This is a genomic window from Thiothrix lacustris DSM 21227, assembly GCF_000621325.1.
GTDB classification, from domain to species: domain Bacteria; phylum Pseudomonadota; class Gammaproteobacteria; order Thiotrichales; family Thiotrichaceae; genus Thiothrix; species Thiothrix lacustris.
This window is the reverse complement of sequence record NZ_JHYQ01000015.1, coordinates 1-57,671: the sequence shown is the minus strand read 5'-3', so window position 1 is coordinate 57,671 and position 57,671 is coordinate 1. Positions and strand designations below refer to the sequence as shown.

Below are 57,671 nucleotides of genomic sequence, written 5' to 3'. Positions count from 1 at the left end.
ACAGCTTCAGCGTCAACACCCCGGCAGGCTTACGCTATTTGCACACCTCGCCGGAATACCCGATGAAACGCTTATTGGTCGCGGGTTCGGGTGACATCTACCAACTTTGCAAAGTATGGCGGCGCGATGAAAGCGGCAAGCGCCATAACCCCGAATTCACCTTACTGGAATGGTATCGGCTCGGTTTCACTTGGCGACAACTGATGCAGGAAGTCGCTGACTTATTGCACATTCTGATTCCGCATCTACAAAAACCACCGCGTTTTTGCAGCTATCGTGAGTTGTTCCTTGAAACTGTGCAGCTTGATCCCCATGTTGCCACAGAAGCCGAACTGTCAGCGTGCGCCCGTGCGCACGCTATTAACATCGACGGCGATATGCCCGCGCAAGCGTGGCGGGACTTGCTGCTCACCCATTGCGTGGAACCGCAATTACCGACAGACCAGTTGACCTTTGTCTACCATTATCCAGCAAGCCAAAGTGCGCTGGCCAAGGTGGATACTTTTGACGGGCAACGCTTGGCAGAACGTTTCGAGGTATACCTCGGCGCGTTAGAACTCGGCAATGGTTATCAGGAACAAACTGATTCAGCGCAGAATCGTTTAATTCTGGTAGAAGATGCACACACGCGCGGTAATGACATCCCCGTCGATGAACGGTTTCTTGCCGCACTCGAACAGGGATTGCCAGAATGTGCCGGGGTTGCGGTCGGTATCGACCGTATCCTGATGTGCAGGATGCAAGTGAATGACCTGAAACAGGTTATCGCTTTTCCGTGGGAGGTGGCATAATAGCCACCGAAAATGACATTCAAGGAGATAAAACGTGGACTTTCTGATATCTAACGCTCATGCCGAAGGCGCGGCAGCACCCGCTGGCGGTGGCATTGAAATGCTGTTAATGATGGGTGTGTTTTTCGCCATCATGTATTTCATGATTATCCGCCCGCAGCAAAAGCGCGCCAAAGAACACAAACAAATGCTGGAATCCCTAAGCAAAGGTGATGAAGTCGTCACGGGTGGCGGCGTACTTGGTAAAGTAGCAGGCATCAACGAAAACTTTGTCGAACTGACGGTTGCTGATAATGTCGTCATCAAAGTACAAAAACAGGCTGTTGCTTCTGTCCTGCCTAAAGGCACGATGAAAGGCGCATGAAGAAGGTGAGTGAGGGGGAATATACCCCCTCGCACCCAACCCACACGGAATCCTATAACAATGAATCGCTATCCACTCTGGAAGTACCTCATGATCGCAGTGATCCTGCTGGTCGGGGTCATCTACTCAGTTCCCAACTTTTTTCCATCGGAACCGGCTGTACAGCTCAGTTCCAAGGTCGACAAAACGATCGACCCAGCCACCATGCAGCGTTTCGAGCAAGCCTTACAGGCTAAGGGCTTGACGATCCGCGCCAGCGAAAACAACGGCCAACAAGCCCTGTTCCGCTTTGAAGACACCGATGTCCAGCTGAAAGCCTCCGAAGCCTTGAAAGCAGCCGTCGGCGACGAATTTATAGTGGCACTCAACCTTGCGCCCTCCACCCCCGGCTGGCTGCGCTCATTGAATGCCAACCCCATGTTCCTCGGCCTAGACCTACGCGGCGGCGTACACTTCCTAATGGAAGTGGATATGAAAGCCGCCCTCGACAAGCAAATTGACCGTTACGAAGATGAATTCCGCGATTTTCTGCGCGAAAAAGACATCAAGTATCTGGGCATTGCCCGTGAAGGCGATACTGTCCTGGCCAAATTCCGCGATGCCGCCAGCCGCGATGCCGCTCAAGCGGCATTAAGCGATGAATACCGCGACAACCTGCAATTCACCGTGCCACAAGGTAGCACTGACTTACAAGCCAGCATTTCACAAGTGGCCATGCTGAATATCCAGAAATTTGCCCTGCAACAGAACATCACCACTTTGCGCAAACGGGTCAATGAGTTGGGTGTTTCTGAACCGGTTATCCAACAACAAGGTACTAACCGCATTGTGGTGCAACTCCCCGGCGTACAAGACACTGCACGTGCTAAAGAAATTCTAGGTGCAACCGCTACCCTCGAATTCCGCTTGGTGGATGAAACCAACGACGCAGCACAAGCACAACAAAGCGGACGCGCCCCCATTGGTTCGCAAATCTACAAAGAACGCAGTGGTTCCCCGATATTGCTCAAACGCCAAGTCATGCTGACGGGTGATTACATCATTGATGCGTCTTCTGGTTTTGATGATAACAATCGTCCCGCCGTACACATCACGCTTGACGGTAAAGGCGCTAGCCGCTTCAGCAAAGTTACTGGCGAAAACCAGAAAAAACTGATGGGCGTAGTCTTTATCGAAACCAAAATCGAGAGTAAGGAAATCGATGGCAAACAGGTAAAAACCAGCTCAACGACTCAGGAAGTCATCAATGTCGCACGGATTCAGGAACAACTGGGCAAACGCTTCCAGATTACTGGATTGGATTCCCCCAAAGAAGCGCGTGACTTAGCACTGTTGCTGCGTGCTGGTGCCTTGGCTGCCCCGGTTTACATCGTGGAAGAACGTACCGTCGGCCCGAGCATGGGTAAAGAAAATATCGAGAAAGGCTTCAACTCCAACCTTTGGGGCTTTATTGCTGTCGTGTTATTCATGGTTATTTACTACCGTGTCTTTGGCATGATTTCCAGCGTGGCCTTGGCGATCAATGGTTTCTTCCTGTTTGCGCTGTTGTCGATGATTCAGGCAACCCTGACCTTGCCGGGTTTAGCCGGTATTGCTTTGACACTCGGTATGGCGATTGATGCCAACGTGTTGATCAACGAACGTATCCGGGAAGAATTACGCGCGGGTGCTTCGCCACAAGTCGCTATCAACGTCGGTTACGACCGCGCGTGGGGAACCATTATCGACTCCAACCTGACTACCCTGATTGCAGGTATTGCCTTGTTCCTATTAGGTTCCGGGCCAATCAAGGGCTTTGCCGTGGTGCTGTGTCTGGGGATTTTGACCTCCATGTTCAGTGCGGTCACGGTATCACGGGCGATGGTCAACCTCGTCTACGGTTACAAACCACACCTGCAAAAGATTGAGATTTAAGGGAGTCAGGTCATGTTAGAGTTTTTCCATTTTAAGAAAGCCATTCCGTTCATGCGGCATGGCAAAACCACCACCACCATCTCGCTGGCGACCTTCGTATTTTCAGTATTCGCGCTGTTGTTCTACGGCCTGAATCTGGGGGTAGATTTCACCGGCGGTACAGTTATGGAAGTGCGTTACGCACAAGCTGCCCCTATCGACAATATCCGTGAAGCCATCAAGGCCACCGGCTATCACGAAGTGGCGGTGCAGAACTTTGGTTCTACTCAGGATGTGTTGATCCGCCTGCCCTTGAAGGAAGGCGTTTCCAGTGCGCAAGTCAGTGAACAAATCATGGGCGTGCTGAAAACAGGTACACCAGATGTATCACTCAGCAAAGTGGATTTCGTCGGCGGGCAAGTCGGTCAGGAACTGTATGAAAACGGCGGACTGGCACTGATTCTGGTGGCGGCCGGTATCATTATTTACCTCGCTTTCCGCTTTGAATGGCGCTTTGCGGTCTCTGCCGCAGTTGCCAACCTGCATGACGTGGTGATCATTCTGGGCTTGTTTGCCTTCTTCCAATGGCAGTTTGACCTGACAGTATTGGCAGGTATTCTGGCGATATTGGGCTACTCGGTGAATGAATCAGTGGTGGTATTTGACCGGATTCGGGAAAATATCCGCACCATGCGCGATGACACCATCCCCGACATTATCGACAGCGCTATCACCACCACCATGTCACGTACCATCATTACCCACATTTCCACCCAGATCATGGTATTGGCCATGTTGTGGTTCGGTGGCGAAGCCTTGCATAACTTCGCACTGGCACTGACCATCGGGATTATGTTTGGTATTTACTCCTCGGTACTGGTGGCATCACCCTTGCTGCTGCTGTTCGGCCTCCAGCGTGAACACATGATCCCGAAAGAGAGCGAAAAAATCGAAGGCATGAGCGCCGACGGTTCTGTCGTGTAAGCTCACACCTGAAGTTAAGCGGGGCAACCAGTCAGGTTGCCCCCAAACCGCGCCGCATCTGTTTTTCCAGCTCCACCAACACAAACAGTGCCACACCCATCCCAACCACCAATAAACCATCCACCAAACTCACTGCTTCTGTCGCAAATACCGCCTGCATCGCGGGTAAATAGGTAATCGCAAACTGCGCCATGATGACCACGACTACCGCCAACCACACCATTTTCGTACCGCGCACCGCCCGCCAGGTCAATGACGTGCTGTACAGGTTGCGAATGAAAAACAAATGGAAAATCTCCATTACCACCAGAGTATTCATCACCAGCGTCCGCGCCAGTTCCAGCGAGTAGCCTTGATCCTGCGCGTAAGCGTAAACCCCAAACGTGCCACACAGGAACAAGGTTGTCACCAGCGTAATATGCCAGATCAGACCACCACTGAGCAGAGGTTGATTACGCAAACGCGGCGGACGCCGCATGGTATTCACCTCGGTAGGCTCAAACGCCAGCGCCAAGCCCAACGTAGCCGCCGTCACCATATTGACCCACAAAATCTGGAGCGGGGTAATCGGCAACAGCATCCCCAGCAGCAAAGCCAATACAATCACCGCCGCTTCGCCAGTACTGGTAGGCAACGTCCAACTGATGACTTTTTTGATATTGTCATACACCGTGCGGCCTTCACGCACGGCTGCCACAATCGAGGCGAAATTATCATCGGCCAGCACCAATTCAGCGGCTTCCTTGGCGGCCTCACTGCCCTTGTTGCCCATCGCGATTCCCGCATCGGCACGCTTCAGCGCGGGGGCATCGTTCACCCCATCCCCGGTCATGGCCACGGTCATGCCTTGCGCCTGTAATGCCATGACCAACCGCAATTTGTGTTCCGGGGTGGTGCGGGCAAACACGTCGGTATGCAAGACCACCACTGCCAGCTCGGCATTATTCAGCATGTCGAGTTCCGAACCAGTCAGCACCTTATCCGGGTTGCGCAAACCAATCTGTTTGCCAATCGCAGCAGCCGTGCTGGCGTGGTCGCCTGTGATCATTTTCACACCGATACCCGCCTGATAGCATTCGGCAATGGCGGCAACCGCCTCCGAGCGCGGCGGGTCAATCAAACCCACCAAACCCAACAGGGTAAGCTGGCCTTCCTGCACATCCGCCATTGTCAATACGGTATGCTCGGGCGGCACATCACCACTCGCCAACGCCAGCACCCGTTGCCCCTGAGAGGCAATGGTCTCCGCTTGTTGCTGCCAATATCCACTATCCAGCGGCTCCGCCTTCCCCGCCGCCGTGCGCTGGTAATGACACATGCCCAACAGACTTTCCGGCGCACCTTTGACCAGAATACCCGCGTGCTGTTGATGATCGTGGTACAACGTTGCCATGAATTTATGGCGGGAATCAAAGGGAATTGCATCGGTGCGCGTCCACTGGGCACGGGTCGCGGCCTGTTCCAACCCGGTTTTGGCGGCAAACGCCAGTAACGCCCCCTCCATCGGATCACCTTCCACCGTCCAGTGGGCAGCTTGCTGATGGAGTTCCGCATCATTACACAGCAATGCAGCCCTCCCCAGCTCATGCATCAACTGTTGCGCAGCGTGTTCCAGCGGCTGGCCTGCCTGCTGAATCGTGCCGTGTGGTTCATAACCTGCCCCATCCACACTGAATACGCCGACCGCAGTGCTCACACTGGCCACCATCATTTCATTGCAGGTCAAGGTGCCGGTTTTATCGGTGCAAATCACTGACACCGCCCCCAGCGTTTCAATCGCGGGCAAGCGCCGCACAATGGCATGGCGTTGCGCCATCGCCTGCACCCCGACCGCGAGGGTAATGGTTAACACCGCAGGCAAACCTTCGGGAATCGCCGCCACCGACAAGCCCACCACCGCCATGAACAAGTCGCCGAAATCCTGATGCTGCACGAAATAGCCAAACGCAAAAATCAGCGCGGCAATGGTCAGGATGAACAGCGTCAGCCATTTGGCGAACACATCCATCTGCGCCACTAACGGCGTTGTCAGGGTTTCCACCCCGGACAGCAGCCCGCTGATACGCCCGATCTCAGTGTTCCCGGCAATCGCCACCACCACACCCCGGCCTTGCCCGCTGGTCACGGTGGTGCCGCTGAAAACCAGGTTGGTGCGGTCGCCTAACCCAGCTTCCTGCGCGACAGTTCCGGTCTGTTTATCGACAGCCACTGACTCCCCGGTGAGGATCGCTTCTTGCACCTGCAAACCGTAAACCTGTAACAAGCGCAAGTCAGCGGGCACTTTATCCCCCGCTTCCAGCAATACGATGTCACCGGCAACCAACGTATCCCCCGCTACCGTCTGTCGCCGTCCGTCCCGCAACACCGCCGCATGGGGAGCCAGCATCTGGCGGATCGCATCCATCGCTTTTTCGGCCTTGCCCTCTTGCAGGAAACCAATGACCGCATTGGCAAACACCACCCCCAAAATCACCCCCGTATCCACCCAGTGACCCAGCAAGGCCGTCACCAGTGCTGCCGCCAGCAACACATAAATCAGGATATTGTGAAATTGCGTGAGAAAACGCAGCAACAGGCTGCGGCGCGGCGGCTCCGGCAAACGGTTAGCCCCACCGCTCTCGTGGCGTTGCCGAGCGACTTCGGCACTCAAGCCATCGGCGTGACAGTCAAGTTGGGTCAGTACGGCATCGGACGGCAGGTTGTGCCAATGAGTAAAATCCGGCATGGGTTCACCTGTTATTTTGCTGCTGAATGCAAGAAGTCTATCAGGGTAGCAGGATTTGCTTGGCCTTTTTCCGACTTCCATCAAGTAAATGCTTTTCCAAAGCTGCTAGCCTTTGAGTGACAACAATAGGAGGGAGGAACACATGTTTCAAGTCAGAATCCACGGGCGGGGTGGGCAAGGCGTGGTCACCGCCGCCGAGATGCTCTCTATCGCCGCGTTTATCAAAGGCAAGCATTCGCAAGCCTTTCCCAGCTTCGGATCCGAGCGCATGGGCGCACCCGTCATGGCGTTTTGCCGTATCGACGCCAAGGAAATCCGCCTGCGCGAACCTGTCCTCAACCCCGATGCGCTGATCATTCAAGACCCCGGCTTGCTGCATCAAGTCAACCTGTTTGAAGGGCTGGCGGAACACGGTTACATCCTCATCAACTCCACCCATACGCTGGCAGAGCTGGGGCTGGAAGATTACCTGCGCGAACACCCACAGCGTCAGGTTTGCGTCATTCCCGCCTCCGAGATTGCGCTAAAACACGTCGGACGTCCGCTGCCGAATGCGGCTTTGCTGGGGGGCTTTGCTGCCCTCACCGGCCTGATCCAGATGGAGGCACTGCAAGCCGCGATCCGCGACAAATTCAGCGGCAAGATTGCCGAACAGAACATCGCCGCCGCGCAAGCCGCTTTCGCGCAAGTGCAGACCAACACGCAAGGAGCCACCCCATGCTAAAACAGATCGAAGGCTCCCAAGCCGTTGCCGAAGCCATCGGCCTGTGCCGCCCAGAAGTGATTTGCGCCTACCCCATCACCCCGCAAACCCACATCGTGGAAAACCTCGGGCAGATGGTCGACAAGGGGCAAATCGACCCGTGTGAATACATCAACGTCGAATCCGAGTTCGCCGCCATGTCGGTGGCGATTGGCGCGAGTGCTGCCGGGGCACGCGCCTACACTGCCACCGCCAGTCAGGGCTTGCTGTTCATGGCGGAAGCGGTCTACAACGCTTCTGGCCTCGGCCTGCCCATCGTGATGACCATTGGCAACCGCGCGATTGGTGCGCCGATCAATATCTGGAACGACCATCAGGACAGCCTGTCGATGCGTGATGCAGGCTGGATTCAGCTCTACGCCGAAACCAATCAGGAAGCGGTCGATTTACACATTCAAGCCTTCCGGCTGGCGGAAGAACTGTCCGTGCCGGTAATGGTGTGCGTGGATGGCTTCATCCTCACTCACGCTTACGAGCGCGTCGACATCCCCGAACAGGCGCAGGTCGATGCTTATCTACCGCCATTTTCACCGCGCCAGATGCTCGACCCTGCTAACCCCGTCACTATCGGCGCGATGGTCGGGCCGGAAGCCTTTATGGAAGTGCGTTACCTCGCGCATTACCAGCAGATGCAGGCATTGGGGCTGATCCCGGAACTGGCGGAGGAATTCCAGCAGCAATTCGGGCGCGATTCCGGCGGGCTGGTCAAGCCGTACCGCAGCGCAGACGCCGACACCATCGTGGTGGCACTCGGTTCCGTCAACGGCACGATCAAGGATGTGGTGGATGAAATGCGTGAGCAAGGCGTTTCCATCGGCTCACTGAGCATTTGCACTTACCGCCCGTTCCCGCGCAAAGCCGTGCGTAGTGCCTTGCAACACGCCAAGCGCATCGTGGTGGTAGAAAAATCCCTCGCGGTGGGCATCGGCGGCATCGTTGCCACCGACGTGCAAATGGCCGTCGCCGGGCTGCACAAGCCGGTGCATACCGTGATTGCAGGCTTGGGCGGCAGGCCGATTACCCGCGATTCGTTGCGCAAGCTGTTCCACAAAGCCGATCAGGGGCATCTGGCGCATTTGCAATTTCTCGACCTCAAGCACGCGCTGGTGCATGAGGAAATCGCCCGCATGGAAGGCCAGCGCCATTCCGGCCCCAGCGCCGAGAATATCCTGCGCGGCATGGGCACCATCGCCAGCCAGATACGCTAGGAGAGACACATGGAAACCACCATCAAGTTTTACCAGACCGACACGTTTACCGTCGGCAACCGCCTGCTCTCCGAAGCCGAACGCAGCGTGCAAGCGGGAATGCAGCGCACCAACGCGCTCAATTCCGGGCATCGCGCCTGTCAGGGCTGCGGCGAAGCACTCGGCGCACGTTTTGCGGTGGATGCGGCGATGCGTGCCACCAACAATCAGTTAGTCGCCTGCAACGCCACCGGCTGCCTCGAAGTCTTTTCCACCCCCTACCCCGAATCGTCGTGGCAATTGCCGTGGCTGCATTCGCTGTTCGGCAATGCGGCGGCAGTGGCCACCGGGGTCGCGGCAGCGATGAAGGTCAAGGGTAAACAGCACATCCGCGTGCTGGCGCAAGGCGGCGACGGCGGCACCACCGACATCGGTTTCGGCTGCTTGTCGGGGATGTTCGAGCGTAACGACGACGTGCTCTACATCTGCTACGACAACGAAGCCTACATGAATACCGGGGTGCAACGTTCTTCCGCCACCCCGCCCGCTGCGCGTACCGCCACCACCATGCCGGTCGGGCAGCACGCCAACGGCAATGTGTTCGGCAAGGGCAAAAGCGTGCCACTGATTGCGATGGCGCATGAAATTCCTTACGTGGCGACCGCTTCGGTGGCCGATTTGCGCGATCTGGAGGCGAAAGTCACCAAAGCGATGTCGATCCACGGGGCGCGTTACATCCACATCCATGTGCCTTGCCCGCTGGGTTGGGGGGCTGACCCGGCACACACCATCAAGCTGGCGCGGCTGGCGATTGAGTCGGGGCTGTTCCCCGTGTTCGAGGCGGAACATGGCGAAATCACCGGGCATCGTGCCATTCGCGCACAAGTGCCGGTGGAGGATTACCTGAAGCTGCAAAAACGCTTCGCCCATCTGTTCCGCGCACCCAAACAGGTCGACGTTATTGCGCATTTGCAGGCGATGGCTGACCGCAATATCCGCCGCTTCAAACTGTTGGAGAAATTCACATCACCTACCGGAGGGGCTGCCGCATGAGTATTCAAAAGCCATTCGCGATTACGCTGGATAAGAACACCAGCCTTGCCAATCACACTGGCTCGTGGCGCAGCAAACGCCCGGTGTACGTTGACCGTTTGCCACCTTGTAATGCGACCTGCCCGGCGGGGGAAAATATCCAGAACTGGTTGTTCCATGCCGAATCGGGCAATTACGAAGCGGCTTGGCGCAGCCTGACCGAAAACAACCCGCTGCCCGCGATCATGGGGCGAGTGTGTTACCACCCCTGCGAAGGTGCGTGCAACCGGGGGCAACTGGACGAAGCGGTCGGCATCAATGCGGTGGAACGTTTCCTCGGCGACGAAGCGCTGAAACAGGGCTGGGCATTCGCCAAGCCAGTGGCAGAAAGTGGCAAGCGCGTGCTGGTGGTCGGTTCTGGCCCGGCGGGCTTGTCGGCAGCTTACCATTTGCGCCGTATGGGTCATGGCGTGACCATTGTTGAGGCGGAAACAGCGGCGGGTGGGATGATGCGTTACGGCATTCCGCGTTACCGTTTGCCGCGTCGGGTGCTGGATGCCGAAGTGCAGCGCATCGTTGATATGGGCGTGGAATTGCGCCTCGACACCCGTGTGGATGACGTGCTGGCAATGCAGGCGGCGGAAGGTTTCGACGCGGTATTCCTCGGCATTGGTGCGGGCATTGCCAAGCGGGCGTACATCCCGGCGGGCGACGCCAGCCACATTACCGATGCAATCAGCGTGCTGCATGAGGTGGAAGAACATCCGCCGCTGCTGGGGCGCAAAGTGGTGATCTACGGCGGCGGCAATACCGCGATCGACGTAGCGCGTACTGCCAAGCGGTTGGGGGCTGAAGCGTCCATCATCGTCTACCGCCGCACCCGCGACAAAATGCCCGCACACGATTTCGAGGTGAAGGAAGCGCTGGAAGAAGGCGTGAAAATGAAGTGGCTTTCCACCATCACCGAAGCCGACGCAGGCAACATCACCATCGAAAAGATGGCGCTGGACGACAAAGGTTTCCCACAACCCACCGGCGAATTCGAGACATTGGCGGCGGATTCGGTGGTGCTGGCGCTGGGGCAGAACGTGGAACAAACCCTGCTGGAACACATTCCGGGTCTGGAACTAAAGTGGGACAGCGTGCAAACCGACGCGGTAATGATGACCAGCGTGGCGGGCGTGTTTGCCGGTGGCGACATGGTGGCAGGCGGCGAACGCACCGTGACCGTCTCGATCGGGCATGGCAAGAAAGCGGCGCGGGCGATTGATGCCTGGATGCGCGGCGAACGCTACCAGCCTGCGCCCAAGCACGAACCGGCTACCTTCGAGCGCCTCAACACCTGGTATTACGCTGACGCCGCAAAGACCGTGCGCCCGGTGCTCGACATTATCCGCCGCCAGTCAACCTTTGATGAGGTAGTCGGCGGGCTGGATGAAGGCAACGCGATGTACGAAGCGCGGCGCTGTTTGTCGTGCGGCAACTGTTTCGAGTGCGACAACTGCTACGGCGTGTGCCCGGATAGCGCGGTGATCAAGCTGGGGGCGGGCAAGCGGTTCGCGTTTAATTACGACTACTGCAAGGGGTGTGGGTTGTGTGTGGAAGAGTGTCCGTGCGGGGCGATTGCGGTGGAGTTGGAAGACAAATAACAACAGGCATTTGTAGGGGCAGACCTCCGTGTCTGCCTTCTGCTGGTGTGTCAACCCAACACGCTATACAACAACCACCCTGTATAAGCAACGTAGGCACTCAGTAACACGCCCCCTTCCCAATGGGTCAAATGCCCCGGTTTCTTGAAGCCATACGCCATAATGAACAAGCCCAGAGTAACCGCCAACATCACACCCCAGTCGCGCCCCAACACTTCGGGCGCGACCTGAATCGGTGAAATCAGACCTGCAACACCGACTACTGCCAAGGTATTGAATAAATTGGAACCGACCACATTCCCCAGCGCCAAATCAGCCTCACCTTTACGTGCAGCAGCGATAGAAGCCGCCAACTCCGGCAGGGATGTGCCAAACGCCACAATCGTCAAGCCGATAATCAATTCACTGACACCAAATGTCTGGGCAATACTCACCGCACCCCATACCAACATTTTCGAGCTGGCCATCAACAGCAACAACCCCACCACCAACCACAGCGTCGCTGCCTTCGGTGTTAAGGGGTGTTCGGCCATTTCTTCTTCGACCTCGCTGCTCAAAGCATCCTGCTTGCCACGCTTGGCGGCGTACACCATCCAGCCCATGATGCCAAACAGCAACAGCACCAAGACCAGCGCATCGTTGCGGCTGATAACGCCATCCCACAACTGCCAGCCCGCCAGCAAGGTGACGCCCAACAGAATCGGCATTTCCTTGCGCACAATACTGGAATGCACCGCTATCGTGGCAAACACAGCAGACAAACCCAAAATCAGCGTAATATTAATAATGTTGGAACCGTAAGCATTCCCCAGTGCCAGAGCGGGTTTACCATCCAAGGCCGCAAACGCAGACACCACCATTTCCGGGGCAGATGTCCCAAACCCCACCACCACTACCCCAATCAACAAGGTAGACACACCAAGATGTCTGGCGGCGGCGGCAGCACCTTCCACAAATTTATCAGCACTCCACATCAATAAAGCAAAGCCGATCAACACGGCGAGCAAGGGCATCCACATGGGTACATTCTCCATTATTCAATCAAAACAGATGTTAACGGTGAACTGGGTTTATGACATTTTTCAGGGTTGTCTGCTAGTATCCCCTACATCAAACCGGCAAGATTAGAAAACCAATATTTTATGCTTACACTGTTGAACAACTGGTATACCCGCCACTTTTCCAACCCTCAAGTCGCCATCCTTGCATTCTTGTTGCTGCTGGGTTTGGGGATGATTGTATTCGCCGGGCAAACCCTCGCGCCCTTGTTGGCAGCCATCATCATTGCCTACCTATTGGACGGGGCGGTGGACTGGTTACGCCGTTACAAACTGCCCCGCTTTGCGGCAGTGTTGCTGGTATTCAGCCTGTTTGGGCTAGCGTTGCTCTTGGTGCTAGTGGTGCTTGCCCCGTTGATATTGAAGCAAACCACTCAGTTTGTGCTGGAAATCCCCGGCATGGTGGCCGCCGGACAGAACGCCTTGATCCTGTTACCCGACAAATACCCCACGATTCTTTCCGAACAGGTCATTATGGAACTGTTGACTAGCTTGCGTAACGAACTCACCCAGTGGTCAGGGCGTGTGTTGAGTTTTTCGCTGTCATCCGTCTTCAACCTGCTGGCATTTATTGTGTATCTGGTGGTCGTGCCCTTGCTGGTGTTCTTTTTCCTGAAAGACAAGGACATGGTGTTGGGCTGGTTTTCTACCTTTTTGCCGCGTGACCGTGAGCTGGTGATGCAGGTCTGGCGTGAGGTCAACAAAAAGATTGCGGGCTATGTACGCGGCAAGTTTATGGAAATCCTCATCGTCTGGGTGGCGTCGTTTATCGCTTTCATTGCCTTCGACTTACGCTATTCGATGTTACTGTCGTTTTTAGTCGGCATTTCGGTGTTGATCCCCTACGTGGGGGCTGCGGTGGTAACGCTGCCGATTGTGATCGTGGCTTATTTCCAGTGGGGATTTAATAGCGATTTTGCGTATGTGCTCATGGCCTATACCATTATCCAGTTCTTCGACGGCAACCTGCTTGTGCCCTTGCTGTTTGCGGAAATGGTCAACCTGCACCCCACCGCGATTATCACGGCTGTGCTGTTTTTTGGCGCGGTGTGGGGCATATGGGGGGTATTTTTTGCCATCCCGCTGGCAACGTTGATCCATGCTGTGATCAATGCTTGGCCGCGCAATACCCAAATCCCACGCCCCCTTTGATAAGATGTTTACAGGCACGTAATGAATAAAAAGTCGGCTCCCCAGCACACCCCGATGATGCAGCAATACTTCAGGATCAAGGCGGAATACCCTGACATCCTGCTGTTTTACCGCATGGGCGATTTCTACGAACTGTTCATGGATGACGCCAAAAAAGCCGCTTCCCTGCTGGACATTACCCTCACTGCACGCGGCTCTTCGGCGGGCGACCCGATAGCGATGGCGGGTGTCCCCTACCATGCTGTCGAACAATACCTTGCCAAACTGCTCAAGCTCGGCGAATCGGTTGCTATCTGCGAACAGGTTGGCGACCCCGCCAAATCCAAAGGCCCCGTGGAACGCAAGATTACCCGCTTGCTGACACCCGGCACGGTTACTGACGATTACCTGCTGGACGACCGCCGCGACAACCTGCTCATGGCTGTGTGTGAGGAAAAAACCGGGGGTAACTACGGCATTGCTGCCATCGACCTCAGCACCGGTCGTTTCACTGTCCAGCAAGCCGATTCCGACACCACCTTGCTCAACGAAATCGAACGCCTGCAACCCGCCGAAATCCTCCACGATGAAGACTGGAAGCCGCCCTTCGTGCGCACCCAGCATTGCACTTCGCGCCCAACCTGGCACTTCGACCTCGACACTGCGCAACGCTTGCTGCTGCGCCAGTTCGGCACGCACGACCTGTCCGGTTTCGGCTGCGATCACCTGCCGCTGGCGATTACTGCCGCCGGAGCCTTGCTCAATTACGTGCAGGAAACCCAGCGCACCGCCCTGCCCCATATCAATAGCCTGACGGTGGAACTCAGCGACGAAGGCATCATCCTTGATGCTGCCAGCCGCCGCAATCTGGAACTGGAGCACAGCCTCAGCGGTGAACACAAAAACACCCTGATTTCGGTGATCGACAAAACCGCCACCAGCATGGGCAGCCGCCTGTTACGTCGCTGGCTCAATAAGCCGCTGCGTGACCGCCATATCCTGCGTAACCGCCACCAAGCCGTCGGCGCATTACTTAAGCAATACCACTACGAAAACCTGCTCGACACCCTGCGCGGCATTGGCGACATCGAACGTATCGCCAGCCGTATCGCGCTCGGTTCTGCCCGCCCGCGTGACCTTTCCACCCTGCGGGATTCGCTGCACGTCTTGCCGCGCATTCACGCACACCTCCAGCCGCTCGACAACCCACGCTTGCAAGCGCTGCACCAGCAGATTGATCTGCACGAAGCACTCAGCCATTTGCTAGACAGCGCGATTATCGACAACCCACCCGTGGTCATCCGCGATGGCGGCGTCATTGCCCCCGGTTTTGATGCTGAACTCGACGAACTGCGCAACCTCAGCGAAAACGCCGACCAATACCTGCTGGATCTGGAAGCCCGCGAAAAAGTCCGCACCGGCATCAATAACCTCAAAGTGGCCTACAACCGCGTCCACGGCTATTACGTGGAAGTGCCGCAAAGCCAATTAAGCAAGATTCCAGCCGACTACATCCGCCGCCAAACCTTGAAAGGGGTGGAACGCTACATCCTGCCCGAACTGAAAAAGTTTGAAGACAAAGTGCTGTCCGCCCGCGAACGCTCACTGGCACGCGAAAAAGCCATTTACGACGAGCTGTTGCGGGATTTACTGACACACCTCAACCCGCTACGCAGCAGTGCGCAAGCCATCGCCGAACTCGACGTACTCGGCAATTTCGCCGAACGCGCCAACACGCTGAATTACAACTGCCCCGCGCTAGTCGATGGCGCAGGCATACAGATCGAAGGCGGACGCCACCCGGTAGTCGAACGCACGCTGGATGCGCCTTTCGTGCCCAACGACCTGTACATGGATTCGCGCCGCCGCATGTTGATGGTGACAGGGCCAAACATGGGTGGAAAATCCACCTATATGCGTCAGGTTGCGCTGATCGTCTTGCTGGCACACATCGGCAGTTACGTACCGGCGCAAACCGCTCGCCTCGGCAATATCGACCGCATTTTCACCCGCATCGGCGCACACGACGACCTCAGCAGTGGGCGCTCGACCTTCATGGTGGAAATGACCGAAGCCGCCAATATCCTCAACAATGCCACCGCCCACAGTCTGGTGTTGATGGATGAAATCGGGCGCGGCACCAGCACCTTCGACGGCTTGTCGCTGGCGTGGGCATTCGCGGAATATCTGGCGCGTGACCGCAAGGCTTTCACCTTGTTCGCCACTCACTACTTCGAGCTGACGGTATTGCCGGAACAGATCAGCACCATCGTCAACGTGCATATCGACGCGATAGAACATGGCGACAAGATCGTATTTTTACACGCGGTGAAGGAAGGCCCTGCCAATCAAAGCTATGGCTTGCAAGTCGCACAACTGGCAGGCGTACCCAAGTCCGTCATTGCGCAAGCCCGCAAAAAACTGTTGTCGCTGGAAAAGGATTCGCAAGCAGCTCCCCAACAAGGTCAAACCTTGCCGCTGATGTTTAGCACATCAACCGAACCAAAAGATGAAATTGCGGAAAAAGTGAAGGCGGCGTTGGAAGCAGTAGACCCGGATGAACTCACGCCAAGGCAGGCGCTGGATGAGCTTTATCGACTGCGGAAATTATTGAAATGAAGAGGGCGTATGCAATACGCCCCTACCACGATCCCCTGTAGGGGCGTATTGCATACGCCCTTCCAGACAAATAGCCGTTTATTTGGCTTTTGGTGCTGCATCCAGCATTTTGACCAAATCAGCCGCCGGACGGAAACCCGGAATCATCAGGCCGTCAGCCGTTACCAGTGCAGGCGTACCGTTCACACCCAGCTTTTGGCCTAGTGCAAAATCGTCCGCCACTGGGTTGGTGCATTCTTTGGTTTCAATGGTTTCGCCATTTTTAACCTTAGTCATGGCTTCCTGCTTGTTATCAGCACACCAGATATTGACCATTTTCTTGTAAGCCGGTGAACCAACACCCGCCCGTGGATAAGCCAAATAACGCACGGTGACACCAGCCTCATTCAGTGCTGGCACTTCTTTGTGCATCTTGACGCAGAATGGGCAATCAACATCCGTAAAGACGTACAGGACGTGTTTTTCATCGCCTTTGGCTTTGAATTCGATGGTTTTACTGGCATCAATCGTTTTCATGATGCCTTGGCGATCAGCAGAGCGTGAGGCTTCGGTCAGGCTGGACTTGGTTTGAGCATCAATCAAATCACCGACAAAGACATAACGCGCATCGCCGCTAACATAAATGATTTCGCCACCAAATTTGGCTTCAAAAATATTAGCAAGCGGTGTAGCTTTCAAGGAGTCAGGAGCACTGCCACCAAACATGGGCTTAAGCTTATCCCCCAGATCAGCCGGTACATCCTCTGCCATTGCCAGAGATGTTGCGAGCGCGATACCAACCATTACGCCCATAATCGTTTTCTTGTACATGGTTTCTTTATTCCTGAATGAAAATCGAAAGTAAAAAATGCTTATTGTTTAATCAAAATAATGGAACATACATTATCATGGCTGACTGTAATGTGTATACGTTACCCCACTTTCGTCAGTAGCATTAATATGACTCCTTCGTTAGCCCCTAAGTTCAATACAGCTATCGCCAACACATGACTCAATAGTATGTTTTAACATTCAAACAAAAAAGTTTAAAAAATAACCAGTTAATGCCTGATTAAGGGAAATTTTATACATGATAGTCCGTGGGAATTTTTTTCAGATGTCATTGTCCTAACTACGTGAAAAAGAAAATCTGAACCAGTTCTGAGAAATATCTGAAGGACTAATAATAGTGGCTAACAACGACTACCATACCATGGCCATGAGCCATCATATGTTGCGAGAATTTCAGGAGCAATGCAAGCTGCGAGAAACCGCGACTAGCGCTGCTGAACGCGAGCGCATTCCCAACGACCAGCAACTCCCAGATGAAGTGCTGATTTACCCTATTTTCTCCAATCATGCCTGTAGTAATCATGATGCCAAGGAATTACTGGCCGCTGGCTCAGAAGAAGCCTACCGTGAACGCTGGCGTTTTTTCTACTCTCCAGATCCTTGGAAATTACCGCAAATCCAATACCAGCAGCAAATGGATGCCCACTTAAACAAATTACGGCAACACCTGATGCACCTGAATTCACCACGCTTGATCTTATTTAGTGTGACATTTTTCACCATCATACTATTAGTGATGCGCGGCCATTTCCTGTTACCGATTATTCCAATCGTAGGACTGAGTTGGTATTGGTATTTATCTGAGTTAAAAATCACCCAAACTCAGCAAGATATACGCGTGCACCTGAATAAAATGTACGCTCTGGAAAGGCAACAACAAGGCATGGCTGACCAGCTTGACAGCCTCCCCCCGCCAGCAGGGCTTGAACAAATGCACGAGCAATACCAACAAGCCCTGGAACACCTCTTTCAAGCTACCTTATTACACCTACTCAACCCATCCGAACTGGGAAATGTATCGCAAGTCCTGAAACGACATCGCTGGGAAGGGTTTATTACCGAAAGCTGGGGATACCTTCAAATACCGCTAACAGGGCAGGAAAACACTGATCTGAATCGTCAATTATTGGATGAAGATCACATTCCTTTAATCGCAATACAGGATGATCCTTACGGACGCAAAGGGTATAACCTTTACCGGCTGCAATATTTACACGTATGGATTCTGACCCAGAATGGTCTATTGATGGGAAGGGGCTATTTTGATCGGGTAGCGAACCAATTTCTGTATGAACAACATGAATTCTACCCGTATACGCAATTGTCACATGTCGAGCTGACGGAGCAACCCTTACCAGAAGTCACTAGCCTCAAGCAGCGTTTGCCAGAAAAACTGTACCAACATTATTTTCAACAAGCTGTCAGCGTTTTATCCGTCAAAACCAGCAACGGTAAAACCTATGGCTGCGCTGCATTACCTATTAGCAAACGCCCTTTCCGGCAAGGTATCTGGAAAGAGCGTTACGGGCTGGATACAGACATGCAGCGTCTGAATCGCTGTTTACACCAGCGTTTGTACCCGGTGGCCAGAACAGCGTAGAGACGCAATATTTTGTGTCTCGACTACGAAGCCATAAGTGCCGCAATTTTTTCAGCAGTGGGGTTTTCTATCACGCCCTTTTCTGTGACTAGGGCATCCACCAATGAGGCGGGAGTCACGTCGAAAGCGGGATTCCATGCCTGAGTATGGTGTGCAGCAATACGTTGATTACTGACATTCAGCACTTCCTCTTGCGGGCGCTCTTCGATAGGAATGTCATTGCCACATAAGGTCGCAAGGTCAATGGTGCTGGTTGGAGCAACCACCATGAACTTGACCCCGTGGTAACGCGCATTCACCGCTAGGCTGTAAGTACCGATTTTGTTGGCGACATCGCCATTCGCTGCAATGCGGTCAGATCCCACAATAACCCATGATACTTTACCCAATTTCATTAGATGCGCTGCCGCACCATCACAAAGTAAATGTGCTGGGATTTTGTCTTTTGCCAACTCCCACGCGGTCAAGCGTGAACCTTGCCACCAAGGACGTGTTTCATCGGCGTAGACATGTTCAATCTTGCCATTGCTGTACGCACTACGAATAACACCCAGCGCAGTACCATAACCACCTGTCGCCAATGAACCAGTATTGCAATGGGTAAGCACACCATGTGAAGGCGGAATCAAAGCACTACCTAACTCTCCCATATGGTAATTGGCATCAATATCATCCTGATGGATTTGTTGAGCCAGTGCCAATAAGGGGTACTCGGGATCTCCCTGAATAGTGTCGGCAGCGGCACACATACGCTTCAATGCCCACATCAAATTGATGGCAGTTGGACGGGAATTTTTCAGGGTCTCAATTTCGGCGGTCAAACGTTGACGCCAATCTTGCGGGTACTGTTTGTAGCTTTTCCGAGCAGCCATCACCACGGCATAAGCAGCAGCAATACCGATTGCTGGCGCACCTCGCACGACCATGTTGCGAATAGCTTCAGCAGTATCGTCGGCACTGTATAAAGCGACAAATTGCTCGTTATGCGGCAATTTACGCTGGTCTAGCAGCACCAGATGATTGTCTTTCCATTCTACGGCGCGAATCGAATCGTGTTGACTCATGATGATTTTCAGCATAAATAGGTTGTTTTAAGTGGCAATCTTACAACACCCAATGGTTCCAATGGATATTGAATTACTCATAACGCCTGAATGGATTATAACAGTCGATTCAGACAATCAGGTTTTGCGACACCACGCTATAGCAGTTGATAATAGCAGGATTGTTGGCATTATGCCCACTTCTGAGGCAGAAAAATGCTATACCCCACGACAAACTGTCGCATTACCGCAACAGGCTGTACTGCCGGGCTTTATAAACGCCCATACCCATGTGGCCATGGCGCTACTCAAGGGGCTAGCGGATGACCTACCCCTGATGGATTGGCTACAAAACCACATCTGGCCTGCGGAAGCCCGCTGGGCGGATAGCACCTTCGTCCATGACGGGGCGCAACTGGCGATTGCGGAAATGATTCGTTCCGGCACGACCTGTTTCAATGACATGTATTTTTTCCCGGAAGCCACCGTTCAGGCAGCCGAGGAAGCGGGTATCCGCGCCTGTATCGGCTTGATCATGATCGACTTCCCAACGCGCTGGGGCAGTGGCCCGGAAGAATACTTGCAAAAAGGCTTGGCATTGCATGATCGCTTGCAAACTAACCCGCTGCTGACCACAGCGTTTGCCCCGCACGCGCCTTACACCGTCTCCGACGACCCGCTGCACAAAGTGCTGCATCTGGCTTGCGAACTTGACATTCCCATCCACATGCATGTCCACGAAACCGCTTTCGAGGTCGGGCAAGCACAAGAACAATCCGGGATGCGCCCCCTTGAGCGGCTGGAAAAACTCGGCCTGCTTGATAAACATTTCCTCGCCGTCCACATGACCCAACTGAGCGACGCAGAAATTGCTTTATTGGCGCAAAAAGGTACGCACATTATCCATTGCCCAGAGTCTAACCTAAAGCTTGCCAGTGGTTTTTGCCCGGTCGCCAAACTGACGGCTGCCGGGGTCAACGTCGCGCTGGGTACAGACGGTAATGCCAGTAACAACGACCTCGACATGCTCGGCGAAATGCGCACGGCCGCGCTGATTGCCAAAGCCGTGGCACAAGATGCCAGCGCTATCCCCGCGACTCAAGCATTACGCATGGCAACCATCAACGGCGCGAAAGCACTGGGGTTGGATGCCGATATTGGCTCACTGGAAGTCGGCAAATTCGCCGACATGATCGCGATTGACCTCGGCACACTGGAAGCCAGCCCTTTGTACGACCCGGTTTCACATCTGGTATATTGCACCAGCCGCGAACAGGTCACGCACACGTGGGTGGCAGGCAAGGCGCTAATGGCAAACCGCCAATTGACCACACTGGACACAAACGCCCTGATTGCCAAAGCCCGCGACTGGCAACAGCATATTGGAGAAACCCCATGACAAACACGACACCTAATGTCGACCCCAATGAAATCCGTAAGTTTGAAGACCTTGCCTGGCGCTGGTGGGATCGCGATAGCGAATTCAAACCGCTGCACGACATCAACCCCTTACGCCTGAATTACATCGACGACCGCGCCCCCTTAAGTGGCAAACAGGTCATCGACATCGGCTGCGGCGGCGGCATCCTCGCTGAAAGCATGGCACGGCGCAACGCACACGTAACCGGCATCGACATGGGCGCAACCCCGCTCGAAGTCGCCGAGTTACACGCCCTCGAATCACAGGTCGACGTCACCTACCGCCAGATCAGCGCCGAAGCGATGGCTGCCGAAGCCCCCAAACAATTCGATGTCGTGACCTGTATGGAAATGCTGGAACACGTCCCCGACCCAGCGTCAGTGATTGCTGCGTGCGCAAAGCTGGTCAAACCCGGCGGGGATGTATTTTTTTCCACCATTAACCGCAACCCCAAAGCCTTCGCACTGGCGATACTGGGGGCAGAATACATCATGAACATGCTCCCCAAAGGCACGCACGAATACGCCAAATTCATCAAACCTTCCGAACTGGAGCGCTGGGCGCGGTCTGTCGGATTGGAGCTACGGAATATCTCTGGCATGACATACAATCCGCTGTTTCAGAGTTATCGTCTGGGAAACGATATTGATGTTAATTACCTTATGCACTTTAAAAAGGAATCTTAATTAATGCTTGATTTTAAAAAGCCAATTGGATTTTTATTAATCTTGTTCATGGTTAGCGGTTGTGCGGTTAAGTATGACAATGTCACGCTTACCAATGAGGGTAACCCGAGCCTACAACAACTAACACCGAAGATGAAACAGCGTATCGATGAATTGACTACTGCGCTGATTGCCTTAGATCCTACTATTATCGACCGGAGTGAAGCACAATCCGTCGCACATGATGCATTTGTTTACCCTATGTATCTCGCCAACGACTGGGGATTAACCTGGCCACCCATCATTCACAATACCTTGCGTAACTCCAAACAGCGTAAGGCGGGTCTGTGCGTCGACTGGGCACGGGCAATGCGGGCAAAAATGCGCACCAAAAACCTGAAAACCTTTGACCTGTATTGGGGTGTCGCCTACAAAGGCAACCCGTGGCGGGAACACAGCACCCTGATTGTCACCGCCAAAGGCAAACCATTCAAAACCGGCATCCTGCTCGACCCGTGGCGCAATTCCGGCGACCTGTACTGGAATACCCTCGACAAAGACCTCCAATACCCGTGGAAATACTTTGAAGGCCCTGGTTAACGCCTAGCCTTATGAAAGGTTAGCACCAGCACATCTCGCCACGCGGGTTGTGCTGGGTTAGCGGGGCTGATTTCCGTCACACCGTGATACACAGAGTGATCATTCACCAACACCAGATCCCCCGCCTGTTCCAACGTCCCCTCCCCTAATGGGTGCATCGTATTGTCGTAAATACGGCTAACGCCACCGCTGATATTGTGGCGATCCATCATCATGATCAGGATATATTCCGCACCATCCTTATGAACCCCCTCCGGCGTCGGCTTACCTTGCTGATCCGGGCGAGCAATAATGCGGAACTGGTGAGCCTGAATCCGCCATAACTCCGTAGGACTACGAGAAAATTGCTGCGTCGACCAGCGGATAATTTCTGTCAGCACGGGATTATTCAAAGTCGTTGGCAACCAACCCCGAAAGTGGCGATTAAAACCACCGTGAACACGGTTGTAATGGCTACTTTGATAATGTGGCTCATGAGGAAGAACCTCCAACTCATTATCTTTCCAATGAAAAACAGAATAGCGCCGATAACGGTAATTACCACCATCCCGTAAATAGGGGTCGAGCAACAACCCACTCCAACTTTGGCGGAAGCGCTTGTAGGCTTGTCCCATCCGACAAGTCAATTGTTGCTGCAAGCGATTGGTTTCCCCCATCGCGAACATAAACCCAGGTTTTTGCAATAGCGTATCCACTTGGCTCACTTTAATTTCAATGCTTAATCATATTGTAATTTAGTGATATTGCCTTGACCAGATCACGCAGGGGTATTAGCGATAAGCGTCGCACGCCGTGGGGCAGGATACCCCTCCACAGTACGGCAACTATCTAATGGATCAAGGAAATCAGCCAATGACTCCCCTTTACTCCAATCAGTGCAACGTTGTTCCTGCGTACTGGTAAGCGTCACATCAACCACACGAATATGGGTGAAACCCAATCGTTTCAACCACAACGCCAGCATGGGCACGGATGGGATGAACCACACATTACGCATCTTAGCGTAACGGTCATGCGGCATTAGCGCCGTGTGTTCATCCCCGTCCACCACCAGCGTCTCTAATACCAATTCGCCACCGGCACGTAAGGCGCGGCGCAATTCCTGCAAATGCCCCAGCGGATCACGCCGGTGATACAACACACCCATCGAAAATACCGTGTCGAAACCCTTCTGGCGCAAATCTGGCAAGTCTTCACTCTTCAAAGGTAGCATCCACACCGGGTGATCTTCCCCGGCATAACGTTTCACCAACTGAAATTGCGTCAGAAACAGCAAAGTCGGGTCAATACCGATAACCGCCTCAGCACCTGCACCGTGCATACGCCACAGGTGATAACCACTGCCGCAACCCACATCCAGCACCAAGCGCCCATGTAACGGACTCAAGTGCGGCAACACTCGCTCCCACTTCCAATCAGAACGCCATTCAGTATCCACCTCAACACCAAACAGTTCGTAAGGCCCTTTACGCCACGGAATCAACGCTTGCAGGGATGCCAGCAGTTGCGCACGGGAAAGCGCATCCACCTCCGTCGCTGCACCAATGTGCACCGCACGACTATTGAAGTCCACGTTATCGGTCTGCAATAGCGGCGCATCAACCAAGGCTTGCTGCCATTCCTGCCATTTGCCGTGCGCCTGTTGCCCGGCAGCTTCCAGTTGCTGTGGCAAACGATCCAGCCAAGGCGCAAGGCGTGAGCCTTCTAGAAAAGGGTATAAGGAATCGGTATCAGTCACATTTCCCCCGCCCACTGTGCATCCGCAGGCTGACGCTCGAATACCACATGTTCACTGGTACGCTTACCCGCATCAGCACCTAGGAAAAATAAATAAGGCGCAACCAGTGCTTCCGGGCGTGCCACGCTATTGGGGTTTTCGCCGGGGAAGTTCAGGGTGCGCATACTGGTGCGTGCTGGCCCCGTATCCACGGTATTGACGCGGATAAAATGTGCCGGATCTTCATGTTCTGCCGCCAGAATATCGCAGAAAGCTTCCATCCCCGCTTTTGCCACCCCAAACGCACCGTAAAAGGCTTTATTGGATTCATGGCTGGCATACACCAGCGCCGGGTCAGCCGACTCTTGCAGCAACGGCAAGCAGGCAGTGGTTAACAGGAAATTAGCGTGCAGGTTCACCATGATCATTTTCGACCATAATTCGGTGTCGTAATGGCTGAGCGGGGTAAAGGTGGAAAGCCACGCCGCATTCAGCATCAGCCCATCCAAACGACCCATTTTTTCACGGATAGTCTCCGCAAGGTCATAATAATCCTTGGCAGTCGCCCCTTGCATATCCAGCGGGTACAAGGCTGGTTCAGGGTAGCCTGCATTAACGATTTCGTCGTAGGTTGCTTCAGCGCGGCGTACTTCCTTGTCAAGCATGACAATGGTTGCACCGTATTGTGCACAGGCTTTGGCAATCGCCTTGCCCATACCTGAGGCTGCGCCCGTTACCAGAATCACACGCTCTTTCAAGGCATTCTCGGATGGCACATACGCCAGTAAATCTTGCTGCATTCCTGTCTCCGCTGGGGGTTCAAGCTGGAAAAAGGCAGAGTTTAACGCTTATCGGCGCGGGGGTGTAGGGCAAAATGTTGATGTATGACAAGCGATAGTTGTATTGCTACAATAACGGGTTTTTCCACCCCCTGAGACCCCATACGATGACAACTGCCTCCAATCTGCCTGTCACCCGCGCTTTATTGAGTGTTTCTGACAAATCTGGCGTCCTCGAATTTGCCCGTTTCCTGCACAGTCAGGGGGTACATCTTCTGTCTACTGGCGGTACTGCCAAGCTACTGGCGGATAATGGCGTGCCTGTCACCGAAGTTTCCGACCATACCGGCTTCCCGGAAATGATGGATGGGCGTGTCAAAACCCTGCACCCTAAAATCCACGGCGGCATTCTGGCGCGACGCGGCATGGATGATGCGGTCATGGCAGAACATAACATCGGGCGCATCGACCTGATCGTCGTCAACCTTTACCCGTTTGAATCCACCGTTTCCAAACCGGGTTGTACCTTTGAAGATGCTGTGGAAAACATCGACATTGGTGGCCCCACTATGGTTCGTGCCAGTGCGAAAAACCATGCGCACGTTACTATCGTCACTGAACCCGGTGATTACGCCCGCATTCAGGCTGAAATGGAAGCCAGCGCAGGCTGTGTCACCCCTTCTACCCGTTTCGACCTAGCCATCAAAGCGTTTGAGCATACCGCACGTTACGACGGCATGATTGCCAACTACTTCGGCGCACGGGTCGGCGAAGCTAGCCATGAACAACCCGCTACCTTCCCGCGCACCTTCAGCCTGCAAGTCGAAAAGAAGCAGGATTGCCGCTACGGTGAAAACAGCCATCAAGCAGGCGCGTTCTACGCCGAATACAATGCCCCGGCAGGCAGCATTGCTACCGCGACCCAGATTCAGGGTAAGGAATTGTCTTACAACAATATCGCTGACACCGATGCAGCGCTGGAATGTGTCAAGCAATTCGACGGCGCACCGGCTTGTGTGATCGTCAAACACGCCAACCCTTGCGGTGTGGCCGTCGGCGCGAACTTGCTGGAAGCCTATAACCGCGCTTACAGCACTGACCCTGAATCCGCCTTCGGTGGCATTATTGCTTTCAACCAGCCGCTGGATGGCGAAACCGCCAAAGTCATCGTCGACCGCCAGTTTGTTGAAGTGATTATTGCACCGGGCGTCTCCCCTGAAGCCGTTGCAGTCGTAGCTGCCAAGAAAAATGTGCGCCTGTTGACTATCGAGCAGTGGAGTGGTGAAGTTCCCGAGCGTCTGGATTTCAAACGGGTAAACGGCGGCCTTCTGGTACAAACCGCTGACCTTGCGTTGCTGGATGAACTGAAAGTCGTGTCTACCCGTCAGCCCACTGAAGCGGAATTATTGGATCTGCAATTTGCCTGGAAAGTTGCCAAGTTCGTCAAATCCAACGCGATTGTCTACGCGAAAGGTAATATGACGATCGGTGTGGGTGCGGGACAAATGAGCCGTATCAACTCAGCGCGGATTGCAGGCATCAAGGCCGAACATGCAGGGCTGGTCGTACCGGGTTCAGTGATGGCATCGGATGCGTTCTTCCCGTTCCGTGACGGTATCGACAGCGCAGCAGCAGCAGGTATCAAGGCGGTGATTCAGCCGGGCGGCTCCATGCGCGATGAAGAAGTCATTGCAGCGGCGAATGAGCATGGCATGGCGATGGTGTTTACTGGGATGCGCCATTTTAGACACTAATTTATAGTCATCAAAAAGCAAGGGGGAGGCTTTCTCCCCCTTACTCTTCGCATATCAACATATTAAAATGGGACATGAAAAAGCTGGCGAATGCCTTTCTTCATGCGCTCTCGAGCTGTATCTGATTGATACTGTGTCGCTGCAAATACTTCGCGAGAGGTATAACCAAACGTCTCATTAAACATGGCAAAATCAATTCTAAAACTTTCGCCTTCCACATAATAGGACAATAATTCGACCAAGGGCATTTCTCGATCATTATGTGGTTTAATTGTTTTAATAAAACCTTGCCGACTTAATTCAGTCGTCGCTTTCACCAAACGTTTGCGATTATTTTCATCCATAACATGCCAAATAATCAAACCACTTTCAGGCGTTGCTTGATCATGGTCAATCGCACTTAGGGTAAATGTTTTAATCATAGTTGTATTCCCGAGACCCACCAATGGCTGAAAGTTATCATAAATATTATAAATGATACAGTGATCTCGTGAACCATCGATGAACGGTTACTTCCCTTCAGAAGTTAACCTATTCCAACTACCATTAATCAATCCTTCAATAGGCTGAAAGCGAGTTTTGTAACACATTTTAGGCGACTCAGCGATCCAGTAACCGGGGTAAACAAAGGCTAAACCACACTGGCGAGCGTGAGCAATTTGCCACAGTACGGCGAACGTCCCTAAGCCACGCGCCTCTCCCTCTTCAGGATCAAAAAAGGTATAAACGGATGACAATCCATTTTTCAATTCATCCACTGCCGCCACTGCCAACAAGCGCTGATCATCCCAAAATTCAACCAATAGTGTTTGGCACCAATCTGCTAGCAAAAATCCAGCAAAAGTAGTAACACTGTCTTTATCCATTCCCCCGCCCGCATGACGCTGACCTATATAGCGCCGATATAAATCATCATATTCTGATTTAAAGCGCTTACGCTGAATAATTACCCTCAGGTCTTTATTCAGCTGTAAATTACGGCGCTGAGAACGGTTGGGTTTAAAATCGTCAACAGGAATCCGGCTGGAAACACAAGCACTGCAACTTTTACAATGAGGGCGATAAACATCCGTACCACTGCGCCGAAAACCACTTTCTAACAACCGACCGTATAAATCGACCGTCATCTTATAACACGGGTCAACCAACAGGTTCACCGCTTCACGCTCAGGCAAATAAGGGCAAGGATGCACAGCGGTAATATAAAGGTTCAAGCTTGCTTCCGCTGACATCCGATTCATGACTCAACAGCTCCCATTAGAACAAACAGCTTTACGTAAACCCTCAACATTTTCCAGTTGAATACTACCTCGCTGCTCATTAAGGAAACCTTGACGTTTCCACTCGGACAAAAAGCGGCTCACGGTTTCAATCGTCAAGCCCAGCAACTCCCCCACTTCCGCACGCGAGAGTGGTAACGGAACCCAGCCACCGTTATTGTTTTCACACCAGCGGATCAGAAAAGAAGCCAGACGCTCAGCGGCTTTTTTCGCCCCCAACTCCAGCATCATGTCCTCAGCTTCGCGTAAATGCTGAATCCAGCGCTTCATCATGGTGTTTTCAATTTCAGCGTTTTGTTTTTTCAGTTCCGTCAAATCTTGTAAGGGCAGACGGCATACTTCAATTTCACTCAAGGGAATAGCGGTATGGTTATAAGATTCCCCGGCAAAACCGTCGAAACCAAACAAATCGCCAGTACGCAGCACCCGTACAATCTGGGTACGTCCGTTCGGTAGGGTTTTAATCAGCTTAACCAAGCCTTTGCGCAAGGTGAAGGCATTCAGGGAGGCATCCCCCTGATAGTAAACCGTTTCATCAGCAGAATAAGTCACTACAGACGGTTGGAACGCCTGTATTTCGATCAAACGATCCATCGGCAATTGGGCAAAAATGCTCAAATGCCGGATTTGGCAGGATTGGCAGTGTCCCCTGCCTTTAAGATTTGACATACCCTCTCCTTAGTGTTGTGCTTCCACCACGGTCAAACACCAGTGTCAATATTACGGTGTTCGACCTTGAGAACAAAGACTAAGTGTATGGAGAGGGTATAGCAAGAAGCCAGCGTTACTGCGTGAGATTTTTCACAACAACAAACGCACCGCGCAAATCACCTGCCTTGTAACCCGTGGCTTTGTCTTCAGGGTACAACTCAGTCAGCTTAGCGGTGACTGCCGGGCTAAGATCTGTGCCGTGGCACGCCAGGCAAACTTCGCCGGTCGGGATAGCTTTCATGAAACGGAATTCACCGCCCACGATTTCAGCATGAGCCAGCATTGCCGGGTCTGCACCAGCGGCTTTCTTGGCTTCAAAATCATTCAGCACAGCAGTTTGCCATTCATTGGCCTTGCCCATGACCGGGTTGCGGTTTTTCAGGCTGACGCGGCTGACTTGCAGACCTTTTTCCGCAGAGACTGCCTTGGCAATTTCTGGCGCTCGGGTATTGCAAATGCTCATCGCTTCTACCGGGCCACCAGCTTTCATGGCGGCTTCCAGCTCACCTTTGAGTGTGCCGCCCAAGGCTTGTACGGCTGACTTGGCTTCTTCTGCCAGTGCGGCCTGATCAATGGCTGGGGCAGCAGCCGGAGCCGCTTGCTGTGCTTGTTCAGCCGCTTTCGGGGCTTCCGCCGGAGCTTCGGCTTTCTCGGCTTTTTCGCCACACGCGCTCAGCAATACTGCCAAGCTAACCATTACTACATACTTGTTCATCATGATACCTTTTAGAAAAATAACCTAAAACACTGTAAACAAACTGCCTAAATCACAGCTTGCTTGCATTGAAAAAAATCAAAAATTATCCGCCACCCCAGCTTCATCCGGGATGAACAGCAGGTTAATTCAGTGCTTGTGATGCTCATGCCCGCTATCCAAACGCCACTGGTATTGCAGCATAAATTGGTCAAACGTTTTATTGACGGCTTCAGTACGCCCATCGCCATTGGTGTCTTCACCCACATCAACATTATTATGCGCAATCTCCAACCGTAGTTGATGCTGTTTAGCAGCCTGCCATGTTGCTGCAACTGTATTGCGCTTCATGTCATTGAAATAGCTGGTCTGAGTCGGGAATGGTGCAACACTGGGGCGACGCGCCTCATGCGTACCGCCTACCCGTTCATGACGCAAACCTACCTGCCACTTAGGCGCAATCTGGTACGTACCTTGTACCGAATAAGCGTCTACATGCAAATCACGGGGCTGCCCCAGCAAATTCGGTTTGTCCTCATGAAAATTGAGTGTCAACGCCTTGTTCTGGTAAAGGTATTCCCCCTCAACCTTGAAGTTGCCCACGTCACCAGCTTTACCCGCAGCGTGTGCATACGCTGCACTGGCACTCCACATCTTGGCCTTACCACTCAGCCCGTGGTCGGCCTCGTTAATGCCGGGGTGGTATTGGTGTAATTCCTGATGCTGGCTGGATTTCAGGTAAGACACCCCGCCGCTCAGGGTATTTTTCTCATTCAAGTCTTTTTCTGCCTTGAGGTAAACATGCGAAACTTGAGGGAAATCAGGCTTTTCTGGGAAATTGATGTCGGCGATTCCACCTTTACTGGTAAGGTAAGCAGTGACGCTCGCTTCCTTGGCAGCGATGCCACGATTACCGCCATCCAACAGCTCCACGCCTGTTGTCAGGTGCGTTCCCGCAATGTCTGGCTGCCATTCCAGTTGTATCCCTTTTTCGACCAAACCGCCATCCAATAACATCTGCATTGGCAGGTTTTGCTGCACAAAATCAGCCTCATGCGGGTGGATATTGTTCGCACCAAAAGCACTCAACAACTTGCCCGCTTTGATGCTGGTATTGGCGGGCAGGTGGTAACGTGCCCATGCTTCTTCCAGCTCGGCCTCACCTGTTTCCGGCAGGATCACCCCCTTGATACGCCCATCCAGCTTGTCGCTGGCTTCCCAAGTCAAACCTGCTTCGATACTGCGAAGGTGTAACCCTTGTTCCAACCCGCCACCGTGCGAATGGCCTTCATGCCCAGCCTCACTATCGCTGTGTACATTGTAAACACCAAGGGATTCTGATGCGTAATTGCCTGCATCACCGCCTTCCGAATCACCATACAGCACAGAATCAACATACAGCATGGGTTCAAGCTCCAGCGCTGAAGCATTCGCCGATAACAGCAATAAACCTGAAGCGATTTTTCCTTTCATGTTTCCACTCTCTAATTTGCAACCAAGTTGCGCTTTATAGCATGAAAAAACCGAAAAATAACTTGCGATTTAGCAATCGACTTCAGAGTTTGCGTGGTTTCAACACTTTGTGCTCAAACACAAAACTGCCGAAGGGAATGAACGCAGCAAACAAGCCCATCCCCAGTTGTGACACATTCAGGTGCTTGCCCGCGAAAAAAGCCAGCAGGGTCACAACATAAATGATGAAAGCCGCACCGTGGATGGAACCCATCAGTGTCACCGCTTCAGGATAACCAAACAAACGTTTGGCAGGAACAGCCAGAAATAGCAGCAATAACAAGGTACTGCCTTCCAAAATAGCAATTTTACTCAGCATGGGAACTCCCGTTAACGTTGATAGGTTGCAACTATATTTTGCATAGGTGCAAAAGGTACGGTTAATCGTGTAACTGAGCTATAGTTAACGATAGAGTCAGCGCTTATAGCGCCTCACGATCAGCGAGGGCACAACCATGAAACGATTATTCGCCAGTATTGTACTGTGTACAGCCACAGCGGGGGTAAACGCCACCGTTTCCGAATATACCGAATTTTTCATCCCTTACGAACGAGCGCAAAGTGGCTATATCTGTCTGGATAGCCAACTCATGGAGGCAGAATTCGGCATCCCCTTGGCAAGCTTGATGGAAGGGATTTTTTCCGAAACCAAGACCTTGCACCAAATCCTAGGTGGCACGAGTACGTACCAAAACATTAACCTGTTGGTCAATGGCACCACGACCATTCCCTACACCTATAACTTTGATCGCTATACCAACAGTGGTGTGTACGAATACTCCTTCACGCTGGATATGGCGAGCTTTAACACCTTCAATGGCTCGACCGTTGCAGGACGGCAAAAAACCAAAAATACCGCAAAGCTGGCACTGATTGCGATACTCAAGACCGCTGAAGCCATCCACGGGGCAGGTAATTTCCGGGTGTGGCTGAAGTTCAATAACTTGCCAGCACAAGCGGGGTTAAGTGGTAGCCCAGTGTATGGCGGCGGGGTGGACTGGCCTACGTGGCCTTATACAGCCAGCAGCAGTGTTTACACTACGTACAAAACGGAAATGATTGCACCCGGTTGCTAATGGGTTCACGCTCCCAACATCCCCGACCGCAGCCGGGGAGGCGTGCTTAGCGCATGTGGTAATACGCCGCCAACTGCTGGATTTCCTCAGCCGTCAGTTTAGCGGCGAATTGTGCCATTGCTTTATTCACATCATTATTGCGCTCACCACTTTTATAGAGCGTCATGGTGCGGATGAATGCCTTTTCCGACTGCCCCGCCAGCGCCGGAGCTGCCGCCTTACCGCCCTGCCCCCTCACACCGTGGCACGAAGCACACGGCGTAATCAAACGCGCCGGATCCCCCCGGCGCACGAGCTTTTCCGCCTCGGCGTGAGGTTCGGCCTTAGCAGCCACTTCATGTGCAGACAAACTAGCATAGTAGGCCGCCACATCAGCCATATCCTGATCACTCATGGGCTCAACCGCCGCCAGCATCAGCTTGCTGCGCTCATCTTCGCTGCGCAGGCCAGATTGGTAATCCAGCAACATTTTGTAAGTGTAATCAGCTTTTTGTCCGGCCGTATGCGGCCAATTACGGGTTGGTGCAATACCGTTCTCACCGTGGCAAGACGCGCACATCAATTGCGTATTCAGCGCCTTGCCGCGCACCACATCACCTGTGGGCATCGCAGTCAAAGCCACGCGCAAGCTAGACGGTTTCCAATGTTGCGGGGCGGCGGCATCCTGAGCCGCCTCGTTTGCCCACGCCCAGCTGGAGGCCAATACCACAACACCCACCACGGCACTCAAGGAATAGTTGAAAAGATTCATGCGAAACAGTCCTCCGTAAAGGATTTCAGCCAAGCCTGCTGGTACACCGCACCCATGCGAATTTGTGCCGGGGTAGCATCCAGCCGCAGGTAGCGATTGAACTTGCCTACGCGGTTAATCTTGTTTGCGGCCTCATCCAGCTCGAATACATCGGCAACGTAGAGCCCATAATCCGAACCAGCCAGCGCGTAACAGGTATTTTCCCAAACCGGCACAGGTGCATCGCGCTCAGCAAGTAACTCCACCAAAGCCCGCGCCAACGATTTCGCCTGTGTATTCGCCGAGAAACCGGATTTGGGCATAGCATCAGCATGGCAAGCATCACCAATCACATGCACATGCGGGTGCAAGGTTGACTCGAAGGTTTTACGGTTATTCGGGCACCAACCCTTGTCATCCGTCAGCCCCATCGCCTTGGCAATCTTGCCCGCACGCATCGCTGGCACGATATTGATCACATCAGCCTTGATGTCACCACCCTCGGTTTTTAGCGTCTTGTTAGCAACATCCAACGACACTGGCGTGCCACCATCTTTAGCAGGAATCCATTCCAGAATGCCCGGCTGGCTATATTGCTTAACCTCCACACTAGCGGGAATGCCTTCGAGGAATGGCTTGGGAATAGTGAAGTCATACAGGCGATTCCAGCCCAGCATCATGGTTTGGTCAGTCACGAACTTGTCTTTCGGGTCAGTGATAATCACTTTTGCCGTCGGGTTATGCTTTTGCAACCATTCCGCCACCAAGGCCGGGCGCTCGTACGGCCCTGGTGGACAACGGTAAGGGTTCGGTGGCGCAACCATCAAGAACGTGCCCCCTTGCGGCATAGCCTTGAGCTGTTCTGCCAGTAACGCGGTTTGCGCCCCCGGAATCCAGCCAGAAGGCACTTTACTCTCCGCAATGGCTTGGGAATAACCTGCCAACTTGTCGTACAGCAATTCAATACCCGGCGACACCACCAGCTTATCGTAACGTACTCCACGCCCACCCTTGAGCTTGACGCTGCGCTTGTCTGGGTCAAACCCGGTCACTTCGTCGATGATGACATTCACACCGTATCGGGATTTCAGCGCTTCATAACTGACGTTCAGCTCATCCATACTGATGTGCCCAGTAACGACTTCGGACGAACCGTAAGGGCGAATGTAAACAGGGTTCTTTTCAATGACCGTCACCTTGAGGTTAGGGTCGAACATGCGCAGGTATTTTGCGGTCGTTGCGCCGCCTACCCCGCCACCAATAATCACCACATGTGCTTGCGCCCCGGCAAACGCACTACGCAGGGGAAACGCACCAGCAAGAGCAGTCGCCCCTAACAGCCCCAGAAAATTACGTCGACTCAGGTTCATGGGGATACCTCCATCGGTACTTGAGCAAAATAACTCGCCATTTCACGAATTTGTGTTTCAGACAAACCATTGGCAACCGTACCCATCAGGGTGGACTGGCGTTGATCATCACGAAAATCCAGCATGGTTTGCACGAACTCCTGCTCCGGCATCCCCGCTAAGGGCATAAAGGCTTCATTCGCCAAAGTGCCATTCGTGCCGTGGCAACCAGCACAGGTATGCGCCATAAGCTCACCCGCTTTTGCGGCACTCACCGGAGTAAGCGGCTGGGCAGGCGCAGTATTAACGGGCTGCACATTAGCGATTTCCTCCTGAATCAGCTCACGAATCATTTCACGCAGTTCATCTTTAGAAAGGCTATCCGCCACCGGTGCTTTGGCTGTCTTCTCCACTTTTTCCAGCACTTTTTTACCGTCAGCCTGCGCATTGCCTAACAGGGCAAGCAACAGCAGCGGCCATAAGGTGTATTGTAATTTCATGCTTGCCCCCTTAACCCAGCCAGACCCACAAACCCAACACGAAGAAATGGATAATCCACAGCGTGATGAGAATGATGGAAAGATTACCCAAACGCGTAACCGCTGGGGATGGTGTATACACCCCATCCGTCTGACCTGCTTGCCACGCAACCGTGAGGAAATAGGCCAGCACCGTGCCACCGATAATTAAAAACGTACCGAAAAACAGCAAGGTGCTATACCAGTCCATATTGACCGCGTAATCCAGCGCGTTGTAACCAAAGTCACCGAACAGAATATTCCAGCGCAGCATTTCCCGCGCGACAGCCACCAGAATCAATGCCACGGCAGCCAGCCCGAACAAGCCGTAACCAAATAATGGGGCATTGACCTTGTTACCCATGAGTTTCGGCATGACAGCCGTTAGGGCAATCATAAGCGCTGCCAACCAAACCCAAGGAGAGAACCCGAAACTGGCTTGACTCTCTGGCAGGGTTAGCATCCAGCCAATGCCAAACCCTATGGCAAGGATGCCGCCTGCGAGACTCAACGCTCCCGCCAGCCCTTTCAACCATTGCAGATAGCCACTATCCACATCCGTGCGATGGCTGATGTAATGACGGTAAGCCAATAGCCAGCTACCAATGACCAGCACCGACAGGCTAATAAAAAAGGCAAAACGCCACAGATTGTAAGCATGTAAGCCACGTCCGCTGGCATCAATCTCACCGTTGGGCGCATACCACTGCATCCACTGATCCGGCGACAGCATTTGCACCACTAGCACATGCATAATGAAACCTACGACCAACATCAATGCCAGCGAAAGGATCATCGAACCCGGACAAACCGTTTTCTGCGTCGCCAGATGATGATTTTTCGCGTAGAAAAAATACATCAGCAAATAGCCAACCGTGAGAATAACGATAAAACCAATGACCCACGTCGCCGACAGCACATTGGAGGTGTACCAGAACGGGTCGTAAATCACCTGCACGAACAGCAACGGCGCAACCCCTAATACCACCGCAACCGACACCGCAATTTTCGCAGTTCCCAGCATGGCCTGCGCCAGTTGGCGCTTGTAAGCGTCTTTGGATAATGCCCCCCAAATCACCAAACCGGATGCACCCAACATCACCTGTACCGTAAGGATATGCAACGCAAACGTCAGCACCCCCAAAATCAGGAACAACACCGGGTGCGATGGCACACCTGCCACGTCCCGCAAGGCATATAACATTTCTGTATTCATGGTTTACTTCTCCCCATCCAACGCGCCGATGTAAACCGCTAATGCTTCAGCTTCCACATCGGTCAACGGAATTTTGGGCATGTACAAGGTATTGCCCGTCGCCAATGCACCCAACAGATAATCCTTAATCTCGCCCACATCGCTATTACCACCGAAATACGTTGCCAAGGGACGAATCCCCGTATCGGTCAAGGAATGGCAGTTAGAACACGCAGTCAATGCCAACGCATGACCCACCGCCCGAGCATTATCCGGCGTAACGGTACGCAGGTTTTCCGGCAAGAACACATGGCTTTTCAGAAAACCTTTGTCCTCCAGCAAGGGAATTTCGGACTTGATCCCCATACCTGGTACATCCCGCGCAATGACCTGATTGGAATAAACATATTGCCCAGCCACGAAGGGCTTGCGGATGGATTCACGCGCCACTTCTTCAGGCCACAAACCGAAGACCAGAATAGCCACAGTCATCACACCAGCAATAGCAGGCACAATCAAACGCGGTTGGATCAGGGTGAACAGGAAATACGCCAAAATACCGCTCAACACCATCATCAATGCAGGCTGGAAATAATCCGGCAAACGGTTTTCCAACACGATATGCGCCTGTTCCGGCAACGTATGCAAATACCACTGGAACAGCAGCGAACCTGCCAGTGTGGACACAATCCCCAACACTGCCAAACGACGCAACATGGCTTTCTTGAAAGCAAGCTCCTTGATACCCGAAGCCACAATGCCACCGACTACCGCCGTCATGGTGAACATGAACGCGGTGCGCATCGCCAACTGTGCAAAGGTATTTGCACCGTAGAAGCCATTCAGATAGCCGCCCTCAGTGAACCAGACTTCTTTGCCCGGCCACATCATAAAGGAAAGAATACCAATAATGATCAACATGGTGGTGTAAGACGCCAACCCGAAGATCACAGCAATGCGCATGTGGGTTTTCTGGTCAACTTTACCGACCAGATAGACCACCAGATAGACACCGACTACCTCGATAACAAAGAACACCCACTCAGTTGCCCACTTCCACACGAAGCTGTGAATCAATGCTGAAATCCCGCGCGGGCTAGCCACCGTGGTCGAAAACCAGATACCAGGGCCAGTAATAGAACCAATCACATAAGAAAATACCAATAGGAACAAACCATATTTTTTAATGTAATCGAGTAATTCAGGCTTATCTTGCTGATAAGCGACCACAGCGAGATAGGCGAAGACCATTGCTGCACCAACCGAGGTGTGCGATGCCAACACGTGGATGGTTGAAATGACAGCGACAACCCAGCCACTTCCCAACATTGGCTCTAACCACGTGGGATATAACCCGAGCATTTCCATAGAAATCTCCTTGTTTTCCAAAACAAAAAGCCAGCGAAGCCTTTTGTACCCTAAAGCTCAGGGGGGAGATTCCAGCTTTTCCCAGTAAATTACTTTGATATTTTTAAAACAATCTAAAAAATCTATCAAAAATACTTAAATATTAGCTTTTTTGACAAAAATCAATCGAAAAAATCTTTGCGCCCGTTTGCCATTTTTCAATGCGGGTGGTGACGTAACTGAGTATTTTGCTAGGTTATTACCTTATTTACAGTATTTTCTGGAGTCTTTTGCACATGACAACTATTGCCATCAATGAATTCAACCCGACGCGCCGCCGCCTGCTGGTCGCCGCTACTTCCGTCGTCGGAGCCGCAGGCGTAGCCGCTGTTGCTACCCCTTTTATTTCCTCATGGCAGCCTAGCGCCCGTACCCTCGCGGCGGGCGCTCCCGTGGAAATCAACATCAGTAAAGTAGAGCCGGGGCAATTGCTGCGTGTTATCTGGCGCGGCAAACCCGTTTGGGTGGTGAATCGCACCGATGAAATGCTGGCAAACCTGCCGGGTAACGATGCCAATTTGCGGGATCCTTCCTCAGAGGTTGTCGGACAACAACCGGCTTACGCCCAAAATGCACACCGTTCCATCAACCCGAAATATCTGGTACTGGTCGGCATTTGCACCCATTTGGGCTGTTCCCCTACCTACCGCCCGGAAGTTGCGCCCGAAGACTTGGGTGCGGAATGGAAAGGCGGCTGGTATTGCCCTTGCCACGGTTCACGCTTTGACCTTGCCGGGCGGGTTTACAAAAACGTCCCTGCTGCGACCAATCTGGTTGTACCGCCTTATTACTTCAAGGATGATTCCACCTTGTTAGTCGGCGAAGACGGGAAACTTGCATGACATTATCCAGCAGCCAATCGCTTGCCCTTGCCGGTATTGCATGGGCAAGCGCCTTGCCCGCTCATGCGCTGGAATTGCGCTACGGCAGCGGTGATTTCGACATGGGCGTGGCTGCCCCCTTGGTCAGCATGGATACCACGCTGTCCGTGGATACTCTGACCCTCGCCGAGCCGCATAAAAATCTGGGTGATTCGCGCCTGTATTACCAGTTCCGCGCCGATTATTTCGATTCGGATACGGTCAACAAAATGACAGACTTTTCTAGCCTGCCGTTACGCACCAAACTCCCCGGCATCAACAGCAGCATGACCGATCTGGTGGCGGATAACACCCCGTTACCCGTGCCTGCGGATTACCGTATCCACGGCCTGAATGTGGATGTGGGCATGGGCTATGATATGGTCAAAACCCCCAAAGGGCATATCGGGGTAGGCGTAAATACCGGCGTTAGCACACCTTTCATGGAAGTGCGCAACTTCAAGCTGTCGACCGCCAACTTCGTCATGGATGCGTTGGATACCTTTGATACCGACATCACCACTTACAAAGCCGGGGTCGGCGTGCAAAGCAGCTATCAAGCTACTCCGTGGCTAGAAGTTGCTGGTGGCGCGTCCCTCAACCATCAAACCGGGGAAATGGATAACGGCATCATCGGCTCAGGCATTGATATGGAGGGCACTTATCGCACCGTCGAAGTGTCCGCCAAAATCAGACCAGCAGCATTACTGCACCAGCCGACACTGAAAAATGCCTTCATCAGCATCGGGCATACCCAAAGCCGCTGGGATTACGATAGCGCCGAGGTGACTACCCCGGTCGGTGTCTTCAATGTTCCCGGCGTGATGGACGCAGACTTTGAGCATTCCAGCACCTTTATCGGCGCAGGTTACGACTTCTGATGACCTTGGCGCTGCTAGCCGTCGGGATCATTGCCCTGTTCATGTTGGTGATCCACTGGGGGTTCCGCGCACCGCGCCAACGGGAACAGGGAACCCCGCAGGATCACGGCTTTGCCTTTGAGCAGGTGTGGATTCCCAGCGTCGCGGGCAAACGCTTGTTTGCGTGGTTCCTGCCTGCCGGGAATACCGAGCAAACCATCATTATCCTGCACGGCTGGGGCAGCAATGCGGAATTGATGTTACCCATCGCCGCGCCTTTGCGCCGCGCAGGTTTGAACGTGCTGCTGTTGGATGCGCGTAACCACGGGCAAAGTGACGCACACAGCTTTTCTTCCCTGCCGCGCTTTGCCGAAGATTTAGGGCACGCCATAGACTGGTTGCAAACCACGCACCCGCAAGCCTGTAGCAAGCTGGCGTTATTGGGGCATTCAGTGGGCGCTGGGGCGGTGTTGCTGGAAGCCTCGCTGCGTGCTGACATTAGTGCCATTATTAGCCTTTCCGCTTTTGCGCACCCGGAATGGGTTATGCGCCGCCATTTGCAGCAAATCAGGCTACCCGGCGTGATCATCTGGTTGGTGAATCGCTATGTCCAGTGGGTCATCGGTCACACTTTCAGTAGCATCGCCCCCATTAGCAGCATCTGCAAAATACATTGCCCCTTGCTGTTGGTGCATGGCACGGCTGATCAGGTTGTCCCCCTCGCTGATGCGCACGCCATGCTTGCCCATTGCAGCCGCGACAACATTTCCCTGCTGGAAGTAGCAGACGCCGGGCACGCATCCGTCGATAAAATTGAGCAACATGCAGCGGACTTGCTGGTGTTCTTGCGACGCGCCGGTTTCAGCGTATCGACTGACCAAAAACCCCATCGCGCACCTCCGCATTCGTCCACGGAAGCTAGGTCTTATACAATGCGGCGAATTCCCCTGTCTGTATACGGAGATTCCCTGATGTTACTAACCAACCAGCCCGCCCCTGCTTTCAGTTCCCCCAACCAGCACGGCGACACCGTGTCACTGGCCGATTTTGCAGGCAAACAACACGTCGTGCTGTACTTCTACCCGAAAGACGACACCCCCGGCTGTACCATCGAAGCCAACGAATTCACCGCACTGGCGGCTGAATTTGCTGCACATGATGCTGTTGTAATCGGCGTGAGCAAGGATGATTGCGGCAGCCATCAGGCATTCATTGAGAAGTTTGGCTTGAAAGTGGATCTGTTAGCCGACACTTCTGGCGAAGTCTGTGACGCTTACGGCGTGTGGCAGGAAAAGGAAAAGAACGGGGTGAAAAAGATGGGTATCGTGCGCTCCACCTTCGTCATCAATAAGGCGGGAATGCTGGTCGAAGCGCTGTATCAGGTTAACCCGCCGGGACACGCCCAAGCCATGCTGGATGTGGTGAAACAGCTTTAGGATGTTTCCCTTTTTTCGCCGCCCTACTCCGCACCTGACGCATATCTACCTTACGGCTCAGGGTGGCGGGGAAATATTGGCGGTTGAGTCTGCCAGTGCTGAGCTGGGCAAGGGCTTGGTGGGCGACCGTTACCACGCGGGCAAAGGTTACTGGCATCCGGTAGAAAGCTGTCAGGTCACGCTGATTTCAGAACACGACCTGCACCAAACTCGCAAGCGCCTGCCGGTTCCACTGGAAAACGGCGAGCATCGGCGTAATCTGGTGGTTTCCGGTTTGAAAACCAATACGTTGCGCGGCAAGCGTTTTCGGATTGGCTCCGCCCTGTTTGAGTACCACAAACCGCGCCCACCCTGCGGCTATATCAACCAATTGACCGGGGAAAACATGACCAAGGCAATGGGCTTGAATAGTGGGGTGTGTTTGCGGGTGCTGGAGAGTGGGATTATCACGGTGGGTGATGAACTTATTATTGAAGCAGACAAGCCATCAATAGCCTGATCGAAGCCCACCACTCCAATCAGGCTAATCCCAAAAACCCGAAAAATCCCGGTTCAGACCTTCCCTTCGCGCTGCAACTCCGCATACCACAACGGATTATGATGCTTGATGAAAGCCACTTCCGCCTCACCCGACTTCATCGTTTCTAACGACTCCGGCTCCTCCACCACGGCGAAATAAATATGCGCCACCAGCCCCAACAACACCAGCAGCACCGCCGCCACATGGATCACCAATGCCCAGCGGAACGCCAGCCCAAACAGTGCTGAACTCGAAAACTCAAACAGCATCGGCGCAAAGAACAGATACAACCCGGTCACAGCAATCCCCACCGAACAGGCAATAATCATCGTCCCCAACAGCCGCTGCGCCCCATTGTAACGCCCCTGCGGCGGCACGGATTTGTTCTTCAACAAGCCAAACAAATGCGCCAGCGTAATGGTCATGGAACTCAGATCCGCAATGGCCGCTTTCGGCGTCAGCACCAGCACGTTTTTCAGGAAGGGCAGCACCACCCGCTTGAAATTCAGCAGCGCATAGAGTGCAATCACCCCTGACCAGACAATGCCGCCAATCGCGTGCATCAAGGCCAGATTGTCATTGCCACCCAACAGGTTTTGCATGAACGTCGGCCAGAACGCCGGAGCCAGCCGCACAAAATCACCGGAGATAATCCCAAACCCGGTCAGCACCAGCGCCAGCCAGAAAAAAGCGTTGAACCAGTGGATGAAAATCACATCTTTGGTGCGAACCTTGATGGTCGGTTTAGTGCTGTTCATGGCTACTCTCCTTTGCACTCACATCTTTGCGGCGGTCGACCAGTTTCTTGATACCTGCGCCAAGGAATACCGCCATCATCCCGCCGATACCGATCGTACCGAGCGGATTCACAATGTTTTCAATCGCCTTGCCCGCCAGATGACGCTCTTTCAGTTTCGGCATCACGTCGGCGGGAATCGCCTTGCCAGCGGTGTAGTAATAATGGTTGGGGCCGATGTTGACCTCCTCCGTCACCAAACGCTGCCATTCCTTTTCCTGCAACAGCTTGGAAACCTCGGAATTCGGATCATTGGCATCGCCAAAAATCAGTGCATGACCCACACAGGTCTGCACGCAAGCAGGCTGCAAACCCTTGTCGATACGCGGCTGACAGAAAGTGCATTTGCTGATGGTGTTAGTCACAGGGTTTAACCAACGGGCATCATACGGGCAAGCCGGAACGCACAACTCGCACCCGGAACAAGTGCTGTCGTCCACCAGCACAATGCCGTCTTCACGTTTCCACGACGCGCCGGAGGGGCAAACCTCGACGCAAGGCGGGTCGTCACAATGCTGGCAACGTCCGGGAAAAACCTGTAATTCTGGCATCCCTTTATCGTTCAGGTATTCGACCTGTTTGACCCAATCGCGGGAATAGCCCAGCGGGGTATCCCACTCGGCACGGCAGGCGACTTCGCACGCCTTGCAGTCGATACAGCGGGTGGTATCCGCCAGCATGACATATTTCGCAACCATGATATTTCTCCTTATGCCTTGCTGAGCGTGACCATGGATGTGCCCATGGAAATGCTACCAATGTGTTTTTCGCGGGTATCAGAAGCCAGCAATGAATCTGACAAGCCTTTACCGACCGCCGTGGTCATGCGCTTGTCCCAGTGACCAAAACCGTGCACCGTGAACACCGTATCCGGGCGGATGCGGGGCGTGACCTTAGCCTTGATCTTGCCGCCGCGCCCTTTGGTGTCCTGCACATCCACCATGTCGCCGTTGGAAATGCCGAGTTTTTCAGCCGCCTCGGGGTGTATCCACAACACGTTTTCCGGCATGAAATAGTTTAGCCAGATATTGTCCTGAGTACGCGCATGGGTGTGGTAGCCGACCCGCCCGAAAGTGAAATGGAACTGCCCCTCTTGAGGGCGTGGCTGCTCCTCCCACTCAATCGCGTCTTCCATGCCCAAGGCTTTCAACTGGCTGGGAATCAGCTCGACCTTGCCGCTTGGGGTTGGGAAGACTGACTTACCGCCGTTTTCACGCGGGAAGTTGATGGCCGGGTCAGCAGGTTTTTTGATGATGCCTTTTTCCTTCAGTTCAGCCAGCGAATACCCGGCTTTTTTCAGGCGGTCATCCAGCATGTCGGCGACGGTTTCGTGTGGGAAATAGGCTTCCAGACCCATGCGTTTGGAGAGTTCCTTGCAGATGTCCCACGAACCTTTGGTGCCGTGCAACGGCTGCATCGCCGGTTCGCGCAGGGCAATGAAACCTTCGCGTGCGCCGCCAATTTGCAGGTCATCGTAGCGCTCCAGATAGCTGGCTTCCGGCAGCAGGATGTCGGCGTAGCTGTTCATTTCGTTGGGCATTACGTCAGCGGCGACGTAAAAATCCATGTTCATCAGCGCTTTGCGCACGGTGTCGTAGTCGGTGCTGTTGGTGAAACCGTTGCCGCCTGCGGTCAGCAAGGCTTTCAACGGATACGGGTCTTGCTCCGCCATCGCCCGCCACATTTCGTTGGTAAGGCCGTATTGCGGGTTGGCGAGTGGCCAACGGCCTTGTACACCTGCACCGTCGGCGCGTTGCACCTTGCCTTCTTCATCGGTAGCGAAGGGGTTTTGTGCAAAATCGAAATCGCCGCCGGTTTCGCTGCGAGCTACGTGGGCGTGCGGGAATTCCGGCAGATCAATTTCCGGCACTTTGATGGTTTGCGGGGTGAAAATGCCGCCCTTGCGATCCCACACCCCGAACAGCGTGTTGAGGATGGTGATACTCATGCCAGTGCCGAGATCGTTAGCGCTGCGGGTAAGACGGCGCGGGCTGTAGACGAAGACGGCGGGGGCTTTCTGCGCCATTTCCAGGGCAATGCGGCGCACGGTTTCTGCCGGGATGGTGGTGATTTCTTCCTGCCATTCCGGGGTGTATTTCTCGACCCTAGCGGTCAGTTCATCCAGCCCGTCAACGTATTCGGCAACAAACTGCTTGTCGTACAGTTCACCTTTAATGACGGTATGAATCAGCGCCAGCAGGAAAGCGTGGTCGGTCAGTGGGCGAATAGCCAGCCATTCGTCAGCCTTGGAGGCGGTCACGGTGTAACGCGGGTCGGCATAAACCACTTTCGCGCCATTGGCCACCCCGTCGATCCAGCCGAGGGTTTCGCCGTTGTGCAGCGATTCGGTGACGTTGCGCCCCATCATCAGGAAGTATTTGCAGTTTTCCAGATCAATGGTTTCGTTGCCGGTCAGGTTGCGCCCGGTAATGACCGTATTGGAAACACCACGCGGCCCACAGCACAGGCCAAAAACCGGGCTGGTGGTATTGGGTGTGCCGAAGGCGTGGGAAAGGCGGTGATAAGGCTTTTCCCACGTGCCGTGACCGATCATCACCAGCGCCTGCGGGCCGTATTTTTCCTTGACCTTATTGAGCTCGTGCGCCACTTTGTCGAGTGCTTCGTCCCACGGAATCGGTCGCCAGTTGTTGTCGCCGCGAGCACCGACACGTTCCTGCGGTTGTTTGAGACGGTTGGGGGCAAATGCCACCTGAATACCGGCATTACCCTTGCCACACACGACGCCGCGATTGAGCGGGTGCTCCGGGTTACCGTCGATCTTGAAGGCTTTGCCGTCGCGGGAACGTACTTTCAGCCCGCAGCGCCAGTAGCACATGTCGCAGAAACCCCAATGTTCCTCGTAATCTTTCAGGGTTTCGAGGTCATGGGGTGCGTTAATGCGTGCTTGCGCATCAGTGGTGAGGGCAGCGGCAGATAATGCGGTAGCGCCCGCCATGCTTTTCAAAAAACCACGGCGCGAAACACTACCCGGCTTGTCAGGGTTATGCACGATTTACTCCTAGCGAACTGTTTAGCGGTTGTAATATCGCTATTCTGCGCGGATGCAAACCCCAGCACTTTGATCAACTTCAAACACGGCATCTAATTAACCTGACTTAAGTCAAATAAATCATGGTTGTCTGAGAAAAATGACGATCATCACCATAGCCAGCTTCATTAAACACTCAAAAGTTCTGTGCCAACGTGGCTTCATCATTAACGAACAGAATTTTCTCGACCTTGCCTGCTTTCACTTTCAGTAAGGTAACGTGATCCTTCTGGCGCGGCATGAAGGCCGTGTCCAGAGCGTCATGCGCCAGCAAAATACTGTAAGGACGTTCCTGCATTTTGGGAATGGCAAACATTTGGGTGATCATGCTCGGCATCCCGCTGATGTCAGCCAGGAAATAGGCTTTTTTAGTGTCGAGAAAAGCCTTGTCCTGTTTAAGCAGGTAAGTATTCACCAAATCAGACGCAGGCTTTTCAATCGTAAATAACAAGGTCTGCACATCGGCGGCGACCGTGACCGCTTTATCGTGCTGATCTTTCAGCGTAATCGTGGGCAGACTATCACCCACCTGCAATTCTGCCGCGAACACGCCGCTATTCATGCCAAGGCACAGCAGTGCCACTAATAATAATTTCTTCAACATAAAAACCTCTAAAATCTAAGGATTAACATTAACAGTGGATAAGCAGCAAGCATGGGGCTTATCCGACTGTATTGCTTTGATATTTTTTAAAAATTCACGCTTTTGTTGCCTATTCATGGGTAGTTTTGCGATTTTACAAAACAACGTCGATTGGAAAAAATTATTATTCCCACATCTTTGATTTTGTGACTGGAGAACATAGACATGTTCAAATTACGCAGTAAATTAGGGGAAGAGTATTCCCCTCTCTATTTTCTATCCGCATTAGGGGCAGGTGGTGCAGTCATTACCTTCTTCATGTACCTGATGTTCATGACCCCGCACGAGGGTTTGCCGCTACCGACATGGGAAACCCTGCAAGCCATCCTTCAGGGCAACAACCCTGTGATGCAGACATTGGTAGTCATATCCATGTTGGGTGTCATCCTGCTTGCGCTGCTGCATGTGCGCCTGCTGGTGTGGAACATCCGTGAATACCAGTACTTCAAGCGCACGGAAGCCTTTCGCAAATTGATGAGCAGTAATGCGGAAGTGCAATTGATGGCGATTCCCTTGACGCTGGCCATGACCATCAACGTCGGCTTCATCGTCGGGGCACTGTTTGTACCGGGGCTGTGGTCTGTCGTGGAATACCTGTTCCCGCTCGCCATCCTCGCGTTTGGTATCGTGGGCTGGTACGCCGCCCGCATTTTTATCGACTTCATGAGCCGGGTGTTGGTGACAGGCCATTTTGATTGTTCCAGCAACAATAACCTGAGCCAGATGCTAGCGATCTTTGCCTTTGGTATGGTGGGCGTTGGCTTTTCGGCATCCGCCGCGATGAGTACCGTTCCGCTGACTTCCGGGATTGGCTTCATGCTGTCACTGCTGTTCATCAGTACGGCGGGGCTGTTGGCAGCCACCAAACTGATCCTGGGTTTCCGGGCGATGTTGGAATACGGGATTGATCGTGAATCTTCGGTGACGCTGTGGGTCATTATCCCCATCATCAGTGTCAGCGGAATCGCGCTTTACCGTCTGTCGATGGCCATGCACCACAATTTTGGCCTGCATATTGAACCCATTCAGAGTCTTGGCTTGCTCAGTGTCCTGATCAGCGTACAAATACTGTTTGCCCTGCTGGGCTACGTGGTGATGAATAAAATGGGCTATTTCAGCGCTTATGTGTTCGGCAAGGAGAAAAGTGTTGGTTCTTTTGCCCTGATTTGCCCCGGAGTAGCGGGTTATGTGCTGGGCTTCTTCTTCATTCACATTGGCTTGGTGGGCACTGGCTTACTGGCAAAAAACTCGCTGGCCTACTTCTTCCTGCTGGTTCCGCTGGTCGTGTTACAGATCCAGACCTTGATAACAATGTTCAACCTCAACAGCAAGTTGTTGACACGGGAAAAGACGGCTCAAGCCTACCCTGACGTTTCCAGTCGGCCAGAAAACGGCTGACATTAAAACAAAAAATAGATCGTATCGATTCAATTATTCCATTTTACAAAAACATCAGTATTTAATAATATGCTTATCAACAACAGTGAAATGCCTGAAACCCAGAGCATCGCCACTGGATATTCTTCACCTGAAACATTTGGACTAACAAGGAAACAAGACATGGAAACGACAAACACAACACCTTCAATGCCACGTATCAACGAACCTGCGCCAGCTTTTGAAGCCCGCACCACGCACGGTGTCAAAAATCTGAATGACTACAAAGGCAAGTGGTTAGTACTGTTCTCGCATCCGGCGGATTTCACCCCGGTATGTACCACTGAATTCACTGCATTCGCTAAGCGCCATGCGGATTTCCAGAAGCTGAACTGCGAACTGTTGGGTCTTTCCATCGACAGCTATTACAGCCACGTCGCATGGGTGCGCAACATCAAGGAAAAATTCGGCGTTGAGATCAACTTCCCGATCATTGAAGACCTGAGCATGAACGTTGCCCGCGCTTACGGCATGATCCACCCCGGTGCTGGGGATACTTCAGCAGTACGTGCGACTTTTATCATCGACCCGAATGGCATCATGCGGGCAATGGTGTACTACCCGATGACCAATGGCCGTTCCATTGATGAGTTTTTGCGGCTGGTCGCTGCCTTGCAAACCTCTGATGAACATAAGATTGCCACACCAGAAGGCTGGCAGCCAGGTGACAAGGTTATCGTTCCGCCACCACAGGATGTGGACGCTGCCGAAGCTCGCATGAACGAAGGCTACGAATGCACTGACTGGTACTTCTGCAAGAAGAGCTTGTAATTTATACTTGAGACATTGAACTCATCTTACTCAAGCCCGCTTACCCAAAGCGGGCTTTTTTAATACTTGACTACTTTACTTTGTTATTTCTCAATGCTTTACCCTCCGACAGTCTTTATACTTTTACCTTACGTTATGAATCTTTAGGAAATACCTATGAAACAGACCATGCTAATGGAAAAATACCCGATCTACACTTTGGAAATCGGTAAAGACGAAATTGCCCACAAGACGATGGATGCCATTCTGGACTACTTCCTCGCCAAGATTGATGCGCACCCGATTGCTCAACGTATCGCGCTGTTCGACCATTACGCCCACACCAAAGCACTGGGTGACAAGGGTGAAATCAACCCTGAGATTCTGGATGCCCGTGATGTGGTCTTCTGCTTCGGTCAGAAACTGCCAACCCCACAAATGCTGGCTATCCGCCCGCGTTCCATCGGTGTCGCAGAAATGGCTGACAAATTCGTGATCAGCTTTTTGGAAACGCCCATGCCGCACGCTAACGAAGCGATGGAAGCCTGGGTCAAAGGGCTGGTTGCCGTCTAAGATGGAAAACACACTGGCACAACCGCAAAGCCGTCTGGCTTTTTTCCCCGTCTCGTTCTTTTCAGTCATCATGGGCTTGTCTGGTTTAACCATTGCGTGGGAAAAAGCCCAGCATGTGTTCAACGTGGATTTAGGCATTAATGTGTGGCTGGTGACATTCACTGCCAGCGTCTTTGGTCTGTTGTTGTTGCTTTACCTTGGCAAGGTTGTGCGTCACCCGCAAAGCGTTACTCAGGAATTGTCACACCCAGTCAAACTCAGCTTTTTCCCGACGATTTCAATCAGTTTGCTGCTGCTTGCGACCGCCTTGCAGGGGTTGAACGTCAGTTTTGTCTTGCCGGTGTGGGCAGCCGGGGCGCTGTTGCATCTGGTTTTTACGCTGTATGTGGTGAATAAATGGATGCACCATGCCCATTTCCAGATTCAACACATTAACCCGGCGTGGTTCATCCCGGCGGTTGGTAATGTGGTCGTGCCGATCACTGGCGTGACCTTGGGTTATGTCGATGTATCGTGGTTTTTCTTCAGCATTGGCATGTTCTTTTGGCTGATTCTGATGACGCTGGTGTTTAACCGCATGATCTTCCATCAGGCGATTGATACGTTTTTGCTGCCGAGCCTGTTTATTTTGATTGCGCCCCCTGCCGTCGGCTTTATCGCTTATATGCGGCTGGAAAATGAGCTGGATGCGTTTGCGCGGGTGCTGTATTTCTTTGGGTTATTCCTGACGATGCTGTTGTTCAGCCAGTTCGGGCGCTTTGCCAAATTGACGTTTGGCCTGCCGTGGTGGGCGTATTCGTTCCCTTTGGCAGCCATCACCATTGCGAGCTTTGTGATGTATGAGCAATCGCAAGCAGTGACGTATCTGTGGATTGCCAGTGGTTTGCTGGTATTGCTAACGGGGTTGGTTATCCTGCTGGTGACGCTGACCTTACGGGCGGTGCTGCGCCACGACATCTGCAAGCCGGGGCATTGAGCCACAACGTAGACACCATAAGTGACACTCCTTATCTAGCCGAGTAGGTGGCTATTCCGCGACGTTACTGCGAAAATAGCCGCCCCTACTGCTGACAAAGCCCCGCGCATGTTTGAACAAACCTTTAAAAATCTCGACGACGTATTGTGGAAAGAGGCGGGTTGCTCCTCTGAACTGGATTACACCGAACAATCGTCGTGGATTCTGTTTTTAAAATACCTCGATGATTTGGAACAGGAATACGAGCAGGAAGCCATTCTGGTCGATGACACCTACGAATACATCATTGATCACGAGTTCCGCTGGTCAGTCTGGGCAGCACCGAAAAAAGACGGCAAACCTGACCGCGATAATGCCAAGACAGGGACGGATTTAATCCGCTTCGTGGATAACAAGCTGTTTCCGTATTTGCAGGGTTTTAAAGAATCCGCGTCGTCACCGGAGACGATTGAGTACAAGATCGGCGAGATTTTCAGCGAGATCAAGAACAAGTTTGCCAGCGGCTATTCCTTGCGGGATGCGCTGGAGTTGGTGGATCAACTCACCTTTGGTTCGCAGGCTGAAAAGCACGAACTTTCCGCGTTGTATGAATCCAAAATCAAAAACATGGGCAATGCGGGGCGCAATGGCGGCGAATATTACACCCCGCGTCCGCTGATTCGGGCGATGATTCAGGTGGTGAAGCCGTGCATTAGCGAGCGTGTGTATGACGGCGCGTGTGGGTCGGCGGGTTTTTTGTGCGAGGCGTTCAACTATTTGCGTTATGACGCGGATGGCAACAGCGCCAAGCTGACCACCGCCCAATTGCAGCAATTGGAAACCAAAACACTGTACGGCAAGGAAAAGAAGAGCCTCGCGTATGTGATTGCGATTATGAACCTGATTTTGCACGGGGTGGATGCACCGAACATTATCCACACCAATACGCTGGCGGAAAATCTCGCCGATGTGCAGGAAAAAGACCGCTATGAGGTGATCCTTGCCAATCCGCCATTTGGGGGTAAGGAACGCCCGGAAATCCAGCAGAACTTCCCGATCAAAACCGGCGAAACCGCGTTTTTGTTCCTGCAACATTTCATCAAATACCTCAAAGCCAAAGGGCGGGCGGCGGTGGTGATTAAGAACACCTTCCTGTCGAATTCGGATAACGCTTCCAAAGCGTTGCGGCAGGAATTGCTGGAAAATTGCAACCTGCATACCGTGCTGGATTGCCCTAGCGGGACGTTCATTGGCGCGGGTGTGAAAACGGTGGTGCTGTTTTTTACGAAGGGCGAACCGACGCAGAAGGTTTGGTATTACCAGCTTGATCCCGGTCGTAATATGGGCAAAACCAACCCGCTCAACGACAACGACCTGAAAGAATTTATCGCACTGCAAAGCACGTTTGCTGACTCGGAAAAATCGTGGTCGGTGAAGATTGCCGATGTCGACAAAGACAACTTCGACCTTTCCGTGAAGAATCCCAATAAGCAGGAAGCGGCGGCGTTGCGTGATCCGCAGGCTATTCTTGACGAGATTGCGGGGTTGGATGCGGAGAGTAAGGCGATTTTGGATGTGATTCGGGGGTTACTATGACCGAGAATTTATCTCCTGATACGTTGGCTACCTTTAAAGACATTTGCCAACTGATTGATCAAACTAGACAGAACATCACCGTGGAATTAAATCAAACCATGCGTGAAAGTGGCTTTTTGCCAGCCGATGTGACGGATGTAGAGCTTGGTGATCCCTATTTGTTAACGTTTTTAGGGCTGGTTGATGGTTATTCTGATCCAGATTTTGAGTCGGCGTTATTGTCAGAACTACAAAAAACACTCATGGCGTTTGGCGGTGATTTCGCGTTCATGGGGCGGAAAAAGCCTATTACTATCGACGAGCGTGATTACTACATTGACCTATTATTTTTTCATCGCGGCTTGAATTGTTTGGTGGTGGTTGCACTAAAAATGGGTGAATTTGAAACCGCACACACAGAAGAGATGGCACTTTACCTCCAACACCTCGAAAAACACGAACAGCTTGAAAGTGAAAACGCACCCATCGGTTTGATCCTTTGCACGAGTAAGAACCACGAACACGTAGAACTGCTGCAACTCGATAAAAGCAATATCCGCGTTGCTGACTACCTGACCCTATTACCCCCAAAAGAAGTGCTCGAAGAAAAACTCCACCGCTCTATCGAACACGCCCGCCAACGGATGATGCTAAACGGGAGCAACGACGATGCTTAAATCTGGATGGGTGAACAAACCTTTAGGTGAAGTATGTACCTTACAGCGTGGTTTTGATTTACCAAAGCATTCAAGAACTGATGGGGAATTTCCACTAATTAGCTCAAGCGGTGAAATAGATCGCATCGTTGATTTCAAGGTTAATGCTCCGGGTGTAGCAACCGGACGAAGTGGAAGCATTGGCAATGTGTTTTTTATTGAGGAAAACTACTGGCCACTTAATACGGTTTTGTATGTAAAAGATTTTCATGGGAATGATGAACGCTTTGTTTATTACTTACTAAAGAGGTTCGATTTAAATAAATATGCCACTGGCGCAGGCGTTCCAACACTCAACAGAAATCATGTTCACGATGAAATAGTCGCAATTCCAGAGTCAAAAGAAGAACAAACCCGCATTGTCGCCATTCTCGATGAAGCCTTTGCCAACACCAGCCAAGCGGTTGCCAACGCTGAAAAGAATCTTGCCAACGCCCGCGAGTTGTTCGATAGCTATTTGAATGAAGTGTTTACGCGCAAGGGTGAGGGATGGATAGATAAGAAAATTGAACACGCTTGCGATAACTTAGATAGCAAGCGCATTCCAATAACCAAATCCGATAGAAAAAGCGGTGACACTCCTTATTATGGAGCATCAGGCATTGTTGACTATGTGAATGATTATATTTTTGAGGATAATCTTTTGCTTGTTTCTGAAGATGGAGCGAATCTTTTAGCTCGCACATATCCTATTGCATTTTCAATCTCTGGCAAGGCATGGGTTAATAATCATGCACATGTCCTTAAGTTTTCTGATATTGATAATCAGAAGATCACAGAATATTATCTTAATTCAATATCACTAGAGCCTTATGTAAGTGGTATGGCGCAACCAAAACTAAATCAGAAAGCCTTAAATGGGATTTGCATACCGTTTCCACCGAAAAATTGTATTAATGCCGTTGTTAAGGGAATTGAAGACTTATCCAGTAATATCGAAGAGCTTGAGGATGTTTATCGGCGGAAGTTGGCGGCGTTGGCAGAGTTGAAGCAGGCGTTATTGCAGAAAGCGTTTACGGGTGAGTTGACGGCCTAAAGAACCCTCACCCCAACCCCTCTCCCAAAGGTAGAGGGGCTAAGAAAAACAACCTCTTACTCCCCCTCTACCTCTGGGAGAGGGGGCTGGGGGGTGAGGGTCTTCATCGCCGAAGTTGCCGTTCACTGATCCAGTTTTCTGCAAAATAAGCTTCTGCCTCAGCCTCTTCTTCGGAATAATCCACCACCGGAATGCCCATCTGAGAAACCAACGTCAGCATTTCACCCAAAGGCTTACCCGTCACGGTTGCCGCTGCTGAAATCGACAGTACTTTATCCCGAAACAGCGCAACGCCGACCGCCAATCTCATCCCCTCAAGGTTAGGAATGCCTATAAGTTGTTCTTTGAGTTGCTCAATACTGACGCATTGCATCGCAGCTTCTCCTACTACGGATTAATATCCTGAGTCTGAAACAGGATGTTAGGATTTTCAATACAAATCATTCCCACGCACTAGGATAAAAACCGCTGATAATGCTACTATTCAAGCCATCTTGCGCGATATTGCCGCAAAAACAGGGCTAACCAATGACTCCACAACTCGACCTCAACGAAGCCAATACCCGCGCCGAACTCATCGAGGAACACCTGCGGGAATCGCAATGGGGCGAACGACGTACCCACCGCTCGATCATTGACCGCGAACAATACATCACCATCGGTAAATTACTCGGTGGCGGACAACGCGCCACTGTCCGAAAACCCGATTTCGTGCTGATGTACAAAACTCACAAACTAGCCGTCATCGAAGCCAAACGAGTACGCCTTCACCCCACCGAAGGCGTGCAACAAGCCAAAGATTACGCCGCACTGTTGAAAATTCGCTTTGCCTACGCCACTAACGGTAAACAGATTTACCGCATCGACATGCTCACCGCGCAAGAAACCTACGTCGACCGCTACCCAACCCCAGAAGAGCTATGGCACGCCACTTTTGCCCAGCCGAACGATTGGCGCGACCGTTTCAGCACGATCCCGTTTGAAGACAAAAGCGGCTCGTGGCAACCGCGTTACTACCAACACAACGCTATTGAAGCCACATTAGAAGCCATCATTAGCGGCAAAGACCGCATTCTGCTAACCCTAGCAACCGGCACAGGCAAAACCGCGATAGCCTTCCAGATTGCGTGGAAATTGTTCCACAGCCGCTGGAACGTCAAAGCATGGCGCGGTGATGCCAGCGTTGACCGCCAGCCGCGCATCCTGTTTCTGGCGGATCGCAATATCCTCGCCAATCAAGCCTACAACGCCTTTTCAGCCTTCCCCGAAGATGCGATGGTGCGGATTGCGCCGAATGTCATCCGCAAAAAGAAAGCCGTACCCAAAAACGGCAACCTGTTTTTCACCATTTTCCAAACCTTCATGACCGACACCAAGGATGCAGACGGCAACCCGACCCCCAGCTTTGGTGATTACCCACCCGACTTTTTCGACCTGATCATCATCGACGAATGCCACCGTGGCGGCGCGAACGACGAAGGCAGTTGGCGCGGGATCATGGATTATTTCAACGCAGCGGTACAAATCGGCCTGACTGCCACCCCCAAGCACGACGGCAATGTTGATACCTATAAATACTTTGGTGAAGCGGTGTACACCTACTCGCTCAAGGAAGGCATTAATGACGGCTTCCTGACCCCGTTTCGGATCAAGCGCATTGTCAGCACCCTCGACGAATACACCCATGCAACCGACGACGAAGTGCTGGAAGGTGAAGTGGAAGAGGGCAGAACCTACACCGAAGCCGAAATGAATCAACTGGTTGAAGTCGAAGACCGCGAACGCCACCGGGTCAAAACCTTCATGAACCTGATCGACCAAAGCGAAAAAACCTTGGTGTTTTGCGCCACCCAACAACATGCCTTAGCGGTGCGCAACCTCATCAACCAGATGAAGCGCAGCACCCAACCGAATTACTGCGTGCGCGTCGCGGCGGATGATGGCAAAGAAGGCGAACGCTTGCTGAGTGCGTTTCAGGATAATGAAAAGAGCATCCCCACGATTTTGACCACTTCCCGCAAACTCTCTACGGGCGTGGATGCGCGGAATGTGCGCAATATCATCTTGATGCGTCCCGTCACCAGCATGATCGAATTCAAACAGATTGTCGGGCGTGGCACGCGCCTATTCGATTTCAAAGACTACTTCACCCTCTACGACTTCGTGAAAGCCTACGAACACTTTAAAGACCCAGAGTGGGACGGTGAGCCGGAGGTGTGTAAGGTCTGCAATGAACGGGTGTGTATCTGCGAGGCAGAACCTTGCTCCAATTGCCAACAACGCCCGTGTGTGTGCCCACCGAAACCGTGCAAACAGTGCGAGCAATCGCCGTGTGTGTGCGAAGCGCAGCTATGTGAAGTGTGCGGCGAAACACCGTGCAATTGCCTGCAACCACCCAAACGCGCCAAAATAAAACTAGCCGCAGGCAAAGCCGACAACATCCAAAACCTGATTTCCACCGAGTTCTTGGGCGAAGACGGCAAGCCCATGAGCGTGCAGGATTACCTGCAACAGTTTTACACCGCACTGCCGGAATTTTTCAAAGATGAAGAGGAATTGCGCACCTTGTGGAGCCAGCCGGAAACCCGCCAAGGCTTGCTGGATGGCTTACAGGCAAAAGGTTACGCAACGGCACAATTAGAAGTCATCAGCCGCGCGGTGAATGCCGAGGGCAGTGATTTGTTTGACGTATTAGCACACATCGCGTTTGCATTCCCCACCAAAACCCGTGAGGAGCGCGTTGCCGCCCACAAATCCCGGATTTACCAAGGCTACAACTACAAACAGCGTGAATTCATCGAGTTCATCTTGCAGCATTATGTGGATAGCGGTGTCACGGAACTAGCCACGCCCAAGCTCAAAACCTTCATCGACCTGAAGTATCAAGGTATCCGTGACATGCCAACAGAATTAGGCAAAGCGGCGGATGTAAAAAGACTGTTTGTGGAACTCCAGCAACGTTTGTATACGCCACTTAACTAATCACATCACGCAAATGGGTAAGCACCGCACTGGACATCAGCGGTGCTTAATAGTCTAATTCCTGCATTGCAATAATTGACAAGAATTACCCCCATGAGCGAAGAAACCAGCAAACCCCTTAATTTTATCGAGCGTATCGTCAAAGAAGACCTCGATAGCGGCAAAACCCCCGCCATTCGGACGCGGTTCCCCCCCGAGCCGAATGGCTATTTGCACATTGGCCATGCTAAATCCATCTGGCTGAACTTCGGTCTGGCACAGAAATTCGGCGGCAAGTGCAACCTGCGGATGGATGACACCAACCCGGAAAAGGAAGACGAGGAATACGTCGAGTCCATCAAGGCTGACGTGCAATGGCTGGGCTACCAATGGGATGGCGAGGTGCATTACGCCTCCGATTATTTCGAGCAGTTGTATGAGTGGGCGGTGCACCTGATCGAAGCGGGCAAGGCGTTTGTGTGTGACCTGAACGCTGAAGAGATGCGCACATACCGGGGCAACCTGACCGAAGCGGGCAAAGATAGCCCGTTCCGCACCCGTTCCATTGAGGAAAACCTTGATCTGTTTGCGCGGATGCGTGCCGGGGAATTTGCCGATGGCAGCCGTACCTTGCGTGTCAAAATCGACATGGCATCGCCCAATATCAACTTGCGTGACCCGGTGATTTACCGCATCAAACGCGCTACCCACCACCAGACCGGCGACAAATGGTGCATTTACCCGTCCTACGACTACGCACACGGGCAAGGCGACGCGCTGGAAGGTATTACACACTCGGTGTGTACGCTGGAATTTGAAGTACATCGCCCGCTGTACGACTGGTTTATCAATAACCTGCCTGTCCCGGCGCAACCGCACCAGTACGAATTTTCGCGCCTCAACGTTAATTACACCATCACCAGCAAGCGTAAGCTCAAGCAGTTAGTGGATGAAAAGCACGTCGACGGCTGGAATGACCCACGTATGCCCACCGTGTCGGGGATGCGCCGCCGGGGTTACACCCCCAAAGCCATCAACGACTTCTGCGAAATGGCAGGCGTGACCAAGGTCGAAGGCGTGGTCGATGTGGGAATGCTGGAATTCGCCATCCGCGAAGACCTGAATGAGATTTCGCCGCGTGCCATGTGCGTATTGCGTCCGCTCAAAGTCACCCTGACCAATTACCCGGAAGACCAAGTGGAAACCATGACCGCGCCGGTACACCCGCAGCATGAAGAGATGGGCACGCGTGAAATGCCGTTCTGCCGCGAAGTTTTCATTGATCAGGACGACTTCCTCGAAGAAGCCAACAAGCAATTCAAGCGACTGGTCTTGGGCAAACGGGTACGCCTGCGGAACAGCTACGTGATCGAAGCCGACGAAGCCATTAAGGACACTGACGGCAAGATCATCGAAATTCGCGCCCGCGTGATCGAAGGCACGGTCGGTAACAACCCGGAAGATGGCGTGAAACCGAAAGGCGTGATCCATTGGGTATCAGCGCGTGACAATGTGGACTGCGAAGTACGCTTGTATGACCGCCTGTTCAACGACCCAGCACCGGATGCGGGCGGCAAGAACTTCCTCGATTCCATCAACCCCGGCAGTCTGGCAATCCTCAGCGGCTGCAAGGGCGAGATTGGGTTAGCGCAAGCGACGTTGGAAGACCGTTATCAGTTTGAGCGTGAAGGGTATTTTGTGTTGGATTCCAAGTACTCCACCGCCGAGAAGCCGGTGTTTAACCGGGTGATTGGGTTGAAGGATACTTGGGAGAAGGCTGGGGCTTAATACTCCCCATCCACATAAAACCACTTCCCACCTTCCTTCACAAACCGGCTGGTTTCATGCAACTCGCCGGTTTGTTCTCCTTCCCGGTAACGGGCGATGAATTCGACGATACCTGCCGTATCTTGTTCCCCGCCCTGCTCCGCACGCACGATTTCCAGCCCCAACCATTCCAGCGGCGGCACAGTCATCAAGCCCTTTTTATTGGGGCGCGTGCTGCTGTGCCAACTGCGATGCAAGTACACACCATTACGCAGCACGTAAGCACTGTAACGCGAACGCATCAATGCTTCCGCCGTGGGCGCTGCCTTACCGTCATGGTACTGACGGCAGCACTGGTTATAGGTTTTTTCCAAACCACAAGGGCAGTTATTCATCGTCACTCCTGTTTATTGTCAGCGTTGCGTATGCCACAATACGCCCTTCACCATCATGGCAACGTTACCTCATTACCAAAATTCGCGTAATGCCCCTGCCTTTAGGCATGGGGATATAAGCGTCTTATGCTAAAAACAAAATACGTGCCGCACTAGATAGCTTAAGCCTGTATAATATTGCACATGGAAACAAATGGTAACATCGCTTTCGACTGTAAGTACCACGTTGTATGGTGTACTAAGTATCGCCGCAGGGTACTGTCAT

The 57,671-nt window shown here is 52.8% G+C and carries 54 protein-coding genes (1 of these 54 running past the window's edge); 30 read left to right on the top strand and 24 right to left on the bottom strand.

Going from position 1 to position 57,671, the window contains the following annotated elements:
• The 4 genes in view from epmA to secF are tightly spaced (at most 60 nt apart) and all read left to right on the top strand, a layout consistent with a single transcriptional unit that may run on beyond the window.
• A protein-coding gene (gene epmA, locus Q394_RS0108265) for an EF-P lysine aminoacylase EpmA (protein ID WP_028488868.1) crosses the window boundary here: on the top strand, positions 1-791 show its 3' portion. It extends 130 nt beyond the left edge of the window; 791 of the gene's 921 nt are visible here — the last part of the coding sequence; its start codon lies beyond the left edge, outside the window; its stop codon occupies positions 789-791.
• Between the two features lie 34 nt (positions 792-825).
• Positions 826-1,155 (top strand): preprotein translocase subunit YajC, encoded by a 330-nt coding sequence (gene yajC, locus Q394_RS0108260; RefSeq protein WP_028488867.1) that lies wholly within the window; start codon positions 826-828, stop codon positions 1,153-1,155.
• A 60-nt stretch (positions 1,156-1,215) separates the two neighbouring features.
• On the top strand, positions 1,216-3,069 hold the full coding sequence (secD, locus tag Q394_RS0108255; protein WP_028488866.1) for a protein translocase subunit SecD: 1,854 nt from the start codon (positions 1,216-1,218) through the stop codon (positions 3,067-3,069).
• 12 nt (positions 3,070-3,081) lie between these two features.
• Positions 3,082-4,032, top strand: a complete 951-nt coding sequence (gene secF, locus Q394_RS0108250; protein WP_028488865.1) for a protein translocase subunit SecF — start codon at positions 3,082-3,084, stop codon at positions 4,030-4,032.
• Positions 4,033-4,063: 31 nt separating this feature from the next.
• Here the strand turns inward: secF and Q394_RS0108245 are convergent, their stop codons facing one another.
• Entirely contained in the window at positions 4,064-6,757 is a 2,694-nt protein-coding gene (locus tag Q394_RS0108245) for a cation-transporting P-type ATPase (RefSeq protein WP_028488864.1), read from the bottom strand.
• A 142-nt stretch (positions 6,758-6,899) separates the two neighbouring features.
• On the opposite strand from Q394_RS0108245, the gene Q394_RS0108240 reads away from it, so the two are divergent.
• Genes Q394_RS0108240 through Q394_RS0108225 form a run of 4 tightly spaced genes read left to right on the top strand, consistent with a single transcriptional unit; the run spans position 6,900 to position 11,388 of the window.
• Positions 6,900-7,481, top strand: a complete 582-nt coding sequence (locus Q394_RS0108240) for a 2-oxoacid:acceptor oxidoreductase family protein (RefSeq protein ID WP_028488863.1) — start codon at positions 6,900-6,902, stop codon at positions 7,479-7,481.
• Positions 7,475-8,728: a transketolase C-terminal domain-containing protein gene (locus Q394_RS0108235; RefSeq protein ID WP_028488862.1), complete on the top strand. Its 1,254-nt coding sequence runs from the start codon at positions 7,475-7,477 to the stop codon at positions 8,726-8,728. The genes Q394_RS0108240 and Q394_RS0108235 overlap by 7 nt, the downstream gene beginning before the upstream one ends.
• 9 nt (positions 8,729-8,737) lie before the next feature.
• A complete protein-coding gene (locus Q394_RS0108230) occupies positions 8,738-9,760 on the top strand; it encodes a thiamine pyrophosphate-dependent enzyme (protein WP_028488861.1) in 1,023 nt (340 codons plus the stop codon).
• A complete protein-coding gene (locus tag Q394_RS0108225; protein ID WP_038140936.1) occupies positions 9,757-11,388 on the top strand; it encodes an NAD(P)-binding protein in 1,632 nt (543 codons plus the stop codon). Before Q394_RS0108230 ends, Q394_RS0108225 begins: the two co-directional genes overlap by 4 nt.
• A 50-nt stretch (positions 11,389-11,438) precedes the next feature.
• On the opposite strand, the gene Q394_RS0108220 is transcribed toward Q394_RS0108225, so the two are convergent.
• Entirely contained in the window at positions 11,439-12,407 is a 969-nt protein-coding gene (locus Q394_RS0108220; RefSeq protein ID WP_028488859.1) for a calcium/sodium antiporter, read from the bottom strand.
• Positions 12,408-12,530: 123 nt separating this feature from the next.
• Here Q394_RS0108220 and Q394_RS0108215 point away from each other — a divergent pair, with 123 nt between their 5' ends.
• Both Q394_RS0108215 and mutS read left to right on the top strand, forming a co-directional pair.
• The gene (locus tag Q394_RS0108215; RefSeq protein ID WP_028488858.1) at positions 12,531-13,598 is read left to right on the top strand and encodes an AI-2E family transporter; all 1,068 of its coding nucleotides are present in this window, start codon (positions 12,531-12,533) and stop codon (positions 13,596-13,598) included.
• 21 nt (positions 13,599-13,619) lie between these two features.
• Complete coding sequence (mutS, locus tag Q394_RS0108210) at positions 13,620-16,196, top strand: DNA mismatch repair protein MutS (protein ID WP_028488857.1); 2,577 nt, start codon at positions 13,620-13,622, stop codon at positions 16,194-16,196.
• A 78-nt stretch (positions 16,197-16,274) separates the two neighbouring features.
• Here mutS and Q394_RS0108205 read toward each other — a convergent pair whose 3' ends face one another.
• The gene (locus tag Q394_RS0108205) at positions 16,275-17,006 is read right to left on the bottom strand and encodes a DsbC family protein (protein WP_028488856.1); all 732 of its coding nucleotides are present in this window, start codon (positions 17,004-17,006) and stop codon (positions 16,275-16,277) included.
• A gap of 358 nt (positions 17,007-17,364) precedes the next feature.
• Between Q394_RS0108205 and Q394_RS0108200 the strand changes: the two genes are divergently transcribed.
• A complete protein-coding gene (locus Q394_RS0108200) occupies positions 17,365-18,627 on the top strand; it encodes a hypothetical protein (protein WP_156946777.1) in 1,263 nt (420 codons plus the stop codon).
• A gap of 23 nt (positions 18,628-18,650) precedes the next feature.
• Here the strand turns inward: Q394_RS0108200 and mtnA are convergent, their stop codons facing one another.
• Entirely contained in the window at positions 18,651-19,706 is a 1,056-nt protein-coding gene (mtnA, locus tag Q394_RS0108195) for an S-methyl-5-thioribose-1-phosphate isomerase (protein ID WP_028488854.1), read from the bottom strand.
• A gap of 46 nt (positions 19,707-19,752) precedes the next feature.
• Between mtnA and Q394_RS0108190 the strand changes: the two genes are divergently transcribed.
• From Q394_RS0108190 to Q394_RS0108180, 3 genes are read left to right on the top strand one after another with little or no spacing between them, the layout of a single operon-like run.
• A complete protein-coding gene (locus tag Q394_RS0108190; protein WP_028488853.1) occupies positions 19,753-21,069 on the top strand; it encodes a TRZ/ATZ family hydrolase in 1,317 nt (438 codons plus the stop codon).
• On the top strand, positions 21,066-21,776 hold the full coding sequence (gene ubiG / locus Q394_RS0108185) for a bifunctional 2-polyprenyl-6-hydroxyphenol methylase/3-demethylubiquinol 3-O-methyltransferase UbiG (RefSeq protein WP_028488852.1): 711 nt from the start codon (positions 21,066-21,068) through the stop codon (positions 21,774-21,776). Before Q394_RS0108190 ends, ubiG begins: the two co-directional genes overlap by 4 nt.
• 3 nt (positions 21,777-21,779) lie before the next feature.
• The gene (locus Q394_RS0108180; protein WP_028488851.1) at positions 21,780-22,355 is read left to right on the top strand and encodes a hypothetical protein; all 576 of its coding nucleotides are present in this window, start codon (positions 21,780-21,782) and stop codon (positions 22,353-22,355) included.
• Here Q394_RS0108180 and Q394_RS0108175 read toward each other — a convergent pair.
• The 3 genes from Q394_RS0108175 to Q394_RS0108165 form a co-directional block, all read right to left on the bottom strand.
• Positions 22,352-23,038 (bottom strand): 2OG-Fe dioxygenase family protein, encoded by a 687-nt coding sequence (locus tag Q394_RS0108175; RefSeq protein WP_245606752.1) that lies wholly within the window; start codon positions 23,036-23,038, stop codon positions 22,352-22,354. The genes Q394_RS0108180 and Q394_RS0108175 overlap by 4 nt on opposite strands.
• A gap of 74 nt (positions 23,039-23,112) precedes the next feature.
• The gene (gene cmoB / locus Q394_RS0108170) at positions 23,113-24,093 is read right to left on the bottom strand and encodes a tRNA 5-methoxyuridine(34)/uridine 5-oxyacetic acid(34) synthase CmoB (protein ID WP_038140933.1); all 981 of its coding nucleotides are present in this window, start codon (positions 24,091-24,093) and stop codon (positions 23,113-23,115) included.
• Entirely contained in the window at positions 24,090-24,872 is a 783-nt protein-coding gene (locus Q394_RS0108165) for an SDR family NAD(P)-dependent oxidoreductase (protein WP_028488848.1), read from the bottom strand. Before Q394_RS0108165 ends, cmoB begins: the two co-directional genes overlap by 4 nt.
• A gap of 146 nt (positions 24,873-25,018) precedes the next feature.
• On the opposite strand from Q394_RS0108165, the gene purH reads away from it, so the two are divergent.
• Entirely contained in the window at positions 25,019-26,605 is a 1,587-nt protein-coding gene (gene purH / locus Q394_RS0108160) for a bifunctional phosphoribosylaminoimidazolecarboxamide formyltransferase/IMP cyclohydrolase (RefSeq protein ID WP_028488847.1), read from the top strand.
• Between the two features lie 62 nt (positions 26,606-26,667).
• Here purH and Q394_RS0108155 read toward each other — a convergent pair whose 3' ends face one another.
• The 6 genes from Q394_RS0108155 to Q394_RS0108130 all read right to left on the bottom strand — a co-directional run bounded on the left by Q394_RS0108155 (position 26,668) and on the right by Q394_RS0108130 (position 31,121).
• Positions 26,668-27,027 carry a hypothetical protein gene (locus Q394_RS0108155; RefSeq protein ID WP_028488846.1) on the bottom strand — a complete coding sequence of 120 codons (360 nt, stop codon included), beginning with the start codon at positions 27,025-27,027 and terminating at the stop codon, positions 26,668-26,670.
• Positions 27,028-27,114: 87 nt separating this feature from the next.
• Positions 27,115-27,846, bottom strand: a complete 732-nt coding sequence (locus Q394_RS0108150) for an arginyltransferase (RefSeq protein WP_156946775.1) — start codon at positions 27,844-27,846, stop codon at positions 27,115-27,117.
• Positions 27,847-27,849: 3 nt separating this feature from the next.
• Complete coding sequence (locus Q394_RS0108145) at positions 27,850-28,554, bottom strand: Crp/Fnr family transcriptional regulator (protein WP_028488844.1); 705 nt, start codon at positions 28,552-28,554, stop codon at positions 27,850-27,852.
• Between the two features lie 115 nt (positions 28,555-28,669).
• Positions 28,670-29,314, bottom strand: coding sequence for a Tll0287-like domain-containing protein (locus Q394_RS0108140; protein WP_245606751.1), 645 nt, complete (start codon positions 29,312-29,314; stop codon positions 28,670-28,672).
• A 126-nt stretch (positions 29,315-29,440) separates the two neighbouring features.
• Positions 29,441-30,763, bottom strand: coding sequence for a hypothetical protein (locus tag Q394_RS0108135; protein ID WP_028488842.1), 1,323 nt, complete (start codon positions 30,761-30,763; stop codon positions 29,441-29,443).
• Between the two features lie 82 nt (positions 30,764-30,845).
• Positions 30,846-31,121 (bottom strand): DUF3817 domain-containing protein, encoded by a 276-nt coding sequence (locus tag Q394_RS0108130; RefSeq protein WP_028488841.1) that lies wholly within the window; start codon positions 31,119-31,121, stop codon positions 30,846-30,848.
• Positions 31,122-31,257: 136 nt separating this feature from the next.
• Here Q394_RS0108130 and Q394_RS0108125 point away from each other — a divergent pair, with 136 nt between their 5' ends.
• On the top strand, positions 31,258-31,878 hold the full coding sequence (locus tag Q394_RS0108125) for a hypothetical protein (RefSeq protein ID WP_028488840.1): 621 nt from the start codon (positions 31,258-31,260) through the stop codon (positions 31,876-31,878).
• Between the two features lie 46 nt (positions 31,879-31,924).
• Here Q394_RS0108125 and Q394_RS0108120 read toward each other — a convergent pair whose 3' ends face one another.
• From Q394_RS0108120 to Q394_RS0108100, 5 genes are read right to left on the bottom strand one after another with little or no spacing between them, the layout of a single operon-like run.
• Complete coding sequence (locus Q394_RS0108120) at positions 31,925-32,629, bottom strand: c-type cytochrome (protein ID WP_028488839.1); 705 nt, start codon at positions 32,627-32,629, stop codon at positions 31,925-31,927.
• On the bottom strand, positions 32,626-33,978 hold the full coding sequence (locus tag Q394_RS0108115; RefSeq protein ID WP_028488838.1) for an NAD(P)/FAD-dependent oxidoreductase: 1,353 nt from the start codon (positions 33,976-33,978) through the stop codon (positions 32,626-32,628). Before Q394_RS0108115 ends, Q394_RS0108120 begins: the two co-directional genes overlap by 4 nt.
• The gene (locus Q394_RS0108110; protein WP_051543117.1) at positions 33,975-34,457 is read right to left on the bottom strand and encodes a c-type cytochrome; all 483 of its coding nucleotides are present in this window, start codon (positions 34,455-34,457) and stop codon (positions 33,975-33,977) included. Before Q394_RS0108110 ends, Q394_RS0108115 begins: the two co-directional genes overlap by 4 nt.
• A 10-nt stretch (positions 34,458-34,467) precedes the next feature.
• On the bottom strand, positions 34,468-35,691 hold the full coding sequence (locus Q394_RS0108105) for a hypothetical protein (RefSeq protein ID WP_028488836.1): 1,224 nt from the start codon (positions 35,689-35,691) through the stop codon (positions 34,468-34,470).
• A 3-nt stretch (positions 35,692-35,694) separates the two neighbouring features.
• Complete coding sequence (locus tag Q394_RS0108100; protein WP_028488835.1) at positions 35,695-37,038, bottom strand: c-type cytochrome; 1,344 nt, start codon at positions 37,036-37,038, stop codon at positions 35,695-35,697.
• 275 nt (positions 37,039-37,313) lie between these two features.
• Here Q394_RS0108100 and petA point away from each other — a divergent pair, with 275 nt between their 5' ends.
• The 4 genes from petA to Q394_RS0108075 are packed head-to-tail and all read left to right on the top strand — an operon-like array spanning position 37,314 to position 40,732.
• Positions 37,314-37,919, top strand: a complete 606-nt coding sequence (gene petA, locus Q394_RS0108095; RefSeq protein WP_051543114.1) for a ubiquinol-cytochrome c reductase iron-sulfur subunit — start codon at positions 37,314-37,316, stop codon at positions 37,917-37,919.
• Entirely contained in the window at positions 37,916-38,818 is a 903-nt protein-coding gene (locus tag Q394_RS0108090) for a hypothetical protein (RefSeq protein ID WP_028488833.1), read from the top strand. Before petA ends, Q394_RS0108090 begins: the two co-directional genes overlap by 4 nt.
• Positions 38,818-40,233 carry an alpha/beta fold hydrolase gene (locus Q394_RS22700; RefSeq protein ID WP_211248791.1) on the top strand — a complete coding sequence of 472 codons (1,416 nt, stop codon included), beginning with the start codon at positions 38,818-38,820 and terminating at the stop codon, positions 40,231-40,233. Before Q394_RS0108090 ends, Q394_RS22700 begins: the two co-directional genes overlap by 1 nt.
• A gap of 1 nt (position 40,234) precedes the next feature.
• The gene (locus Q394_RS0108075; protein WP_028488832.1) at positions 40,235-40,732 is read left to right on the top strand and encodes an MOSC domain-containing protein; all 498 of its coding nucleotides are present in this window, start codon (positions 40,235-40,237) and stop codon (positions 40,730-40,732) included.
• 53 nt (positions 40,733-40,785) lie between these two features.
• Here Q394_RS0108075 and Q394_RS0108070 read toward each other — a convergent pair whose 3' ends face one another.
• The 4 genes from Q394_RS0108070 to Q394_RS0108055 form a co-directional block, all read right to left on the bottom strand.
• On the bottom strand, positions 40,786-41,511 hold the full coding sequence (locus Q394_RS0108070; protein ID WP_028488831.1) for a cytochrome b/b6 domain-containing protein: 726 nt from the start codon (positions 41,509-41,511) through the stop codon (positions 40,786-40,788).
• Entirely contained in the window at positions 41,498-42,247 is a 750-nt protein-coding gene (locus Q394_RS0108065; RefSeq protein ID WP_028488830.1) for a 4Fe-4S dicluster domain-containing protein, read from the bottom strand. The genes Q394_RS0108070 and Q394_RS0108065 overlap by 14 nt, the downstream gene beginning before the upstream one ends.
• Before the next feature lie 11 nt (positions 42,248-42,258).
• Positions 42,259-44,559 (bottom strand): molybdopterin-containing oxidoreductase family protein, encoded by a 2,301-nt coding sequence (locus tag Q394_RS0108060; RefSeq protein WP_038140930.1) that lies wholly within the window; start codon positions 44,557-44,559, stop codon positions 42,259-42,261.
• Between the two features lie 175 nt (positions 44,560-44,734).
• Positions 44,735-45,202 carry a hypothetical protein gene (locus Q394_RS0108055; RefSeq protein ID WP_028488828.1) on the bottom strand — a complete coding sequence of 156 codons (468 nt, stop codon included), beginning with the start codon at positions 45,200-45,202 and terminating at the stop codon, positions 44,735-44,737.
• A gap of 204 nt (positions 45,203-45,406) precedes the next feature.
• Here Q394_RS0108055 and Q394_RS0108050 point away from each other — a divergent pair, with 204 nt between their 5' ends.
• From Q394_RS0108050 to Q394_RS22695, 7 genes are all read left to right on the top strand, one after another.
• Positions 45,407-46,639, top strand: coding sequence for a TsoY family (seleno)protein (locus Q394_RS0108050; protein ID WP_028488827.1), 1,233 nt, complete (start codon positions 45,407-45,409; stop codon positions 46,637-46,639).
• Positions 46,640-46,801: 162 nt separating this feature from the next.
• The gene (locus tag Q394_RS0108045; RefSeq protein WP_028488826.1) at positions 46,802-47,449 is read left to right on the top strand and encodes a peroxiredoxin; all 648 of its coding nucleotides are present in this window, start codon (positions 46,802-46,804) and stop codon (positions 47,447-47,449) included.
• Between the two features lie 156 nt (positions 47,450-47,605).
• Positions 47,606-48,001: a DUF6858 family protein gene (locus tag Q394_RS0108040; RefSeq protein WP_028488825.1), complete on the top strand. Its 396-nt coding sequence runs from the start codon at positions 47,606-47,608 to the stop codon at positions 47,999-48,001.
• 1 nt (position 48,002) lies between these two features.
• Complete coding sequence (locus Q394_RS0108035; protein ID WP_028488824.1) at positions 48,003-48,977, top strand: SLAC1 anion channel family protein; 975 nt, start codon at positions 48,003-48,005, stop codon at positions 48,975-48,977.
• Between the two features lie 108 nt (positions 48,978-49,085).
• Positions 49,086-50,552 (top strand): class I SAM-dependent DNA methyltransferase, encoded by a 1,467-nt coding sequence (locus Q394_RS0108030; RefSeq protein ID WP_028488823.1) that lies wholly within the window; start codon positions 49,086-49,088, stop codon positions 50,550-50,552.
• Positions 50,549-51,208, top strand: coding sequence for a PDDEXK nuclease domain-containing protein (locus Q394_RS19585; RefSeq protein WP_051543111.1), 660 nt, complete (start codon positions 50,549-50,551; stop codon positions 51,206-51,208). Before Q394_RS0108030 ends, Q394_RS19585 begins: the two co-directional genes overlap by 4 nt.
• Positions 51,201-52,283, top strand: coding sequence for a restriction endonuclease subunit S (locus Q394_RS22695; protein ID WP_211248790.1), 1,083 nt, complete (start codon positions 51,201-51,203; stop codon positions 52,281-52,283). The genes Q394_RS19585 and Q394_RS22695 overlap by 8 nt, the downstream gene beginning before the upstream one ends.
• 103 nt (positions 52,284-52,386) lie before the next feature.
• Here the strand turns inward: Q394_RS22695 and Q394_RS0108015 are convergent, their stop codons facing one another.
• Entirely contained in the window at positions 52,387-52,656 is a 270-nt protein-coding gene (locus Q394_RS0108015) for a UPF0175 family protein (RefSeq protein ID WP_028488822.1), read from the bottom strand.
• A 155-nt stretch (positions 52,657-52,811) separates the two neighbouring features.
• Between Q394_RS0108015 and hsdR the strand changes: the two genes are divergently transcribed.
• Entirely contained in the window at positions 52,812-55,265 is a 2,454-nt protein-coding gene (hsdR, locus tag Q394_RS0108010) for an EcoAI/FtnUII family type I restriction enzme subunit R (protein WP_028488821.1), read from the top strand.
• 93 nt (positions 55,266-55,358) lie between these two features.
• Positions 55,359-57,032 (top strand): glutamine--tRNA ligase/YqeY domain fusion protein, encoded by a 1,674-nt coding sequence (locus Q394_RS0108005; RefSeq protein ID WP_028488820.1) that lies wholly within the window; start codon positions 55,359-55,361, stop codon positions 57,030-57,032.
• On the opposite strand, the gene Q394_RS0108000 is transcribed toward Q394_RS0108005, so the two are convergent.
• Positions 57,029-57,406, bottom strand: coding sequence for a YchJ family protein (locus Q394_RS0108000; protein WP_028488819.1), 378 nt, complete (start codon positions 57,404-57,406; stop codon positions 57,029-57,031). The two genes, Q394_RS0108005 and Q394_RS0108000, sit on opposite strands and share 4 nt — an antisense overlap.
• Before the next feature lie 183 nt (positions 57,407-57,589).
• Between Q394_RS0108000 and Q394_RS23065 the strand changes: the two genes are divergently transcribed.
• The coding region (locus Q394_RS23065) for a transposase (protein WP_211248793.1) at positions 57,590-57,671 on the top strand (82 nt) is incomplete at its 3' end.

What these genes read in the sequence shown, in the direction of transcription:
- Q394_RS0108135 (WP_028488842.1), bottom strand. Translation starts at nt 30,763, where the DNA reads ATGAAAGGAAAAATCGCTTCAGGTTTATTGCTGTTATCGGCGAATGCT.
- mutS (WP_028488857.1), top strand. Translation starts at nt 13,620, where the DNA reads ATGAATAAAAAGTCGGCTCCCCAGCACACCCCGATGATGCAGCAATAC.
- Q394_RS0108035 (WP_028488824.1), top strand. Translation starts at nt 48,003, where the DNA reads ATGGAAAACACACTGGCACAACCGCAAAGCCGTCTGGCTTTTTTCCCC.
- Q394_RS0108055 (WP_028488828.1), bottom strand. Translation starts at nt 45,202, where the DNA reads ATGTTGAAGAAATTATTATTAGTGGCACTGCTGTGCCTTGGCATGAAT.
- Q394_RS0108145 (WP_028488844.1), bottom strand. Translation starts at nt 28,554, where the DNA reads ATGTCAAATCTTAAAGGCAGGGGACACTGCCAATCCTGCCAAATCCGG.
- Q394_RS0108245 (WP_028488864.1), bottom strand. Translation starts at nt 6,757, where the DNA reads ATGCCGGATTTTACTCATTGGCACAACCTGCCGTCCGATGCCGTACTG.
- secF (WP_028488865.1), top strand. Translation starts at nt 3,082, where the DNA reads ATGTTAGAGTTTTTCCATTTTAAGAAAGCCATTCCGTTCATGCGGCAT.
- Q394_RS0108075 (WP_028488832.1), top strand. Translation starts at nt 40,235, where the DNA reads ATGTTTCCCTTTTTTCGCCGCCCTACTCCGCACCTGACGCATATCTAC.
- petA (WP_051543114.1), top strand. Translation starts at nt 37,314, where the DNA reads ATGACAACTATTGCCATCAATGAATTCAACCCGACGCGCCGCCGCCTG.
- Q394_RS0108000 (WP_028488819.1), bottom strand. Translation starts at nt 57,406, where the DNA reads ATGAATAACTGCCCTTGTGGTTTGGAAAAAACCTATAACCAGTGCTGC.
- Q394_RS0108230 (WP_028488861.1), top strand. Translation starts at nt 8,738, where the DNA reads ATGGAAACCACCATCAAGTTTTACCAGACCGACACGTTTACCGTCGGC.
- secD (WP_028488866.1), top strand. Translation starts at nt 1,216, where the DNA reads ATGAATCGCTATCCACTCTGGAAGTACCTCATGATCGCAGTGATCCTG.
- Q394_RS0108065 (WP_028488830.1), bottom strand. Translation starts at nt 42,247, where the DNA reads ATGGTTGCGAAATATGTCATGCTGGCGGATACCACCCGCTGTATCGAC.
- Q394_RS0108100 (WP_028488835.1), bottom strand. Translation starts at nt 37,038, where the DNA reads ATGGAAATGCTCGGGTTATATCCCACGTGGTTAGAGCCAATGTTGGGA.
- Q394_RS0108005 (WP_028488820.1), top strand. Translation starts at nt 55,359, where the DNA reads ATGAGCGAAGAAACCAGCAAACCCCTTAATTTTATCGAGCGTATCGTC.
- Q394_RS0108165 (WP_028488848.1), bottom strand. Translation starts at nt 24,872, where the DNA reads ATGCAGCAAGATTTACTGGCGTATGTGCCATCCGAGAATGCCTTGAAA.
- Q394_RS0108190 (WP_028488853.1), top strand. Translation starts at nt 19,753, where the DNA reads ATGGATATTGAATTACTCATAACGCCTGAATGGATTATAACAGTCGAT.
- Q394_RS0108090 (WP_028488833.1), top strand. Translation starts at nt 37,916, where the DNA reads ATGACATTATCCAGCAGCCAATCGCTTGCCCTTGCCGGTATTGCATGG.
- Q394_RS0108115 (WP_028488838.1), bottom strand. Translation starts at nt 33,978, where the DNA reads ATGAACCTGAGTCGACGTAATTTTCTGGGGCTGTTAGGGGCGACTGCT.
- Q394_RS19585 (WP_051543111.1), top strand. Translation starts at nt 50,549, where the DNA reads ATGACCGAGAATTTATCTCCTGATACGTTGGCTACCTTTAAAGACATT.
- Q394_RS0108015 (WP_028488822.1), bottom strand. Translation starts at nt 52,656, where the DNA reads ATGCAATGCGTCAGTATTGAGCAACTCAAAGAACAACTTATAGGCATT.
- Q394_RS0108120 (WP_028488839.1), bottom strand. Translation starts at nt 32,629, where the DNA reads ATGAATCTTTTCAACTATTCCTTGAGTGCCGTGGTGGGTGTTGTGGTA.
- Q394_RS0108180 (WP_028488851.1), top strand. Translation starts at nt 21,780, where the DNA reads ATGCTTGATTTTAAAAAGCCAATTGGATTTTTATTAATCTTGTTCATG.
- Q394_RS22700 (WP_211248791.1), top strand. Translation starts at nt 38,818, where the DNA reads ATGACCTTGGCGCTGCTAGCCGTCGGGATCATTGCCCTGTTCATGTTG.
- Q394_RS0108070 (WP_028488831.1), bottom strand. Translation starts at nt 41,511, where the DNA reads ATGAACAGCACTAAACCGACCATCAAGGTTCGCACCAAAGATGTGATT.
- Q394_RS0108140 (WP_245606751.1), bottom strand. Translation starts at nt 29,314, where the DNA reads ATGATGAACAAGTATGTAGTAATGGTTAGCTTGGCAGTATTGCTGAGC.
- purH (WP_028488847.1), top strand. Translation starts at nt 25,019, where the DNA reads ATGACAACTGCCTCCAATCTGCCTGTCACCCGCGCTTTATTGAGTGTT.
- Q394_RS0108110 (WP_051543117.1), bottom strand. Translation starts at nt 34,457, where the DNA reads ATGAAATTACAATACACCTTATGGCCGCTGCTGTTGCTTGCCCTGTTA.
- Q394_RS0108235 (WP_028488862.1), top strand. Translation starts at nt 7,475, where the DNA reads ATGCTAAAACAGATCGAAGGCTCCCAAGCCGTTGCCGAAGCCATCGGC.
- Q394_RS0108130 (WP_028488841.1), bottom strand. Translation starts at nt 31,121, where the DNA reads ATGCTGAGTAAAATTGCTATTTTGGAAGGCAGTACCTTGTTATTGCTG.
- Q394_RS0108105 (WP_028488836.1), bottom strand. Translation starts at nt 35,691, where the DNA reads ATGAATACAGAAATGTTATATGCCTTGCGGGACGTGGCAGGTGTGCCA.
- Q394_RS0108150 (WP_156946775.1), bottom strand. Translation starts at nt 27,846, where the DNA reads ATGAATCGGATGTCAGCGGAAGCAAGCTTGAACCTTTATATTACCGCT.
- Q394_RS0108030 (WP_028488823.1), top strand. Translation starts at nt 49,086, where the DNA reads ATGTTTGAACAAACCTTTAAAAATCTCGACGACGTATTGTGGAAAGAG.
- Q394_RS0108040 (WP_028488825.1), top strand. Translation starts at nt 47,606, where the DNA reads ATGAAACAGACCATGCTAATGGAAAAATACCCGATCTACACTTTGGAA.
- Q394_RS0108225 (WP_038140936.1), top strand. Translation starts at nt 9,757, where the DNA reads ATGAGTATTCAAAAGCCATTCGCGATTACGCTGGATAAGAACACCAGC.
- Q394_RS0108240 (WP_028488863.1), top strand. Translation starts at nt 6,900, where the DNA reads ATGTTTCAAGTCAGAATCCACGGGCGGGGTGGGCAAGGCGTGGTCACC.
- Q394_RS0108215 (WP_028488858.1), top strand. Translation starts at nt 12,531, where the DNA reads ATGCTTACACTGTTGAACAACTGGTATACCCGCCACTTTTCCAACCCT.
- Q394_RS22695 (WP_211248790.1), top strand. Translation starts at nt 51,201, where the DNA reads ATGCTTAAATCTGGATGGGTGAACAAACCTTTAGGTGAAGTATGTACC.
- Q394_RS0108045 (WP_028488826.1), top strand. Translation starts at nt 46,802, where the DNA reads ATGGAAACGACAAACACAACACCTTCAATGCCACGTATCAACGAACCT.
- hsdR (WP_028488821.1), top strand. Translation starts at nt 52,812, where the DNA reads ATGACTCCACAACTCGACCTCAACGAAGCCAATACCCGCGCCGAACTC.
- mtnA (WP_028488854.1), bottom strand. Translation starts at nt 19,706, where the DNA reads ATGCTGAAAATCATCATGAGTCAACACGATTCGATTCGCGCCGTAGAA.
- Q394_RS0108155 (WP_028488846.1), bottom strand. Translation starts at nt 27,027, where the DNA reads ATGATTAAAACATTTACCCTAAGTGCGATTGACCATGATCAAGCAACG.
- Q394_RS0108220 (WP_028488859.1), bottom strand. Translation starts at nt 12,407, where the DNA reads ATGTGGATGCCCTTGCTCGCCGTGTTGATCGGCTTTGCTTTATTGATG.
- Q394_RS0108205 (WP_028488856.1), bottom strand. Translation starts at nt 17,006, where the DNA reads ATGTACAAGAAAACGATTATGGGCGTAATGGTTGGTATCGCGCTCGCA.
- ubiG (WP_028488852.1), top strand. Translation starts at nt 21,066, where the DNA reads ATGACAAACACGACACCTAATGTCGACCCCAATGAAATCCGTAAGTTT.
- Q394_RS0108125 (WP_028488840.1), top strand. Translation starts at nt 31,258, where the DNA reads ATGAAACGATTATTCGCCAGTATTGTACTGTGTACAGCCACAGCGGGG.
- Q394_RS0108050 (WP_028488827.1), top strand. Translation starts at nt 45,407, where the DNA reads ATGTTCAAATTACGCAGTAAATTAGGGGAAGAGTATTCCCCTCTCTAT.